The sequence below is a fragment of the Nocardia sp. 149-1B genome (genome assembly GCF_057747975.1).
The window spans coordinates 226477-282072 of the sequence record NZ_CM173233.1 but is presented as its reverse complement, the minus strand read 5'-3'; the positions used below and the strand labels follow the sequence as shown (position 1 = coordinate 282072).

The following is a 55596-nucleotide window of genomic DNA, read 5'->3' as shown; positions in this document are numbered from 1 at the left end:
CCATGTTCTTGATCGTCGGGCCGGAGAAGTACTCCGCACCGCCGGTGGACACCTGGATGATGCCGTCGGCCCCGGCCTCGGCGAACCCCTGGAGCGCCGCGTTGAGGGTCTGCGACGACGAGACGTTGATGGCCGGGAAGGCGAACGAGTTCTTCTTCGCCGCATCCAGCATCTCGGCGTACTTCTCGGGGGTGGCGATGGGCATGCGGAACTCCTCGTGCGGACGACTTGAACAGATCGTCTTCGACCCTAGTGCCTGGCCGGAGGGGACCCTAGGGACCTCTGGCCCGGGATCAGGGGACGCCCGGTCCCTCAGGTCCCGGGGCGATCCGGCTACTCGCGCGTAGCCTCGGGACATGTCCCTCACCGGCCGGTACGTCGCCGTGGTCGGCCCCGCCGACGGCGCCCGGCCCGCGGACCTCCAGAACGCCGAGGCGGTCGGCCGGTTGCTGGCCCAGGCCGGCGCGGTGCTGCTCACCGGCGGGCACCACGGGGTGATGGGAGCCGCTGCGCGGGGCGCCCGGGCCGGTGGCGGCACGTCGATCGGCCTGATGCCCGGACTCGACCGGTCTGAGGGTTCGCCCGATCACACGTTCCTGCTGCCCACCGGGCTCGGCGAGCTGCGCAACGGGCTGCTGGTCCGCGCCGCCGACGCCGTCGTGGCCGTGGGCTGCAGCTGGGGCACGCTCAGCGAGATCGCCCTCGCTCGGCGTACCGGCGTCCCCCTCGTGCTCATCGACCCCTGGGAGCTGCCCGACGACGTGGGTGTCGTCACCGCCGCCCCCGCGGAAGCGGTGGCGTCCATCGCCGAACTTCTCCGGACCCCCTGACAACCCGGCGCCGCCGACTTCCGTATCCATCGCATGGACACCGACATCCGCGCCGAGATCGAGCGCTCCTTCGGCGACGGCCCACCGCTCAGCAACGACCACGTGCTGCTGTCGCGAGCGCACAGCGCGCTGAGGCGCCGCCGGCTCGCCGAGTCCGCCTCCGTGGTCGCGGTCGTCCTGATCGCCGTCACCGGAGTCGGCATCCTCGGCGGCGGGGACGGCGGGAGGGCGGTGTCGCAGCTGCCCGCCGACACGCCCACCATTGCTGCTGCGACCCCGGATCCGGCACCGACCTTCCCTCCGGCGTCGGGCACTGCGGTCATCCGCGACACCCGGCTACCCGACGCGATGCTGGTCGATGTCCGGCCCGACGGTCTGCACGTGGCGCCTCGGGTCGACATCCAGCGCCTGACGGACGACCCCTGGGGTGTGGGTGCCGACGGTGACTGGTCGGTCGCGGTGGCCTACACCGCGCCCGGGGTCCCGCTGACCTGGTGGGCTGGGTACGTCGGCGCGGACGGAGGCGGCTCGTCAGCGAGCATCCCGGCCGAGTACGCCCGCGGGCTCGGCTTCGAGGCGTGGGTGAAGGCTCAGGGCGAGGGGATACGCGGCGGCGATCGATCCGGCACAGGGACGCCACCCGAGGGTGGTTGGCCCGGGATGACCGACCAGGAACTGGTGCGGTTCGTGGCGGCCACCGAGCGGCTCGAGCCCATCACGGGGGTCACCATCCTCGAGCAGCGGCAACACCCCCGCCTGCCGGTCAGTTGGGCCGGACCCGAGGACCGCAGCGCGGTGGCCGAGGTCGAGCTGGCCGGGGAGCGCTTCTACGTCCTGGCACGCAGCACCACCGGAGACCTCGTGCCGCAGTACATCGCCGTGCGGGCTGCCCGGGGCGGTGCCACGCTCGACGACTTCCTCGACCTCGCCAGGGAGCGCTACGCCGAGGGCGGCGGTGGCCTGCTGTGAGAGCTGCCGAGCGCGATCGGGCGTTCTCGGACTTCGTCGGTGCACGGCGCACGCACCTACGTCGGGTCGCCTACGCGATCTGCGGGGACTGGCACCGCGCCGACGACCTGGTCCAGACCGCGCTGGTGAAGCTCTACGTCGCCTGGCCGCGCGTGCACCGCGACGGGCGCGAGGAGGCCTACGTGCGGACGATCATCGTGCGCGCCGACATCGACGAGCACCGCCGGCCGTGGCGGCGCGAGTCGCCCGGCCTTCCCGTCGTCGATCGGCCGGCTCGCGAGCCGCTCCCGGTCGAGGACCGCTCGGCGCTGTTCGACGCGCTCCAGGCGCTGCCGCTCATGCAGCGCAAGGTCGTGGTGCTGCGGCACTGGCTCGGGCTGTCCGTGGCGGAGACGGCGTCCGAGCTGCGGATCGGCGAGGGGACCGTCAAGAGCCACTCCTCGCGCGGCCTCGAAGCGCTGCGGACCAGCCTCGCCGCGGACCCGCACTAACCCCGCCAGGCGTCGTCACCCGCGAGGTCGGCGTACTGCCGCACCCAGGCGTGCATCGCGATCGCGGCGGCCGCCGAGGCGTTGATCGAGCGGGTCGAGCCGAACTGCGCGATCGAGAACGTCCCGTCGCAGACGTCCCGGGCGCCGTCGGAGAGCCCCGGTCCCTCCTGGCCGAACAGGAAGCAGACCCGGCGCGGCACGGTCGCGGTCTCCAGGTGTGCCGAGCCCGGCAGGTTGTCGATGCCGTGCAGCGCGACCGGCCCGTCGGGGTGGTCGTGGAGGTATGCCGCGAGGTCGGCAACCGTCGGGTGGTGCCGGACGTGCTGGTAGCGGTCGGTCACCATCGCGCCGCGGCGGTTCCACCGTCGGTTGCCGACGATGTGCACCTCGGCGGCGAGGAACGCGTTGGCGGTGCGCACGATCGTCCCGATGTTGAAGTCGTGCTGCCAGTTCTCGATCGCGACGTGGAAGTCGTGACGCCGGGTGTCGAGGTCGGCGACGATCGCCTCGACCGACCAGTACCGGTAGCGGTCCACGACGTTGCGCCGGTCCCCCTCGGCCAACAGCTCGGGGTCCCACTGCGGCCCGCTGGGCCATTCGCCGGGCCATGGTCCGACCCCGACCTCGGGGGGACCGTGCGGCATCGGGTCGTACGGCGCACGCTCCTCCACGGCCACACGTTAAGCGATCAGCCACCTACGGTTCGACGATGGCAGGTACCGTTGACGTGTGATCTCAGTGATGCCGACGGCGCCGCTGCTGCTTGGCATCAAGTGGCTGGACCCGCAGTGGCTGCAACACCAGTACGGCTCGGCCTTCATCTGGCTGGCCCTGCTGATGGTGTTCGTGGAGTGTGGGCTGTTCTTCCCTTTTCTACCCGGTGACACCCTGCTGTTCGCCCTCGGGCTCTTCATCGCGGGCAGCAACGCGACCGGGTACTCCGTGATCGGCATCCACAACGAACCCGTCGAGCTGACGATCGCCGTGGCGCTGCTCACCCTGGCGGCCTTCGCCGGCAACGTCACGGGCTACGAGATAGGCCGCAAGCTCGGCCCGCCGCTCTACGAGCGCGACGGCCGGATCATCAAGCGCGAGTACCTGGACAAGACGAGCGCGTTCTTCGACCGGCACGGCAGCAAGGCGCTGGTGCTGGGCCGCTTCGCGCCGTTCGTGCGCACCTACATCACCGTCGTCGCGGGCGTGACGCAGATGAACCGGCGCCGGTTCTTCGTCTGGAGCGCCGTCGGCGCCGCGCTCTGGGTCCTCAGCATCACCCTGCTCGGGTACTTCCTCGGCGCCGCGTTCCCGTGGCTGGGCGAGAACATCGACTACGTCACGATCGCCATCCTGGCGTTCAGCGTGGTGCCGTTGGCCTACGAGTGGCTCAAGAAGCGCCTCGGGCGGTCGCGCCGGGCCGCCTCGTCCGAGAGCGTCACCGTCGAGGCACCCGACCAGGAGCGGCACACCGCCTCCGAGCCGGCCGAGGCCTGAGGCCCACCGGCTAGCCCCGGGCGGCGTCCAGCTCGGCCTTGGTGAGCACCGGACGCACCTCGAGCCCGACGTCAGCGAGCGGGTTCTCCCCCGCCGGGCTGCGGTCGATCGCGCACACGACGACCTCCACCTCGGCACCGGCCTCCCGGAGCGCCCGCGTCGCGTCGCGGACCGCCCCACCCGTGGTGATCACGTCCTCGATCAGCGTCACCCGGCGACCGGCGACGTCGGGGCCCTCGGCCAGCTTGCAGGTGCCGTACTCCTTGGCCTTCTTGCGCACGAACAGTGCCGGCCGGCCCGTGAGGCTGCTGACCATCGTCGCGATCGGCACGCCACCGAGCTCGAGGCCACCGAGCAGGTCGGTGTCGTCCGGCAGCAGGCCTACCATCTCCCGGGCGACGCGCAGCAGCAGCTGAGGGTCGGCCTCGAAGAGGTACTTGTCGAAGTACTCGGTCGCCTGCTGACCCGATCGGAGCGTGAACTGCCCCGTCAGTCGGCAGATCGCGTCCACGTCCGCAGCGAGGGTCTCGTCCTGGGTCACGGCCGCACCCTAGCCGAGCGGCGCCGGCGAGTCGTTAGGGTCGGTCACATGCTCGCCCCCCGCCTCGCGCACCGCCTCGAGGGCATCCCGCCGACGATCTTCTCGGAGATGTCGGCGCTCGCCGTGCGCACCCAGTCGGTCAACCTGGGCCAAGGATTCCCGGACGTCGACGGTCCGCCCGAGGTGATCGCCCGGGCGGTGGCCGCACTCGAGAGCGGGCAGAACCAGTACGCGCCGGGGGTCGGCATCCCCGCCCTGCGCCAGGCGGTCGCCCGCCACCAGCAGCGCCACTACGGCCTCGAGCTCGACCCGGACAGCCAGGTGGTGGTGACCACGGGCTGCACCGAGGGCATCGCGGCGGCCCTGCTCGGCCTGGTCGACCCCGGTGACGAGGTGATCGTGCTCGAGCCCTACTACGACTCCTACATCGCGATGATCCAGATGGCGGGCGGCGTACGCCGTCCGGTGACCCTGCGCGCCCCGGACTATCGGCTCGACCCTGACGAGCTGCGCGCCGCGGTGACGCCGCGGACTCGCTTCGTGCTGCTCAACTCTCCGCACAACCCGACCGGCACGGTGCTCACCCGGGCCGAGCTGCAGGCGGTCGCCGACGTGGCGATCGAGCACGACCTCGTGGTGATCACCGACGAGGTCTACGAGCACCTCGTGTACGACGAGCACGAGCACGTCCCGCTCGCCACCCTGCCCGGCATGTTCGAGCGGACGCTCACGCTGTCGAGCGCCGGCAAGTCCTACTCGTTCACGGGCTGGAAGGTCGGCTGGGCGACCGGCCCCGCCCAGCTCGTGGGCGCGGTGCTCGCTGCCAAGCAGTGGCTGACGTTCACCTCCGGCTCGCCACTCCAGCCCGCGGTCGCCTACGCCCTCGACGAGGAGCCGGACTTCCCCGTCCAGCTGGCGGCCGGCCTCCGGGAGCGCCGCGACCTGCTCTGTGCGGGGCTGAGTGCCGTCGGCCTCGACGTACGCGTGCCGGAGGGCACCTACTTCGCGACCACCGACATCTCCGCGCTCGGGTGGCCCGACGGCCGCTCCTTCTGCCTGGCCCTGCCCGAGCGCGCCGGCGTGGTCGCGATCCCGACCCAGGTGTTCTACGACTCCGATGCGGGGCGCCAGCTGGTGCGCTGGGCGTTCTGCAAGGAGGCCGAGGTCATCGAGGAAGGGCTGCGCCGCCTGAGGGCGGCCGACCTCAGCGCTTCCTGACCCGGTAGACGACCCGGTCGGTCGCGACGTTGCCGGCCACGTCGACGGCGCGCGCCACGACGATGACCCGCTTGCCGCGGACGGTCCGGTCCAGGGTGCAGGACCGGACTCCCGACAGCTCGTCGGTCGCCACGCACCGGGCCTTCGGCGCCCGACCGCGGTAGATCGCGCCGTCCTCGACGCCCTTGATGCTGACCTCGGGGTCGGCGCTGTCGATGTCGATCCCGTCGACGGTCACCGTCGCGGTCCCGCCGTCGGCCGCGGTCACCGTGCGGGTGATCGACTGGCCGGCACCGTCACGCGCCAGCGTGACGGCCGCCGGGCAGGCCACGGCGCCGGCGCAGGCGAACCGCACCGTCACCGGCCCGGTCCACCAGCCCGACGACGGCCGGTCAGGGGCGACGGACGCTGTGATCGTGGGCAGCTGGCGAGCTGCCGAGCCCGTCGACGCGGTGAAGTCGTCGCCGCCGGCGTACGTCGCGGTGAGGCTGGTCGCCCCCGCCGGGAGCGGCTGGGCCAGCGTGGCCACGCCGTTCGCGAGCTGGGCGGTGCCGAGCGAGACTCCCCCGGCCGCGAAGGTGACGGTGCCACCGGGCACCCCCGCCCCCGGTGCCACCGGCGCGACCGTGGCGGTCTGGCTGCTCACGCCGATCGTGACCACGGTGGTCGTCGGCGCCTTGGCGACGACCACCGATCGCACGGCCGACCCCGGCAGGTACGCGGCACTCCCCGCCTGGCTCGCGGCCACGGTGCAGGTGCCGGCGTGGGCGAACGTCACGACCGAGCCGGCCACGCCGCACACCGCCGGCGTCGTGGACGACAGCACGACCGGGTTGCCGGAGCCACCGCCCTGGGTGGTCACCGTCCAGTTCTGGCCCACGACGGGCGCAGCTGGCGGGGCCGTGGTGAACGCGACCGTCTGCGGCAACGGAGCCGGCGGCGTGCTCGGCGCCGTGCACGCGATGGTGCCGCGGCGCAGCGAGTGAGCGTCGGTGTCACCGTCGTCGGACCACAGCACCTCCTTGGCCCCACCGACGCAGCGCGACTGCGGCGCGACCGCCAGGCCCTCGTTGTTGAGGTTCGGCATCCCGACGGGGCGGTCGTAGGCCGCGTCGACGACGAAGCCGCCCGTGCCGTCGATGCGGAGCAGCGAGGTCTTCCCGTCGTGGGTGTCGTCGGTGACGGCGCGGAGGGCCTGCAGCTCGGGGTCGAAGTCGACGTCGGCCAGGTGCTCGAAGCCGCTGTCGATCGTGGCGACCTTGTGCGAGGTCGTCCCGTCGCTGTCGAGCGCGAAGGCGATCAGGTCTCCGGTGGCCTCGACCGCCACGACGTAGAGACCGGTGCCGTGGAGCGGGTACGTCGCGGGCCGGTACGCGGCGTTCGTGCCCTGGTCCACGAACCCGTTTGCCGTCAGGTAGCTGTCGGGCACGAACGTGACACCCTCGAGGCCGAGGTTGGCCCCGGCAGGCGGGATCTGGCTGGTGAGGTTCCACTCGTTGGTGGCGTTGATCGTGGCGCCGGTCCCGGACGGGTCGTAGCGCAGGATCGACATCCGGCTCACCCCGCTCGCGGCGTTGTTGCGCTCGGCGGCCAGGTAGACGAAGCCGTCCGGACCGATCGTGATGCCCTCGGTGTCGGGGGCGCCGGTGCCGTCGGGGTAAACCGGGTTCTTGGGCCAGCCGGTGGCCGGGACGAAGTCGTCGTCCGCGTCCCGGGTGAGCTTGAAGAGCGTGCCCAGCTTGTTCTGCGCTCCCCACAGCACGTCCGGGTCGGCCGGGTCGAACGCGAGGCCGGAGAGGTCCTGGAGGAACGTGCCGGCCTGGTCGGCGTACGAGACGGTCTGCCCGCCGGGCCACGGCGAGGTGTCCAGGCCGGGGCAGGAGTTGGCGGTGCCCTTGGTCGGCGTCCTGGCGTCCGTGAAGTCACCGACGCCGTCCTTGCAGCGGGCGTAGGACTGCGTGGCGGGCGTGGCCCAGCTGTACTGCTCGATCAGCGTGCTGCCGTCCGCGGCGTACAGCCGGACCGCGTCGGTGTCGTCGAGGCCGAACCCGAGGCTGCTCTCGTCGAGCACGAGGTAGCCCTTCGCCGCGACGCTGGTGGAGGCGGGGATCGCGTAGGCGTGGGCGTCGTCGCCGTCCTTGACGACGTAGCCGGAGACGTCGACCGGGCTCGCGGAGATGTTCACCAGCTCGACCCAGTCACCCGGGGTGCCATCGGCGGACTCGACCTCGTTGATCCGGACCGGGCTGCACGCGTTCGGCAGACCTCGGGTCGAGGCGGTGGTCTCGCGGAAGTCGCCGGTGCCGTCGGGGCAGCGTCCCCAGGTGGTCGCGGCGTGCGCTCCCCAGGTGGTGGTGTCGACCTCGGTGGTGCCGTCGGGGAGGAAGAGCGTGACGCTGTCACCCACGCCGAGGCCGAAACCCGGAGTCTGGGAGATCTCGGTGTAGATCGCGTAGTAGCCGCCCGCCGGGATCGTGGTGCCCGCCGGTACGACGACCGGCGTGGCCGCGTGGTCGGGGTCGCCGTCGACGATCTTCCAGCCCGAGACGTTCACCGGTGCGGCGGATCGGTTCTTGAGCTCGACCCAGTCGGCGACCTGGTCGCCGTTGGACTCGACCTCGTTGATGACCACGTCCGGCGGTCCCGACGGCGCTCCGCCGCAGTCGTTGGCCGCACCGAGGGTGTCGGTCACGACACCGAAGTCGCCGGTGCCGTTGGGGCAGCGGCCCCAGTTCGTGGCGTGGGTGCCGGCGGGCCACGTCGTGGCGTCGAGCAGGTTGGCCAGGTTGGGCTGGTAGAGCCGGACCGAGTCGCCCTTGCCCAGCCCGAAGGACGCGTTCACGTCGAAGGTGGCGTAGGCGTGCGGGGCGAGAGCGGTGGCGGCCGGGATCGTGAAGGCGTGCGTGTCGTCGTTGTCCTTGAGCACGTAACCGGAGATGTCGACCGTGGTGTCGCCGGTGTTGGTCAGCTCCACGAGGTCGCCGGGATCGGACTGGACCTCGTTGACCTTGATGTTCTCGCCGCCGGCCGGGATCGCACACTGGTTGACGGCGCCCTTGGTCGCCGCGGCGGTGACCTCGAACGCACCGGTGCCGTCGGGGCAGCGGCCGTAGCTCTTCCCCGCCGCAGGGTGGGCCGGGTAGGTGTAGGAGTCGATCGGGGTGGTCAGGTCGCTGTCGCTGTAGAGGCGGACCGCGTCGCCGTTGCCGAGACCGAACACGAAGTCGACGGACTCACCGTTGAGGACCTTGCGCTCGCCGGCCGCGATCGAGCTGCCCACCGGGAACGTGTAGGAGTTGTTCTCGGTGTTGTCCTTCAGCATCCAGCCGGAGAGGTCGACCGGGCCGGTGCCGGTGTTCAGCAGCTCGATGAAGTCGGGGTTGTTGGAGGAGAACTCGTTGATCCTCACCGCACTGTCGGGGGTGGCACAGACGTTCGGGGCGCCGAGCGAGGGCGTCATCGCGATGAACGTCCCGGTGCCGTCGACGCAGCGGCCCCACGTGGTCGCGTGCGTGCCCGCGGGCCAGGTGGTGGAGTCGATCAGCGTCACCCCGTCCGGCGCGAAGAGCCGGGCAGAGTCGCCCTTGCCGAGGCCGAACGCTGTGATGTCGAGCGCCAGGTGGCCGCCCGCCGGGATCGTGGTGCCACCCGGCAGCGGGTAGCTGTGGGTGTCGTCGTCATCCCTGAACACGTAGCCCGAGAGGTCGGCGGCGCTGGCGCCGAGGTTCACCAGCTCGACCGTGTCGGTCGGGTCGGAGCGGACCTCGTTGATCCGGATGTCGGTGTCGGCGGCCGTCGCCGCGGGAGCGAGGGCCACCAGGCCGAGCAGCGCGAAGGCGAGAGTCAGGAGCAGGCCGAGCGGGGCACGCCAGAGCAGGAGCACGCGATTGTCTTCCTCGAGGCGCTGCCGAGCCAGCGGCGGGACGGGCACGCGCAGCCTCGCGAGCCCCGGCGAACCCGCGGTGAACGCCCCTCCATCACCCGCCGAACGCTGGGTGGTCGATCCTCCGGCCTATCGCGGGTCGCGGAACCAGGCGGCGGTGTCGGAGCGCGAGAGCAGCACGATGGTGCCGCCGGCGGCGGACACGAGCAGCACCACGAGGAAGGCGCCGGCGACCAGCGCGGCCAGGCTGACCACCGCGGCGACACTCGCCGAGACCACCAGCACGATCCGCGCCCACGCGACGCGGCGGATCACGAGCGCGGCCATGACGGCCGACACCAGACACCACACGATGAGGGCGACGAGCATCCCGAACGCGACCCCGAGGAGCAGGTCGTCGGAGACTCCCTGGTCGGCGAGGTCGGGGCTGCGGCGGTGCACGTCGTCGAGCAGCACGTCGGGGTCGAGGGCCACGACGACCCCGGTCGCCAGCAGGCCGAGCGCGGTCAACCCGCTGCCGATCCAGGTGAGCACGCACGCCAGGAGCACCGCCGGCGGCCGGGGGGGCGCAGCGCTCGCAGCAGTGGCGGGAGCCGCAGGAGTGGCAGGCGCGGCCGGCGCCGCAGGAGCGACGTACGGCGTCGCCCCGACGGGTGCGCTGGTCCGCGGGGCCAGCGCGCCGGTGCGGGGTGCGACCGCGGCGGGGTCACGGAACCAGTCGCGCGAGGGCTGCAGCCACAACATCAGCGCAGCGGCCGCGACCACCGAGGACACGAAGCCGCCGGTGACCATGCCGGTGAGGAACAACGGCACCGCGATCACCGTCAGCGCCAGCCGGGCGCTGCGGCTGCGCCGCAGCACCTGGTAGCCGAGGATCGCGGCCGCGGTCGCGCATCCCGCGGCCACCATCGAGGTGATCCGCAGGACCGTGATGATGCCGTCGACCCCGACCCCGAGGTCGGAGCCCGGCGGCTCGGCCAGGAACTTCTCGATCGACTTGCGGGTCTCGAGCGTGTGCAGCGCACCGACGCGGTCGAACACCATCGCGACGACGATCGCCGAGCCGACCATGATCAGCCACGCCGCCAGGGTCACCTGGCGCGGGCGGGTGGGGGTCGGCTCGCTCACGTGCTCATTGGATCACGCGGTCCGCACCCCGCCCGCCTCCAGGCGCAGCCCATCGCCGTCGGGCGCCCGGTCGACGGTCACCGCCGTCCCGTCGACGACCTCGCCGGCGATCAGCATCCGGGCCAGCGGGTCGCCGATCGCGCTCTGGATCAGGCGGCGCAGCGGACGCGCGCCGTACGCCGGGTCGTAGCCCACGTCGGCCAGCCAGGTGCGCGCCGCGTCGGAGACCTCGATCGCCACCCGGCGCACCGCCAGCCGCTTCTCCAGCAGCGCGAGCTGCAGGTCGACGATGCGCGTCAGGTCCTCCATCGTGAGCGCGTCGAACACGACGATCTCGTCGAGCCGGTTGAGGAACTCCGGCTTGAACGACGAGCGGACGACGGCCAGCACGGACTCGTGGCGCTTCTCGGTGTCCAGCGTGGGGTCGACCAGGAAGTTCGAGCCCAGGTTGCTGGTGAGGATCAGCAGCGTGTTGCGGAAGTCGACGGTGCGGCCCTGGCCGTCGGTCAGCCGGCCGTCGTCGAGCACCTGCAGCAGGATGTCGAAGACCTCGGGGTGGGCCTTCTCGACCTCGTCGAGCAGCACCACGGAGTACGGCCGGCGGCGCACCGCCTCGGTGAGCTGGCCGCCCTCGTCGTAGCCGACGTAGCCGGGAGGCGCACCGACCAGGCGCGCGACCGAGTGCTTCTCGCCGTACTCGCTCATGTCGATGCGCACGATCGCCCGCTCGTCGTCGAACAGGAAGTCGGCCAGCGACTTGGCGAGCTCGGTCTTGCCGGTGCCGGTGGGGCCGAGGAACAGGAACGAGCCCGGGGGCCGGTTGGGGTCGCTGATGCCGGCGCGCGCCCGGCGTACGGCGTCGCTGACCGCGACGACCGCGGCGCGCTGGCCGATCAGCCGCTCGCCGATCACGTCCTCCATGTGCAGGAGCTTGGCGGTCTCACCCTCGAGCATCCGTCCGGTGGGGATGCCGGTCCAGGCCTCGACCACCTCGGCGATCTGCTCGGGCCCGACCTCCTCGCCGACCAGCGGCTCGATGTCGGTGCGCTCCGCGGCGCCGGCCGCCACGATCTGCTGCTCCAGGGCCGGGATGCGGCCGTAGAGCAGCTCACTGGCCTTGCCGAGGTCGCCCTCGCGCTGCAGCCGGTCGGCCTCCATGCGCAGCTGGTCGAGCTGGCGGCGCAGCTCGCCCTCGCCCTCGAGCGTGGACTTCTCCCGCTCCCAGCGGGCCTCGAGCGCGCGCAGCTCCTCCTCGCGGTCGGCGAGGTCGCGGCGCAGGTTGTCCAGCCGCTCCTTCGACGCCTCGTCGGACTCCTTGGCGAGCGCGAACTCCTCCATCTTCAGCCGCTCGACCGACCGCCGCAGCTGGTCGATCTCCTCCGGCGAGGACTCGATCTCCATCCGCAGCCGCGAGGCGGCCTCGTCGATGAGGTCGATGGCCTTGTCGGGCAGCTGGCGGCCGCTGATGTAGCGGTCGGAGAGGGTCGCGGCCGCGACCAGGGCGGCGTCGGTGATGCGTACGCCGTGGTGGGCCTCGTACTTCTCCTGGATGCCGCGCAGGATCTGGATGGTGTCCTCGACGCTGGGCTCGCCGACGAACACCTGCTGGAAGCGGCGCTCGAGCGCGGGGTCCTTCTCGATCCGCTCGCGGTACTCGTCGAGCGTGGTCGCGCCGATCATGTGCAGCTCGCCGCGCGCCAGCATCGGCTTGAGCATGTTGCCGGCGTCCATCGCGGAGTCGCCACCGGCGCCCGCGCCGACGACCGTGTGCAGCTCGTCGATGAACGTGATGACCTGGCCCTCGGCGGACTTGATCTCCTCGAGCACGGCCTTGAGGCGCTCCTCGAACTCGCCGCGGTACTTCGCACCCGCCACCATCGCGGCCAGGTCGAGGCTGAGCACCCGGCGGCCCTTGAGCGAGTCGGGGACGTCGCCGGCGACCACGCGCTGGGCGAGGCCCTCGACGACGGCGGTCTTGCCGACGCCGGGCTCGCCGATGAGCACGGGGTTGTTCTTGGTGCGCCGCGAGAGCACCTGCACGACGCGTCGGATCTCGGCGTCGCGGCCGATCACCGGGTCGAGGCGACCCTCCTCGGCGGCCTGGGTGAGGTCGACGGAGTACTTCTCGAGCGCTTCGTACGTCGACTCCGCGTCCTGGCTGGTCACGCGCCGGTTGCCGCGCACCGCGGTCAGCGACTCGCGCAGCCCGTCGGCGCTCAGCCCGGCGTCGGTCAGCACGGTCTTGGCGCTGCTCTCGACGGTGGCGAGCGAGATCAGCAGGTGCTCGCTGGCGACGTAGTCGTCCTTCATCCCCGAAGCGAGGTCCAGCGCCCCGGCCAGCACCCGGGTGAGCGCGGCGGACGCGCTGGGCTGCTGGACGGTCGACCCGGTCGCCTTCGCGAGCTTGTCGCGCTCGGCCGCGGCCGCGCGCACCAGGCCGGGGACGTCCACGCCCGCCTTGGCGACCAGGTTCGCCGCCGTACCCTCCTCCTGGAGCAGCAGCGCGACCAGCAGGTGGATCGGCTCGGTGTGGATGTTGCCCGCGGTCGTCGCGGACAGCTGGGCGGCCTCGATGGCCTCCCGGCTGCGGGTGGTGAACTTCTCGGCACCGAACTGGCTCATGTGGTGATTCTCCTCGTGGCGTCACTCGTCGGGCACCCCCGGCCCGTCACCTTCTCCAACGCGGCCAAAGTTGAGTCTGTTCCACTCAACTCTGGCAAATTCTCGCAGGTCAGAGACAATGGCGCCCGTGCCCGTCTCGCGCCTGGAACTCACCGCCGACTGCGCGCGGTGCCACGCGCTGTGCTGCGTGCTGCTGCCCTACCGGCGCCAGGGCGGCTTCGGCGCCGACAAGGCGGGCGGCGTGGCCTGCCACCACCTGCGCACCGACGACCGCTGCGAGATCCACGCCGAGCTGCCCGAGCGCGGCTGGCCCAGCTGCGTGGTCTTCGACTGCTTCGGGGCCGGCCAGCAGGTGACCCAGGTGACGTACGCCGGGGCCTCGTGGCGCGACCAGCAGGACTTGGGCGAGATGGCGGCCGTGCTCTCCACGCTGCGCCGGGTGCACGAGATGCTGCTCCACCTCGGCGAGGTCGCGGAGCGCTCCCCCGACCCGGCGGCCGACGACCTCTCGGCGCGGCTGCTGACCCTGCGCGACGCGACACCGGTGGAGATCCTCACCGCCGACCTCGACGACCTGCAGGACGAGTGCGGCGGTCTGCTGGCGACGGCGAGCGCCCGGCTGCGCATCCCCGCGGGCACCGATCTCACCCACGCCGACCTGGCGGGCCAGGACCTGCGCGGCCGCGACCTGCGCGCGGCCTCGCTACGCGGAGCGCTGCTGATCGGCGCCGACCTGCGCGACGTACGCCTCGGGCGCGCGGACCTGCTCGGCGCCGACCTGCGCGGTGCGGACCTCCGCGGGGCCGACCTGACCGAGGCCCTGTTCCTCACCGGGCCCCAGGTGGCCGGCGCGCGCACCGACGAGACGACGCGCGTGCCCGCCCGGCTGCCACGAGCCACCGGAACGCCCGACTGATCTGGACCGGTCGTCGATGTCCGGAATGGGGCTGACGGCGGCCGTGCGACGGCTCTACGGTGATCCGACTGCAGCGAGAGGAAGGACCCGTGAGCGCCGAGACGACAGGCTGGTCCGCCCGCCGCGTGGTCGTCATCGACGACACCCCGGACCTGCGGGCTCTCCTGCGGATCGCGCTGGAGCGCGCCGAGTACGCCGTGGTCGGCGAGGCGGGCGACGGCCGGGCCGGCATCGACGCCGTGCGTGAGCACCGGCCCGACGTCGTACTGCTCGACCTCTCGATGCCGGTGCTCGACGGCCTCGAGGCGCTGCCGTCCATCCGCGAGCTCGTGCCGTCGGGCACGATCGTCGTGCTGTCCGGGTTCGGTCGCGCGACGATGGCCGAGCAGGCGATGGCGCTCGGCGCCGACGGCTACGTCCAGAAGGGCGCGCCGCTGCGCGAGGTCATCGCGAGCATCGGCGAGCTGGCTTCCGAACGGGGTGAGCGTCAGGCCCGCTCGTAGGGTCCCTGCTGCGCCTGGTGGCGGTCGTCGCTACCGGAGAAGTCCGTGTAGGTGTAGGGGTTCGGGATCCGCTCGGTGACGGGCAGCTCGGGGTGCATGCCCTCGGCCCAGGCCTGCTCACCCATCGTCACCCGGGCGAACTCGACGGTCTCGCTGACGGCGCGCTTGGCGGCGTCGAGGTCGCCGGCGAGCAGCCGGTGCTCGTGCTTGACGACCTGGCCGTCGACCAGCACGGTGTGCACGTCGCCACGGCCCGCCTGGTAGACGACCGTGCCGTAGGGGTGCAGCACCGGGTACATCGCGGGGTTGTCGTCGTTCTTGATCAGCACCAGGTCGGCCTTCTTGCCGGGCGTGATCGAGCCGACCAGGTGGTCGAGGCCGAGCGCCTGGGCGCCGCCGAGGGTCGCCCACCGGACGACCTCCTCGGCGCGCAGCGCGTTGGTGACCACGGTCTCCTGCTCGGCGTGCGCGGCCAGGTGCTCGCGCGAGCGGTCGGCCGAGAGCGTCGCGCGCATCGCGGAGAACAGGTCGGCGCTCCACCAGACACTCGTGTCCATCGAGAGCGACACCGGGATGCCGTGCTTGCGGAGATTCCAGGTGGGGGGATAGCCCTGGCCGGCGCTCTGCTCGCTCTCGGTCGAGACCGACACGGTGCCGCCCGAGGCGGCGATGCGCTGGTAGCTGTCGGTCGACAGGCTCGCGGCGTGCACGTAGGTGACCTCGGGGCCCATGAACCCGTGGTCGGCCATCAGCTTGATGCTGTCGTCGTTGGTGGCGCCCCAGACGCCGGCGTGCGTGGTGACCCCCAGCCCGAGCTCGCGCGCCGCCTCGAACGCCGCCTTCTCGGGGAACGCCGGGTCGGCGGTCACGTCGAAGGCCAGCTGCAGGCCGAGCTTGTCCGAGCGCGGGAAGCGGTCGACGTACGCACGGAACTCAGCGCCGTGGGTCCACTCCCAGGGCGCGCCGAGCAGGTTGCCGTAGGCGAGCACGAAGCGGCCGGGTGAGGACTGCAGCGCCTCGAGGGCGGCCTCGCCGTGCTCGACGGTCTGCAGGCCGTGGGACCAGTCGAGCGTGGTGGTGACGCCGGAGTCGACGGCCTCGATCGCGGAGAGCAGATTGCCGGCGCGGATGTCCTGCGGGCGGAACATCGGTCCGTGCGTGAGGTAGTAGAAGACGAAGTACTGCGAGAGCGTCCAGTCGGCGCCGTACCCGCGCAGCGCGGTCTGCCACATGTGCCGGTGGGTGTCGATCATGCCCGGCATCAGGATCCCGCCGGCGGCGTCGATCTCGAGCGCGCCCTCCGGTACGTCGAGCCGTTGGCCGACGGCCGCGATCGTGTCGCCCTGCACCAGCACGTCGCCGTTCTCGATGATGCCTGCGTCGATGGTGAGCACGGTGGCGTTGCGGAAGACCACTGGCCGTCCGTCGTTGACCTGCAAGATCTCGTCGGGGTTCATGGTGTCCTCAGGTGGTGATGTCGGGGTAGGGCAGCGAGAAGTGCTGGAGCCGGGCGGCGTAGTCGAGCTGCATCGCCAACGGCTCGTCGTGGTCGCGCTCGAACATCGCGATCCAGAGCGTGAGGGTGAGGAACGGGTGGGCGCCCATCTCGAAGAGCGCGACGTGGTCGTGCTCCGAGAGCGCGCGGCGCTCGTCGTCGGTGAACGACAGCCAGGTCGAGGCCTCGCCCGCGATGCAGTTGAGGATCGTGTTGGCCTTCTCTGCCTCCCACCAGGCGACGGTGCCGGCAGGGTCCTCGCGGTAGCGCTCGACGAGCTCGGGGTCGCGGTCGATCGTGAACAGGAACTTGTTGACGAGGTACTTGCTCATTCGGGGTCCCCTCGGAATCGTGGGCTGGAGGAGCGCAGCGGGGGAAGCACGCGATTTCGTGGGGTGTTCATCTCGGATCCCCCTCGGGGTACCAGGTGAAGTACGCCTCCATCGTGTGGAACAGGTCGAGGTTGTCGGCGTGGTCGGCCTTCTGGTGGCCCGCGATGCCCATCATCAGCATGAAGTCCATGAACCCGTGGGTCGCGTTGCCCGGGGCGTGCAGGCTGTCGAGCGTCACGTTGGCCAGGCACCCGTCGATGTCGCCGTTCGCGATCCACTCGACGGCCTTGGCGTCGAACTCCGGGTCGGGGCCGTGCTCGCCGAACTGGCGGGGCCCACCGAGCTCGAGGGAGAGGTGGCCGGTGCCGATCACCGCGACGCGCAGCTCGCTGGGCCAGGAGTCGATGATCTCGCGGATGGTCTTGCCGAGCTTGACGAACCGCTCGGGCCGCGGCAGCGGCGGGGCGAAGATGTTGGTGTAGATCGGCACCACCGGCAGGTCGTTCTGCGGGCGCACCGTGATGATCGGGCAGGTGATCGAGTGGTCGACGCGCAGCTCGTTGCTGAACGCCAGGTCGAACTCGCGGTCGATGCCCTCGCGCAGGATGTACGACGAGAGCTCCTCGTGGCCCTTGAGCAGCAGCCGCGGCAGCCCGAACTCGCGCTCCTCGTTGTAGTAGTTCGCGTCGTAGAACGGCGCCTTGCCGACGAGGAACTGCGGCATGTTGTCCAGCCACAGCTGATGGAAGTGGTCGGAGCCCACCATCACCAGCACGTCGGGCCGCGCGGCCGTGAGCGTCGCGCGGTAGGCCTCGACCTTGCGCACCCACTCGGCCGCGAACGGCGGCGCCTCCTCGGGCGCGAGCTGGCTGGTCTTGTAGAAGAACGGGTGATGGGTCGTCGCCAGGATCGCCACGAGCTTCGCCACCGCACACCTCCTCATTCGCGGACCATCGTCCGCATCGTGGCTGCGATGGAACAGTGCCGCGTGATCGCGGTCACTGTCAAGGGTTCAACCAACCTCGGTCGGTCTGGTGCGGCCGGGTGTCCGTTGTGGCACGATCGCCCCCATGGCAGGACGCGGCACGGGCCCGGACTTCGTCGAGGCGCTCGCGCGCGGGCTCGACGTACTGACCTGCTTCGAGGCACACCGGGGCTCGATGTCGCTGAGCGAGGTCGCCGCCGACACCGGCCTGGCCCGCCCGACCGCGCGCCGGCTGCTGCTCACGCTCGAGGAGCTGGGTTACGTCCGCAGCACCTCCGACGGCTTCGAGCTCACCCCGCGGGTGCTGCGGTTGGGCATGTCGTACGTCGGGTCGCTCGGTCTCTGGGACGTCGCCCGGCCGCACCTGGAGTGGCTGGTCTCACAGACCCACGAGTCCTCGTCGATGGCCCAGCTCGACGGGTCCGACATCGTCTACGTCGCGCGGGTCGCCGTGCCCAAGATCATCGCGCTCCGCGTGGACGTCGGCACCCGCTTCCCGGCTCAGGTGACCTCGCAGGGCAAGGTGCTGCTGGCCGGCCTCGACGATGACGGCGTGCGCGCCGTGCTGGCCGAGCCGACCCGCTCCGGCCTGGCCATCACCGGCCCCGACGTCGAGGTCTTCCTCGAGGAGATCCGCGTGGTCCGCGCCCGTGGCTGGGCCCTCGCCGACGAGGAGCTCGCCCGCGGCGTCCGCTCGGTCGCCGTCCCCGTCCGCGACGGTGCGGGAGTGGTCCGAGCCGCCATGAACGTCACCGTCCACGCCGCCGAGACCAGCGTCGAGACGCTGACCACCCACCACCTCCCGCTGTTGCTCCGCGCCGCCGGCGAGGTCTCCGCCGACTGGGCCCTCTGGCAGTCCCGCCCCGTCGCCACCCACGGCGTCTGACGGTCACGGTGGTTGAGGTGCGACGAGCGCTAGCGAGGAGCCTCGAAACCACCACCGGCCGGGGACCCACGCTTGACATCACCCCACCCCAGCGACCACATTGACGGACACATGTCCGCCTAGTGGCCAGGAGTGCAGACGATGAACGCCGAGACCGGCCCGCCACCGCTCGCCGGCCTGCTCGTGGCCGACTTCTCCCGGGTCCTCGCCGGCCCCTACGCCACGATGCTGCTCGCCGACCTGGGCGCCGAGGTCATCAAGGTCGAGAGCCCGGCCGGCGACGACACCCGCGAGTGGGTGCCGCCTCGCCGCGGTGACGTCGGCACCTACTACCTCGCGGTCAACCGCAACAAGCGCTCGATCGCCCTCGACCTCAAGGACGACGCCGACCGCGAGGTCGCACAGGCGCTGGCCGCCCGCGCCGACGTGGTGATCCAGAACTTCAAGCCCGGCGGGCTGGCCCGCTTCGGCCTCGACTACGACACCGTCCGCGCGACTAACGAGCGCGTCGTCTACTGCTCGATCAGCGGCTTCGGCGCCGCGGGTGGCGCGTCGCTGCCGGGCTACGACCTGCTGGTGCAGGGCATGTCGGGGCTGATGAGCCTGACCGGCAGCCCCGACGGCCCGCCGTACCGCGCCGGCATCTCGGTGTTCGACGTGATGACCGGCCTGCAGTCGGTGATCGGCATCCTGGCCGCGCTGCGGCACCGCGACGCGACCGGCGAGGGACAGCACGTCGAGACCAACCTGCTCTCGACAGCAATGTCGACACTGGTCAACCAGACCTCGGCGTACGTCGCGGGCGGCGTCGTGCCGCACCGGATGGGCAACGCACACCTGAGCCTGTTCCCCTACGAGCCGCTCGCGACCGGTGACGGGGACCTGATCGTGGTGGCCGGCAACGACGGGCAGTTCCGCAAGCTCGCCGCGGCGATCGGCGCGCCCGAGCTGGCCGACGACCCGCGGTTCGCGACCGTCGGGTCGCGCAACGACAACCGCGAGGAGCTGCGGCCGCTGCTGCTCGAGCGGCTGGCCGAGCGCTCGGCGCAGGAGTGGTTCGACGTGCTCACCGAGGCCGGCATCCCGTGCGGCCCGATCAACGACGTGCGCGGCGGCGTCGAGCTGGCCGAGCGGCTCGGGCTCGAGCCGGTCGTCGAGGTCGGCGGTGTGCCGACCGTGCGCAACCCGATCCGGTTCAGCGCCAGCCCGGCGCGCTACGACCTACCGCCGCCGGGGCTCGACGAGCACGGCGACGAGATCCGGGCCTGGCTCGGCTTCCCGAAGGAGAACTCATGAGCACTGCCCCCAAAGAAGGCGTGCAGTTCCCGACCTCGCTCGGTACGTCGGAGGGCACGACGATCACCCTGCTCGGCCAGGACCTCGCGACCGACCTGATGGGGAAGGTGTCCTTCGGCGAGCTGGCCTACTGGCTGTTGACGCTGGAGAAGCCGACGCCCCAGCAGTCGCGGCTGTTCGAGGCCGTGCTGATCGGGCTGGCCGACCACGGGTTCACCCCGACCGCGATCGCGGCCCGGCTCACCTATCTCAGCGCGCCGGACGCGATCCAGGGCGCGCTGGCCGCCGGACTGTTGGGGGGTGGTTCGCGGTTCCTCGGGGTCACCGAGGACACCGGCCGCTTCCTCGCGGGGGTGCTGGCCTCGTTGGAGTCACAGCCGACCGACGAGGCGGGTTGGGACGAGGTTGCGCTCGCCGCCGTACGCCGCCAGCGCGAGGCCGGGAAGTTCGTGCCCGGCCTGGGACACCCCGTGCACAAGGACGGCGACCCGCGCACGCCGCGGCTGGTGCAGATCGCCCACGAGGAAGGGCTCTACGGCCCGCACCTCGCACTGTTCGAGGCGATCGGTCGTGTTCATCCGGAGGTGCTCGGCAAGACGCTGCCGCTCAACGGCGCGGGAGTCAGTGGGGCGGCGCTGGCCGACCTGGGCCTGCCGCTGGAGCTGCTGCGTGGCACGGTGCTGCTCGCCCGCTGCGCCGGCCTGCTCGGCCACATCGCCGAGGAGATCCGCAACCCGATCGCCAACGACATCTACATGACCGTCGACCGCAACGCGGTGTACGTCGACCCCTCGGACTCCTGACCGTGCGCGCCGCACACATCACCCAGCACGGCGCTCCCCCGGAGCTCGTCGTCGTCCCCGAGCCGGTGCCGGGCCCGGGCCAGGCGCTGATCGCGGTGGCCGCCGCGCCGATCACCCCGCTGGACATCCTGTGCGCGACCGGCACCTCCTACTTCGGCCCGCCCGCGCTGCCCTACGTCCCGGGCGTCCAGGGCGTCGGCACCGTCGTGAGCTCGCCGCTGCACGAGCCCGGCACCCGCGTGTGGTTCCCGACCTCGGCCGGCATGGCCCCAGGCGACGGCAGCCTCGCGGAGCTCGCGGTCGCCGACGCCGCCGACCTGGTGCCGATCACCGCCGGCGTCCCCGACACCCTCGTCGCCGCCCTGGGCTACTCCGCCATCGCCGCCTGGATGTCGCTGACCTGGCGCGGCGAGCTGAAGCCCGGCGAGCGGGTGCTGGTCCTGGGCGCCGGCGGTGTCGTCGGCCAGGTGGCGCTGCAGTGCGCGCGTCTCCTCGGCGCCTCGGCCGTGTACGCCGCCTGCCGCTCCGACCGCGCCGTCGCCACCGCGGAGTCCTTGGGCGCCGACGGCATCGTGCGGCTGCGCGACGACGACCGGGTCGACGAGCTCGTCACCCGCATCCGCGCCTTGGACGGACGTCCGTTCGACCTGGTGATCGACCCGCTCTGCGGAGTGCCAGCGACCGCGGCCGCCCAGTGCCTCGCCCCGGGCGGCCGCCTGGTCAACCTCGGCAGCTCCGCCGGCACCGAGGCCACCTTCACCAGCGCCCTTCTTCGCGGCGGCAGCCAGAGCATCCTCGGCTACACCAACAACTCGCTCACCGCCGACCAGCGGCGCGCTGCGCTGGATGCCCTGCTCGGTCACGCGGCATCCGATGGACTGACCGTCGCCCACGAGGTGGTGCCTCTTGCGCACGCCGCCGCCGGCTGGCAGCGCCAGGAGATCGGGGTGAACGATCGACGCTTGGTCGTCGACCTGACCTGACGCGCAGCCCGCGACGACGCACGTCTCGACGGCGCGCCGCGCGCCTCACCCGCGGTGCGCCATGATCGATGGATGCGTGACCAGTGGCGCGGGAGGCTCAGCCGTGAGGTGAGGCGGCTGCGCACGGGGTGGCGCGGTGCGGTGCTCTGGTCGCTGCGGATCACCGTGGCGGCGGTGATCAGCTACGTCGCGGCAACCCTGCTGTTCCCGGGGACCGAACCGCTGCTCGCGCCCTTGACCGCGATGCTGGTCGTACAGGTCACGCCGGTCTCGCTGCTGGCCAGCGGCCTCGATCGCGTCGTGGCGGTGGTGACCGGGGTATCGCTGGCGGTCGGGTTCGCCGCCGTCGTACCCCTGGCCTGGTGGAGCCTCGGCCTGCTCATCCTCATCTCGGTCACCTTGGGGCAGGCGCTCCGGCTGCGGGACAACCTCATGGAGGTCGCGATCAGCGGGATGCTCGTGCTCGGGGTCGGCTCGCTCGGCGCCGAGGCAGCCGCGGGGCAGCGCATCGCGGAGACGCTCGTCGGCGCGGGCATCGGCATCGCCGCCAACCTGCTCTTCCCGCCGCGCGTCCCCACCTCCGACGCCGGCCGCGAGATCGAAGGCCTGGCGGACGCGATCAGCGCCCTCCTGCGACGCTCCGCCGACGCCCTGGAGCACCTGGCCGGCGACCGCGGCTCGACCGCCTCAGCCGCAGGCGCCTGGCTCGAGGACGCGCGCCGGATCACCCATCACGACGTCCCCCGGGTCGGGGCCGCGCTGCTGCACGCCGAGCAGGGGCGTCGCCTCAACGTCCGCGCCGTCGGTACGCCGGACCTCGGACCCGGCCTGCGGCACGGGCTGGAGTCGCTCGAACACACCGCCCTGACCATCCGCTCGATGTACCGGGCGCTCGCCGACGCCGTCGAGGGCGACCCCGCCTGGCTCGAGGACGACAGCGGCCCGGACGTGCTCCTCGGCCTGGCCCTGACGTGTCGTGAGCTGGCCGACGCCGTCGACGCCTTCGGTGAGCTCGTCCGGCTCGAGGCGTCGCCGGCCGGCCAGGCGGACTCGGCGGACTTCGAGGCGCTGCGCGAGTCGATGCTCGGCCTGCCCGAAGCCCGCAGCCGCCTCGAGGACATGGCCACCGCAGTGGCCGATCCCCAGCTGCGCGAGCTGCACAGCACCGTCCTGTCGACCGTCAAGCGGGTGCAGCGCGAGCTTGACCTCGAGCAGCGAGTACGCCGTCAGCTCCAGCTGCGGCGCCCGGTCCGCACCTGGCCCGCCCCACTGCGCCCCCATCCGTCCCGCCGCCGGGGCGCAGCGCTCCCGGATCCCGGGGCCGAGATCGACATGGACGCCGAGACCACGGCGCTGCCGCGGCTCTCCGACGACGACCTCGACGGGCGGTGACCGCCGGCCCGGGCCTCAGGCGCGGCGGTGACCCACCTCAGTGGCTGCTGCCACCACCTCGCCGGTGAGCCCGTCGATCAGCTGGGTGCCGGCGGCGGCCGACTGCAGGGCGCGCAGGGCGATGGCTCGACGGTCGAAGGACTGCAACTCCTCGGCTGGCTCCGGGCCGGTGAGGATCCATCGGCGCGCCGGCCGCTGCCCGCGGGCGGGCCGCTGCGGCTCCGGCTCGCGGTCGAGGAGCGCGACGTACTGCCCGAGGAGTGCCTCCGCGAGTCGGGCGGCGCGCACCCGGCCGATGCCGGGATGGCGACGCAGACCGTCAGGTGCGGCTGCCGCGACCTCGGCCACACTGCCGTAGGCGTCGAGCAGGCTGCGGGCCATGGCGGTGCTGATCCCCGGCACGACGGAGAGCATCACCTCGGCCTGCGCGGACGGATGGCGGGGTGCGCGACGCGGGCCGTCGGTGCGGGTGGTCGGTCCGGCGCGACGGGCGCGCTTGGCGAGCCGCACGATCCACGCTGCACTGTCCTCGGCGTCCAGACTGTGCAGCACGGTGAACCCGTCCTCCACCAGCCGGCACACCGCCCCACGCCACGCGTCTTCGGCGATCCCGCGCGGTTCGCCCTCCACCAGGAGGACCGCCTGGGGGAAGGCCGACTGCAGCCGGACGGCCTGGTCGAAGATGCGGCCGTCGCGGATCGATGCGCCGAGGTCGTTCGGGCCCTTGCGCTCGATCGCCAGCCCTTGCCCGAGGACGTAGTCGCCGACGGGCAGATCGGTCAGCTGGACGTCGAGTCCGGCGGCGACGAGAGCGTCCGGGATCGGGCTATTGCGTTCGCGGTGGTCGACCAGCACCGGACCCACGTCGACCACACCGTGACGTTACCCGCCGTCGCTCCGGCTCACCCGGCCGACCGCGCCGAGACCGGGCCCCGCAGGCTGCGCACCACGGTCGGCACGATGGTCAGCCCCGCGATGGCGAACACCAGCAGGCTGAGCACGGCGTACGCCGTCCAGCCGACGCCGGGCATCGACGCGCCCAGCAGGCCGAAGCCGACGCCGAGGACGGCGGGGATGACGGCGACGGTGCCGATCACCCAGGCGGCTGCTCCGGTGATGAGCGACTCGACCCAAGCCATCCGCAGCAGCTGCTTGCGGGTGGCGCCGGTGCGGCGCAGGAGGTCGAGCTCGGCGCGGCGGCCCGCGGTGGTCATCACGAGGGTGTTCGCGGCGGCGAGGCCGACGAAGGCCAGCAGGGCAAGAAGGAGTACGGCGGACAGGTGCTGGCTGCTGGCCGCAGCCGTCTGCACGGAGTCGACGTACGCGTCCTTCGTCTGTGCGGTGACGCCGAGGTCCTTCAGCTCCGACGCGACCTCCGCGGAGGCACCGGGGTCGGTCGAGACGAGCACCGTGTTCGTGGCCGCGTCCGGGTCGTGGCTGGCCACGGTCGACGCACCGACGAGGTAGCCACCGAACCCGAGGCTGCGGTCGTAGACCGCGACGATCTTCGCGTCGGTCTCACTGTCGTCGGGGAACCGCACCGTCACCTTGTCACCGATGCCCTTGCCCAGGTCGAACTTCGCGTCCGCACTGATCGCCACGGTGTCCGCGCTGCCAAGGTCGGCGAGCGAGCCCGCTGTCACGTCCGGGTCGAGCGCGTCGCCGCGGCCGCCGTCGGGCAGCACGCGCAGCTGGAACGGTTCCCACGCAAGTCCGCTGAGGGCCGACGGCATCTCGTCGTCGGTGCGCACCTCGGTGGCGACGGTGGACAGCGGCGTCGCGGAGCGTACGCCGGGCAGGCCGGCGATCCGGTCGACCTGGTCGGCCGTGAGGCCATCAGAGCCCAGGGGGGTCGCGACGAGCTGGGCGTGGATGCCCGCGCCGAGTTGTCGGGTGGCCGCCTCGGAGACGGTCTTGTCGACGCTGGTCTGCACGGTGCCGGCCGAGAGAGCCAGGGCGAGCGGGACGATCGCGGTGGTCAGCCGGCGGGCGAACCCGCGGGTGTTCGCGAGAGCCAGCCCGGTGCTGACGCCTCCCGCGTGGGAGATCAGCGAGGAGCTCTGGCCCAGGAGACGGGTGACCAGCAGCGGTCCGGCGAGCGCGGCAGCACCCACCAGCAGGAAGGCGGAGGAGGCCGCTGCTGCGGCACCGACGGTGCCGGGCACTGCGACCGACGAGAACGCGACCGAGAGGCCGCCGACCGCAAGCACGGCGGCGATGATCTGGCGAGTGCGCCCGATCGGGGGCTTCTCGATGGTGGCCTCGCGGACGGCCGCGGTCGGCGCCATCTTCAGGGTCTCGCGCACCGCGAGCCGGGCGGCGAGCCACGAGACGGGCAGCAGCATGGCCACCGCGGCAAGCACGGGGATCGGCGAGAGCGTCAGCTGGAAGCCGTCGGAGACGATGCCGCTGTCGACCAGCGTCGGGGTCAGCAGCCGAGCGGCGAACAGACCGGGCACGGCGCCCATCGGAGCGGCCACGGCGGTGACGAGGAGGACCTCGGCACCGACCATCCGGCGTACCTGACGGCGGGTGGCACCGACGGCGCGCATCAGCGCGAACTCCCGACGGCGACGCCGGATCGCCAGCGCGAACGTCGAGGCGACGACGAGCACCACGACGGCGAGCGCCGTACCGGCGAAGGAGCCGGCGAGGGTGGCGAGCAGCGCGGCGTCGCCGGCGCCGTCGGCCTGCGCGCGGATGCCGGACTCCATCACGACGCCGGTCGCGGAGATCAGGGCCGCGGCCAGCATCAGGACGATGAAGGTGCCGGCGACGCCGCCGCGGTCGGCGCGTACGGCGGAGCGGGCGTTGCGGACGGCGGGGCCGAAGCTGGCGGTCATCGTGCTCATCGCGCTCACCTGCCCTTTCACTTGCTCAGGGCGACCATGCGCCCGGTGATCTGCTCGACGGTCGGGCCGTCGAGCTGGTCGACGAGCCGCCCGTCGGCAAGGAAGAGGACCCGCTCGGCGGCGGAGGCGACCTGCGGGTCGTGGGTCACGAGCACCACGGTCTGGCCCTGGCGGCGTGCGGTGTCACGGAGCACGTCCAGCACCTGCGCGCCGGTCCGCGAGTCGAGCGCCCCGGTGGGCTCGTCGGCGAAGACGACCGTGGGGCTGGTGACCAGCGCGCGGGCGATCGCCACCCGCTGCGCCTGGCCGCCGGACAGCTCGCCGGGGAGCCGGTGGTCCATGCCAGTCAGACCAACGGCCTCGACCAGCTCTGCTTGGCGGGCCAGGTCGGGCTCGCGGCCACTGAGCCGCACCGGGAGCTGGATGTTCTCGGCGACGGTGAGGTGGTTGATCAGGTTGTAGGCCTGGAACACGAAGCCGATGTGCTCGCGGCGGAAGCGGGTCAGCTGGTCGGCCGACATCGTGCTGATGTCGACCTCACCGATCAGCACCCGTCCGCTGCTGGGGGTGTCGAGGCCGGCTGCCGTGTTCAGCAGCGTGGACTTGCCGGACCCCGAGGGGCCCATCACGGCGGTGAACGAGCCGGGGCGCAGTGCCAGCGACACCGACCGCAGCGCGGTCACGGGCGCCGGCCCGCCGTCGTAGCTCTTGGTGACGTCGAGCAGCCGTACGGCGGTCTGCGCCGTCGACTGCGACGTGGTCTGGGGCAGGGTCTGGGTGGTCACGAAGGGTTCTCCGTCGAGTCGTGGGATCTCTTGATTCATCACCTACGACGCTAGGAAGTGGGAGCGCCCCCAACGAGCCTCGCGAGAACGGTCTTCCGCGCTTGCATCCTTCGATGCAACGCGCTCATCGAGCGACCCGATCCCCAGACGTCATACGGGGGGCGCTACCTGTTGCTACCTGTTGCTCCGACCGGATGACGTCCTGGGGTGGCTCCAGATCGGGACCTCCCCCGCGGAGGGAAACCTCAGTCGGGGACCTCGACGACCCGGTTCTGGTAGGCCCACACGGCGGCCTGCAGCCGCGAGCGGACGCCGAGCTTGGGCATCATCCGGGCCAGGTGCGACTTCACCGTGGAGACCTCGAGCACCAGCTGCTCGGCGATCTCCTCGTTGGACATGCCTTGGGCGAGGAGCAGCAGGATGTCGAGCTCGCGGGAGGTGAGCAGCTCGGTGGCGCGGCCGGCGGTGACCGGCTGGGTCTGCCGCCGGGTGGTGAACTCGCGCAGCACCCGGCGGGTCAGGGTCTGATCGATGGTGCCGTTGCCGGCCGCCACCGAGCGCACGGCCGCGATGATCACCGCAGGGTCGGCGTCCTTGAGCAGGAAGCCCGACGCCCCCGCCTCGAGTGCCCCGAACACGTAGTCGTCGATGTCGAACGTCGTCAGCACCAGCACCGGGATCGGGTCCTCGGCACCCGGACCGCACAGCGCGCGGGTGGCGGCGATGCCGTCCTGGCCGGGCATCCGGATGTCCATGCACACCACGTCAGGCCGCAGTGACTGCGCGGTCGAGACGGCCTCGAGCCCGTCGGAGGCGACGCCGACGACCTCGATGTCGGGCTCGGCACCGATGAGCGTGGCGAGGCCGGCGCGGATCAGCGGCTGGTCGTCGGCGATGACGACGCGGATCATGTCTCCTCCAAGAAGTCGGGGTCGCGCGGGATCCGCAGCAGCACCTGCCAGCCGCCGTCGGACGTCGGGCCGTGCTCGAGCCGCGCGCCGGTTAACTCGGCGCGCTCGCGCATGCCGACCAGCCCGAAGCCGCTCGACCCGACCGCCACATCCGGCGGCCGCATGGGCGGGTCGTTGCGCACCGACACCACCAACGACGCACCGTCGCGGTCGTCGACCAGCACCTCGCAGCGGGCGCCCGGCGCGTGCCGGGAGGCGTTCGCGAGCGACTCCTGCACCATGCGGTACGCCGCGAGCTGGGCGAGCGGGCCGATCCCATGACCTAGCGGGCGATCGGACGACTCGAGGACCGTCAGGTCCACTGGCGTCGCGGCCGAGAAGTCCGACGTCAGGGTGGCCAGCCCGCCGAGGTTCTCGATCCGGGTCGGGGTCGTGCCGGACGGGGCCTCGTCGACCCGCAGCAGACCCACGAGGCTGCGCAGGTCGTGCAGCACCGACACGCTCTGGCGGCGTACCTGCGCGGCGGCCTCCTTCGCGCCCTCGGGGTCGGTGTCGATCTGGGTGCCGATCGCGGCACTCATCACCGCGATGCCGGACAGGTGGTGGGCGGCGATGTCGTGGAGCTCGCGGGCCATCGCGGTGCGCTCGCGGGCGACGGCGGCGGTGAGCAGCGCGTCGCGCTCGCTCAGCAGCGCCCGCTGCTGGTCCTCGCGGGCCGCCTGCGACTCGCGCCGGGTCGCGACCAGGACGCCGACCAGCACCGGCGCACCGACCGTGCCGATCGCCTGCAGCAGGGAGCCACCGATCGACGTCAGCACCGGGTCGTCGAGCCGCAGCCCGGCGAAGTAGCCCCCGCAGGCCACCTGACCGGCCGCCGCGACGAACGCCGGCCAGGTCTCACGCACGGGGCGCGCGACGGCGAGGAGGTACGCCGCCGCCATCACGAAGAACCCGGTGACGTTGGTGGCGTCCCCGAGCGTCACCCCACCGGCGAGCACGGCCACCGGGGCGACCATCAGCAAGGCGACCCGGGGGTTCGACCACCACCGCAGCACGAGGCCCGCCTGGAGCGTCACCAGCAGCGCACCGACCCACCACGAGACCTCGGTGAGACCGGGCACGCGCTCGGCGTCCGCACCGGTGCTGATCAGTGGCAGCAGCGCGAACGAGCCGACCGCCAGCACCCAGCAGCCCGCGACCACCCGGCGGGCCCAGTCGCGCTGCTCGATCGTCACGGGGCCGACTCTAGAAGTTGACGGAAGATCAGCGCCCGCGCCGCCACACGACCACCGACTGCCCGGGGTCGGGGGCGCGGAGCACCGGCAGCTTGTTGGGCAGGACGCCGGGGGCCGCCGAGGCGGCCCGCAACGCCTCGCGCAGGGCCTCGCGGAGCGCGTCGACCTCCTGGCGCAGCTCCTCGTTGCGCTGGGCGAGCGCGGCGGCGCGGTTCTCGAGGTCGAGGATGCGGCGTACGCCCTCGATGCCGATGCCGGACGACGTCAGCTCGGAGATCTCGCGCAACCGCTCGATGTCGCGGTGGGAGTAGCGGCGCCCACCGCCGACGGTGCGGCCCGGCGAGACCAGGCCCATCCGCTCGTAGGTGCGCAGGGTCTGCGGGTGCAGGCCGCTCAGTTCGGCGGCGACGCTGATGACGAAGACAGCCGCGTCCGGGCCGGGCGGCTCGAACGGCGGACGACGGGTCGGCATCTCATGCCTCCTCGAAGAGTCCCGAACGCAACGGCTTGCCCGCTGTCGCCTCGCGGTAGGCCTCCACGGCCGCCCGCGCCTGGGTGTCCAGCACCGCCGGCACCTTCACCTCGACGGTGGCGAGCAGGTCGCCCTTGGTGCCGTCGGACTTCGGCGCACCCCGACCGCGCACGCGGAACGTGCGGCCGCTGGGGGTGCCGGCGGGGACCTTGAGGGTCACCGGGGCGCCGCCGAGGGTGGGGATCTTGATGTCCGCCCCGAGCGCGAGCTCGTCGAAGGACACCGGCACGTCCAGCGTGAGGTTGTCGCCCGCGCGGCCGAACAGCCGGTGCGGGGCGACCTTGACGGTGACGAACAGGTCGCCGGCGGGGCCGCCGTTCTCACCGGCACCGCCCTTGCCGCGCAGGCGGATGCGCTGACCGTCGCGTACGCCGGCGGGGATCCGCGCCTGGATGGACCGCGCCGAGGTGCCGCGGCCGGAGCCGTGGCAGGTCGGGCACGCCTCGTCGTAGACGAGCTGGCGGCCACCGCAGCGCGGGCAGGTCTCGTTGATCGAGAACGCCCCACCGGCAGAGGCCACCACGAACCCGGCGCCGTCGCACTCCGGGCAGACGTGCGGCTTGGTGCCGGGCTTGCCGCCGGTGCCGTGGCAGTCGGGGCAGGGCGCGTCGGAGGTCAGCCGCAGCGAGATCGTGACGCCGTCGATCGCGTCGGTGAAGCTGATCGTCGCCGTGGTCTCGACGTCCTGGCCCTTCTGGGCCCGCGGGCGCTGCTGCTGGCGCCGGCCGGCGCCGCCGCCCTGGCGGCCGAAGCCGCCGCCACCGAACAGGTCGCCGAACATGTCGCCGAAGCCACCGCCGCCGCCGGCCCGGTCACGCAGCAGGTCCTCGAGGTTGAACCCGCCGGCGCCGCCCTGGCCGCCACCACCGCCGAAGCCGCCGCGGAAGGTGCCGGAGCCGTAGAGCTCGCGCATCTCGTCGTACTTCTTGCGCTTCTCGGGGTCGCCGACGACGTCGTAGGCCTCGGCGACCGCCTTGAACTTGTCGTGCTTGGTGGTGTCGCCCGGGTTGGAGTCGGGGTGGTTGGCGCGCGCCAGCTTGCGGTAGGCCTTCTTGATCTCGTCGACCGAGGCGTCCTTCTTCACGCCCAGCTCGGCGTAGAAGTCCTTCTGGGCCCAGTCGGCCCGGAACCCGTCAGTCGTGCTCACGCGCGCACCCCCTCTCCTGTGTCGATCTGGATATCGCCATTCCTACTCGGTCGAGGCCCTACTCCGTCGGGCCACTCGGCGGGTCGACCACTAGCACCTGCGCGGCGCGCACCACCCGCTCGCCCATCCGGTAGCCCGCCTTGGCGACCACCTTGCAGGTCGTCACCGCGACCTCGGGGTCCTCCCCGATGTGGGAGAGAGCCTCGTGGATCGTCGGGTCGAACGGGTCCCCGGGCTCGCCGAACTTCGCCAGACCCAGGCCGGAGACCACGCGCTCGAGCTGCTCGGCGACGGCCTTGAAGCCACCCTCGAGCTCGGCGTGCTCGCGGGCGCGGTCGATCGTGTCGAGGACCTCGATGATCGGCGTGAGCGCGACGTACGTCGCGTTCTCGCGGATCAGCTCGCGGTCGCGGTCGACCCGGCGCTTGTAGTTGAGGAACTCCGCCTGCAGCCGCTGCAGGTCGCCGGTGAGCTCGCCGACCGCCCGCTGGGCGATCGTGAGGTCGTCCTCGACCTCCTGCTCGGCCTGCTGCTCCGCGGCGGCGGCGTCGGACTCGGTCACGCCGACCGGCGGGTCGCCGGCCGGCGGTGCCTCCTCCACCGACCCCGGGTCGGGTTCGGTGGACTGCTCACCGCCGGCCAGGCGCTCCTCCGTCACTTGGACTCGCCCTCGTCAGCCGGACCCTCATCGACGATCTCGGCGTCGACGACGTCGTCGTCGGCCTCACCGGTGGCGCCGGCGGACCCACCGGCCGCGGCCTGGTCGGCCTCGGCGGCGGCGTACATCGCGGCACCCATCTTCTGGCTGGACTCCCCGAGCTTGGTGACCCCGGCGCGGATGTCCTCGGCGCTGGCGTCCTCCTTCTCGAGGGTGACCTTGAGCGCGTCGACGTCGGTGCGGACCTCGGTCTTGACGTCGTCGGGCAGCTTGTCGGCGTTCTCGTCGAGGAACTTCTCGGTCGTGTAGACGAGCTGCTCGGCCTGGTTGCGGGTCTCGACCGTCTCGCGACGCTTGGCGTCCTCCTCGGCGTACTGCTCGGCCTCGCGGACCATCCGGTCGATCTCGTCCTTGCCGAGCGCCGAGCCACCGGAGATCGTCATGGACTGCTCCTTGCCGGAGGCCTGGTCCTTGGCGGTCACGTGCACGATGCCGTTGGCGTCGATGTCGAAGGTGACCTCGATCTTCGGGATGCCGCGCGGGGCCGGCGGGAGGCCGGTGAGCTCGAAGTTGCCGAGCGGCTGGTTCTGCGCCCACATCTGGCGCTCGCCCTGGGCGACCTTGATCTCGACCGACGGCTGGTTGTCGTCGGCGGTCGTGAAGATCTCCGAGCGCTTGGTCGGGATGGTGGTGTTGCGCTCGATCAGCGTGGTCATCACGCCGCCCTTGGTCTCGATGCCGAGCGACAGCGGGGTGACGTCGAGCAGCAGCACGTCCTTGACCTCGCCCTTGAGGACGCCGGCCTGGAGCGCGGCACCGACGGCCACGACCTCGTCGGGGTTGACGCCCTTGTTGGGCTCCTTGCCGCCGAGCAGCTCCTTGACGACGTCGGTCACGGCGGGCATGCGGGTCGAGCCGCCGACGAGCACCACGTGGTCGATGTCCTTGATCGCGACGCCGCCGTCCTTGAGCACGCTCTGGAACGGGCCCTTGGTGCGGTCGAGCAGGTCGGCGGTCAGCCGCTGGAACTCGCTGCGGGTGAGCTTCTCCTCGAAGTGCAGCGGGCCGGACTCGCCGTGGGTGATGTACGGCAGGTGGATCGTGGTCTCGGAGGAGGAGGACAGCTCGATCTTCGCCTTCTCCGCGGCCTCCTGGAGGCGCTGCTTGGCGATCTTGTCGGCCGCGAGGTCGACGCCGTTGTTGTCCTTGAACTTCTTGACCATCCACTCGACGACGCGAGCGTCCCAGTCGTCGCCACCGAGGTGGTTGTCACCGGAGGTCGCCTTGACCTCGACCACGCCCTCGCCGATCTCGAGGAGCGACACGTCGAACGTGCCGCCACCGAGGTCGAAGACGAGGATCGTCTGGTCGTCGCCCTTGTCCAAGCCGTAGGCCAGGGCGGCCGCGGTCGGCTCGTTGACGATGCGGCTCACGTTGAGGCCCGCGATCTCACCGGCCTCCTTGGTGGCCTGGCGCTGGGCGTCGGAGAAGTACGCCGGGACCGTGATGACCGCGTCGGTCACCGGCTCACCGAGGTAGGCCTCGGCGTCGCGCTTGAGCTTCTGCAGGACGAACGCGCTGATCTGCTGCGGCGTGAAGTCCTTGTCGTCGATCTTGGTCTTCCAGTCGGTGCCCATGTGCCGCTTGACCGACCGGATCGTCCGGTCGACGTTGGTCACGGCCTGCCGCTTGGCGACCTCGCCGACGAGCACCTCGCCGGACTTGGCGAAGGCCACGACGGACGGGGTCGTCCGGGCACCCTCTGCGTTGGCGATGACGGTGGGTTCGCCACCCTCCAGGACGGCCACGACGCTGTTCGTCGTGCCCAGGTCGATGCCGACCGCACGTGCCATTTCTGCTACCTCCGCTTGTGAGTCTCAGGTTGCGGCCATCCTCGCGCCGCTTCGGCGAGTCTGGCAAATAACTTGAGTCGGTTCAACTCAAGTTCGTTCATGTGGCTCAACGCACGGCCACGGGCTCATGTTCCCGTTGACGCGGGCCAGGGCGGTAGCGACGGCGGCGGTGGCCGGTACGCCGTCCGCGCCCGGACGGAACACCAACCCGACCCGGCGCCGGCCCAGCTCGGACAGCTCGACGCTGCGCACTCCGGGTGCTCGGTGGGCGGCCAGCGCCGAGGCGGGCAGCACGCTCACCCCGAGGCCGGCCGCCACGAGGTTCTGCACCACCACGTAGTCGTCGGTGACGTGCCGGATCGACGGCTCGAACCCGGCAGCCGCACAGCACGCGACCAGGTGGGCCCGGCAGCGCACGCACCCACCGATCCACTCCGCGCCGGCGAGCTGCGCCAGCTCGCCGACGTCCGGGCCGCTCTCGGGCAGCACCAGGTGGACCGCCTCCTCCAGGACGGGGTGCCACTCGAGGACCCCCAACCCCTCGGGCGGGCCGTCGTACCCGAAGACCAGCGCGAGGTCGGCGTCCCCGGCGAGCACGGTGCCGATCGCCTCGGGCGGCTCGGCCTCCTCCAGCCGCACCTCCAGGCCGGGGCGCTCGCGCGCCAGGTCGCCGAGTGCCGCGGGGACCAGGGTGGCCGCCGCGGACGGGAAGGCCACCAGCCGCACCCGGCCACCCCGCAGCTGGGCAAGGTCCGCGAGCTCCTCGCCCGCGGCGTGCAGCTCGGACGCGACGACATCGGCCCGGCGCAGGAGCGCCGTACCGGCGTCGGTGAGGCTCACGCCGGACGCCCCGCGCAGCAGCAGCGGGCAACCCACGTCGCGCTCGAGCCGCGCGAGGTGCTGGCTCACGGCCGGCTGGGTCCAGCCGAGGTCACGGGCGGCAGCGCTGATCGATCCGGCGCGGGCGACCGCCCGGAAGATCAGCACCCGCCGAGGGTCCAGGAGCTCCATGGCTCCAAGGATGACTTATGGCCCGTGCAACTAGAACAGGGATTCCTTGGGTCGGGCTGGATCGCCACAGTGGAGACATGCAGACCATCGGCCTCATCGGGGGCATGTCCTGGCACTCCACCGAGGCGTACTACCGCCGGATCAACGAGCAGGTCGCGGCCCGCCGCGGCGGGCACGCCTCGGCCCGGATCGTGCTGCAGTCGCTGGACTTCGACGAGGTCCGCGACTGCCAGCTGCGCGGGGACTGGGCCGGCGCCGGCGAGCTGCTCGCCCAGGCCGGGCGGCGGTGCGAGGACGGCGGCGCCGACCTGGTCGCGATCGCCACGAACCTCATGCACAAGGTGTTCCCCACGGTCGAGGCCGCCGTCTCGGTGCCGGCGGTGCACATCGCCGACGCGGTCGCGGCCGTGGCGCAGCGCTCGGGATGGACCACCCTCGGCCTGCTCGGCGCGTCCTGGGTGATGGAGGAGACGTTCTACGCCGACCGGCTCGCGCGTCACGGCATCTCGGTCGTCGTCCCGGTCCAGGAAGACCGCGCCGAGGTGGATCGGGTCATCTTCGAGGAGATCACTCAGGGTCGGTTCCTCGACGGCTCACGCGAGAGGTACGTCGAGATCATGCGCGATCTCGCCGCCCGAGGGGCCGAGTCGGTCGCCCTGGCGTGCACGGAGATCGGGCTGCTGGTCGGCCCCGACCAGGCGCCGCTGCCCACGATCGACTCCGCGACGGCCCACGCGGACCTGCTGGTCGACCTCGCGCTCGCGCCGGTGGGAGCCGCTCAGGCCTGAGCCCTCCACAGGCGCAGCGCGACGTCGACCAGCTCGACCCGGTCGAGCGAGTGGACCTCCTCCACCGGGAACCACCGCGCCTGGTCGGTGCTGCCGCCGACCTCGTGGGCGAGCTCGCCTCCGACGACCCGCGCCTCGTAGATGACACCGACCATGCGCATGGCCCGGTCCGTGGTGATCGACCGGCGCCCAGGAGGTACGACCAGGGTGTCCACCCCCAGCAACCGCACGAGCTCCACGTCGTACCCCGTCTCCTCGGCCACCTCACGGACCGTCGCCGCCTCGGGGGTCTCGTCCAGCTCGACACCGCCGCCGGGGAGGGTCCACCGCGACAGCTCCTGCCAGTGGGCGAGCAGCACGCGCCCGCCGTCGTCGGCGACGATCGCATAGGCGCCGAGGCGGGTGTCGAAGTCTGTGTAGGCCGGAGGAAGATCGGTCACCGGGGGAATGATTCCGTTCCCGAGAGGTTGGAGCCAGACATGGCAGACACGAACATCCCGTCCCTTGCCCTCAACAACGGCACCTCCATCCCGCAGCTCGGCTTCGGGGTCTTCCAGGTGCCGCCCGACCAGACCGCGGCGGTGACCTCGACCGCGTTCGAGGTCGGTTACCGCCACATCGACACCGCGCAGATGTATCGCAACGAGGCCGGCGTCGGCGAGGCGATCCGCTCCTCCGGCATCCCGCGCGAGGAGCTGTACATCACCAGCAAGCTCAACAACGGCTTCCACCGCCCCGACGACGCCCGCCGCGCGTTCGACGAGACGCTGGAGAAGCTCGGGCTCGACCGGATCGACCTGTTCCTCATCCACTGGCCACTGCCGACCAGGTACGACGGCGACTTCGTCTCCACCTGGAAGACGCTCGCCTCGTTCGTCGACGACGGCCGCGCGACGTCCGTGGGGGTGTCGAACTTCCAGCCCGCCCACCTCGACCGGATCGTCGAGGAGACCGGCGTACTGCCCGCGGTCAACCAGATCGAGGTGCACCCCTACTTCGCCAACGAGGAGGCGCGGGCCGCTTCGCACCGCCACCAGGTGGCCGTCGAGGCCTGGTCGCCGATCGCCCAGGGCGGCGTGCTCGGCGACCCGGTGATCGGTCAGATCGCCGAGGCGCACGGCAAGACCCCGGCCCAGGTGACGCTGCGCTGGCACATCGAGCGCGGCGACATCGTGTTCCCCAAGTCGATGCGCAAGGAGCGGATGCTCGAGAACTTCGAGATCTTCGACTTCTCCCTCACCCCCGACGAGGTCGCCGCGATCAGCGGGCTCGACCGCGGCGAGGAGGGGCGCACCGGCCCCAACCCGGACAACTTCGACTGGATCCCCGACTGATCCACCCGCCGAGTCGGCGCAACCGCACGCCCCACAGGCTCGAGTCGGCGCAACTGCACGCCCCACAGGCTCGAGTCGGCGCAACTGCACAGTCACACGCGTGCAGACGCGCCGACTCGGCACCCCCAGGGCGTGCAGACGCGCCGACTCGGCACCCCCAGCGCGTGCAGATGCGCCGACTCGGCGTGCCAGGGCGTGCAGACGCGCCGACTCGGCACCCCAGCGCGTGCAGATGCGCCGACTCGGCACCCCCAGGGCGTGCAGACGCGCCGACTCGGCGTCCCAGGGCGTGCAGACGCGCCGACTCGGCGATGGTTGATCAGGCGCCGAGGGCACGGCCCCAGGACTCGAGGAGGGTGGCGAGGCGGGTGCGCTCGAGCTCGGTGAGCGAGCCGAGGAGCCGGTGCTCGTTGGCCATGTGAGCCGTGAAGGCCCGGTCGATCAGGTCGAGGCCGGCGGGGGTCAGCGCGACCACGCGGCTGCGGGCGTCGCCGTCACCGACCCGCCGGGTCACCCAGCCGTGCTCGACGCACCGGTCGACACGCTTGGTGACCGCCCCCGAGGAGACCATCGTCCACGCCGCCAGGTCGCTGGGCGTCAGCTCGTACGGCGCACCCTCGCGGCGCAGCGTCGCGAGCACGTCGAACTCCCCCTCGCCCAGGCCGAACTCGGCGTACACCTCGACGAGCTCCTCGGTCAGCCGGGCGGCCAGCCGGTGCAGCCGGCCGATGATCCCCTGCGGCGAGACGTCCAGGTCGGGGCGCTGCTCGCGCCACTTCGCCATGATCCGACCGACGTGGTCCACGTCTCCACCCATGACTGGAATATATCTGACACGGAAACTATTCTGTCTTCCGTGGAAACTAATTGGCGCACCTTGAGCCTGACGGCGCTCGCCCCGATCGCGTGGGGCTCGGGCTACTACGTCACCGAGACGTTCCTCCCGCCGGACCGCCCGCTGTTCGGCGCCCTGGTCCGTGCGCTCCCGTTCGGGCTGCTGATGCTGGCCTTCCGGCCGCGGCTGCCCACCGGCATCTGGTGGTGGCGCGCGCTGGTGCTGGGCACGCTCAACATCGGGGCGTTCTTCGTGCTGATCTTCATCGCGGCCTACCGGTTGCCCGGCGGCATGGCCGCCACCCTGACCGCGACCGCGCCGATTATGGTGATGCTGCTCGCCTGGGGCCTGATCCGCGAGCGCCCCCGGGCCCTCTCGCTCGTGGGTGCCGCCATCGGCGCGGCGGGGGTCGCGCTGCTCGTGCTGCGCGCCGGGTTCGTGGTCGACCCGGTCGGCGTGGCCGCGTCGTTCGCCGCGGTCGCGCTCTCCTCGCTCGGCTTCGTGCTCGTCAAGCGCTGGACCCCGCCGGTGGACCTGCTGACGTTCACGGCGTGGCAGCTGGTCGCCGGTGGGCTGGTGCTGCTGCCCGTCGCGATCCTCGTCGAGGGCCCGCCCCCGCCGTTGGACCTGCCGGCCGTCGGCGGCTTCCTCTACCTCGGCCTGGCCGGCACGGTCCTGGCGTACGTCGTGTGGTTCCGCGGTCTCGGCCGCCTGCCGGCCGCCGCGGTCTCGCTGGTCGGGCTGCTCAACCCCGTGGCCGGCACCGTCGTCGGGATCGTCCTCGCGGGCGAGACGTTCGGGCCCAGCCAGGCGCTCGGCATGCTGCTGGTGCTCGGCGGGATCGCGGTCGGGCAGCCGGCGATCGCGGACCGACTGCGCCGTCGTCCCGAGGACCGCCGTCAGCCGATGGTGACCCTCACCTCGTTGGACTCCAACCCGGTGTCGGTGTCGACCACGCGGAACCGGTTGACACCGGAGTAGCTGGTCGCCACCGAGGTCTGGAACGTCTCGTCACTCACCGACGCGGTCACCGGGAAGTCCTGCCACGAGCCGGCGGTGAACCGCTGCACCTGGAGGATCGCCCCTTCGCCGCCCGGGTAGACCCCGGTGAGGTCGAACGTCTCCATCGGTCCGGCCGAGGTGACCGCGGCCGAGAGCGTGATCTGCTTGCGCGGCTTCGCGGTCTTGCTCGGCGTGTCCGACGGGCTCCCGTCGCCGGCCGGCGTCGAGGATGCTCCCGGCGCCAGCGTGATCTCCGGGCCGGTGCCGGCCGGGGTCTTCACCGGCGTCGGCAGGTACATCGACCGCTCGGAGGACGACCCCTCGCCGCTCCCGTCACTGCCGAGGCCGAGCACGTGGGTGCCGGCCAGCACGACCAGACCCAGGATCAGCCCGACCGCCACACCCACCCCGACCAGCGCCACCAGACCCGTGACGATCGGGTGGCCCTCGTCGGGACCCTCGGGCAGCTGCTCGGACACGTGGATCTCCCCCGTCGGCTCGTACGTCGGCTCGTACGTCGGCTTCCATTGTCGGTGACCCACACAAGCCCGGCCAAACCCCGTGGCCTCGCCCGGCTCAGCGGGGCTCGAGCACCACCACGGGGATCTCGCGGTCGGTCCAGGATGCGTAGCTGGCGAAGTCGGCGTACAGCTCGACCAGCCGGGGCCAGAGCTCGGCGCGCTCGCCGGGTGACGCCGTCCGGGCGCGGACCGGCCGGGCCCCCTCGCCGCGCAGCTCGACGGTCACGTCGGGCCGCGCCATCAGGTTCGGGTACCACTGCGGGTTCTTGGGCAGCCCGCCCTGGGACGCCACGATCACCAGGTCGCGGCCGTCCTCGAGGTAGAGCAGCGGCGTGGTGAACGCGTTGCCCGACTTGCGGCCGACGTGGTTGAGCAGCAGCGTCGGGACCGGCTTGCGGAACCCCGCGCCGATCCGCCACTTCGAGCCGATCCGCCCGTTGGTCAGCCGGAACACCCGGACCTGCGCGCGGGCGCCGTACTTGATGACCTTCGCGGTCAACGGCGAGTCCAGCCCCTGGGGCTTCTCCTTGGTCGCGGTCATGACGGGACCCTAGAGCCCGCGCTTCCAGACGATCTCCTCGTGCAGCTTGCGGCTGCGCCAGCCGTCCGGGGTCCGGACCATCGTGTGGTGGTAGAGCCCGCCGAACTCGACGACCTTCGTGCCGCCCTGACCGTCGTCCATCGGCATCGGGTTGTGGAAGTACGCCGTCGCCAGCGCCTCGTCCCCGTCGATCCGGATGTCGACCTGGGCCAGGGAGTGCATCCTCTTGGGGAAGAACGCCGGCAGCACCTCGGCCAGCCACGGCTTCACGGCTCCGTAGGTGTCAACAACGCCACCGGACTCGGTGTAGTCGATCTCGGCATCGGGGGTGAAGACGTTGTCGAGCGCGTCCCAGTCACCGGTGTCGATCGCGCGGGTGTAGCGCACGATCACGCCTTCGATCTCGAGCCGGTCGCTGATCTCCTGGAGGTCCACCCTCGAACTCTGGCAGAAAACTGGAACACGTTCTAGTGTGTGGCCCATGCGATTCACCTACGCCGAGGCGATGACGCAGGCGTCGTACTACGCGCCGCTCGCCCAGGCGGCCGAGAAGGCCGGTTACACGTCGATGACGGTGGCCGACAGCCTGATCTACCCCAAGGACTCCGACTCGAAGTACCCCTATACCGACACCGGGGACCGCGAGTTCCTCGACGGCAAGGAGTTCATCGAGACGATGGTCTTGTGCGCGCACCTGTTCGCGCACACGACCACGCTGCGGCTCACGCCGTTCGTGCTCAAGCTGCCGGTGCGACCGCCGGTGCTGGTCGCCAAGCAGGCCTCGTCGCTGGCGTTCCTCTCCGGCAACCGGCTCGGTCTCGGAGTGGGCATCTCGCCGTGGCCCGAGGACTTCGCCAACCTCGGCGTGCCGTGGGAGAAGCGCGGCAAGCGGATGGACGAGTGCATGGACATCCTCCGCGGGCTGACCACCGGCGAGTTCTTCGGCTACTCCGGGGAGTTCTACGAGGTCGACGAGCTCAAGCAGTGCCCCGGCGCCTCCGAGAAGATCCCGCTCCTGGTCGGCGGCCACGTCGACGCCGCGCTGCGCCGCGCCGTACGCAAGGGCGACGGCTGGATGCACGCCGGCGGGGACGGTGAGGAGCTCGACCGGCTGCTCACCCGGCTCGCCGAGATCCGCCAGGAGGAGGGCGACACCCGCGACGACTTCGAGGTGCACGTGATCTCCTACGACGCCTACGACCTCGACGGCATCAAGCGCCTGGAGGACAAGGGCGTCACGGACTGCATCGTCGGCTTCCGGGTGCCCTACATCAAGGGCCCCGACACCGAGCCGTTGGAGAAGAAGATCGAGCACCTCGAGCGGTACGCCGAGAACATCATCGCGAAGGCGGGCTCGTGAGTCGCGGGGGGAACACGGTGGTTGAGGTGCGAGGGCCGCTAGGCCCGAGCCTCGAAACCACCTGCTTGCCTCGGAGGTTTCGAGGCTCCCTTCGCTCGCACCTCAACCACCGAGGCGCCCATGAGTGACCTCACCCGTCCGCTGCAGGACGCGATCGCCGAGGCGGAGAAGCTCATCGAGAGCGCACCGTTCATCCGCACCGAGCAGGACCTGCTGGAGGGCTACGACTACCTCGCCGGGCGGATCCGGATGGCCATGCAGATGGCGTTCGACCACGACCTCGAGCGGCCGCTGTTCATCAACCCCACGCACCAGTTCTCCCGACAGGGCCTGGACAACCCCGACGCGATCTACTTCAACGCCTACCTCAAGGAGGGCGTCGAGTACGTCGTGCGCGGGGTGCGCGGCACCAGCGCCGACCTGTCCTTCCAGGTGATGGGCGGGGCCTACACCGCGAGCTCCGCGGCGACCTCGATGCTGGCCTTCGACGACCGCGAGCTCGACATCGCCGACGACGGGTCGTTCGAGTTCACCTACGTCGCCGAGCCGGGCGCGAAGACCATGATCGTGCGCGAGGTCTTCAACGACTGGGACACCGAGGAACGCGGGCGGATCTGGATCGAACGCACCGACACCATCGGCCTGCCCGCCGCACCGCTGACCCGCAAGCGCCTGGAGCGGAAGTACGACGTGGCCGCCAAGCTGCTCACCGGCTCGATCCAGACCTGGCTCGCGTTCCCCCAGTTCTTCGAGCGCAAGGAGCCGGCCAACCAGCCGACCGCACCGCAGTCGACGCCCGGCGGGCTCTCCTCCCAGCGCTCCTCGATCGGGCACTACGACCTGGCCGAGGACGAGGCGCTGATCGTCACCGTCCCCGAGTGCACCGACTGCGCCTACCAGGCCATCCAGATCGGCTCGGACTGGTACATCTCGACCGACTACGAGACCCACCAGACCTCGCTGACCAAGGCCCAGGCGGTCACCGACCCCGACGGGCTGATGCGGTTCGTGATCTCCGAGCGGTCGCCGGCCGGGTCGGGCTCACGGATCGCGAACTGGCTGGAGACCACCGGACACCGCACCGGCTCGATCATGCTGCGCTGGCAGCGCCTCGAACGCGACCTCGGCCCCGAGGACGGCCCGGTCGTCGAGGTCGTCAAGCTCACCGACGTACCGGCGAAGCTGCCGTTCTTCACCCCCATCACCCCCGAGCAGTACGCCGAGCGGATCGCCGCCCGGCAGCGCTCCGTCGCCCGAAGGATGCTGAGCTGATGACCGAGCTGGGATACGCCGAGGCCCACGACACCTCGATCGAGGAGCGCTACGAGCCGGCCCCGCTGCTGCGGGGCAAGGTGGTGGTGATCTCCGGGATCGGGCCCGGGCTCGGCCGCGCACTGGCCGAGGAGGCCGCCAAGATGGGCGCCGACCTGGTGATCGCCAGCCGCACCGAGTCACGGCTGCTCGAGCTCCAGGCGGAGCTCGAGGGGTACGGCGGCAAGGTCGTCAGCGTGGTCGCCGACGTGACCGACGAGGACTCGCGGGTGAACCTGCGCGACAAGACGCTCGAGGCGTTCGGCCGGGTCGACTGCGTGATCAACAACGCGTTCACGATCCCGCCCATGGACCCGATCACGCAGATCGAGCCGCGCAAGCTCGCGAAGGTCAACGAGACCAACGTGTTCGCGCCACTGCGGCTCTCGGCGCTGTTCGCCGACGCGCTCTCGGCCTCGAAGGGCTCGATCATCATGCTCAACTCCTGCGTGGTGTTCTCCTCCCAGCCGGAGTACGCGGGCTACAAGCTCTCGAAGGGGACGCTGGAGCACCTCGCGTCCTCGCTCGCCACCGAGCTCGGGCCCCGCGGCATCCGCGTCAACAGCGTGGCGCCGTCGTACATCTACGAGGACGTCAACCGCGGCTACTTCGACTTCCTCGCCGCGGTCGAGGAGAAGACCCACGAGCAGGTGTACGCCGACAAGGCCGCCCCCACCGACCTCAAGCGCCTCGCCTCCCCGCAGGAAGTCGCGCGCGCCGCGCTGTTCCTCGCCTCCGACCTCGCCTCGGCGGTGACCGGGCAGATGCTCACCGTCGACTGCGGCGAGTTCCACGACTAGCGATGGTGTTGGTTTCGAGGCTCGCTGCGCTCGCACCTCAACCAACGATCGCGGTGGTTGAGGTGCGAGGCGCGCCAGCGCCGAGCCTCGAAACCACCGTCTGGCAGGAGAGCCGATGAGCGACAACATCATGACCCGGGAGCGGGCGGACGTGGGGTCCTACGACGACATCGTCGCGGCCGCCGTACGCACCACGGGCATGTCCGACTTCGGTGGGGACGCGCACGAGGAGGGGTTGCGCGTCCTCACCGAGGACCTCGCCTCCCCGGAGGCGGGGCTCACCCCGCGCGGCAACTACTTCCAGCGCTCGGAGGTCAAGAGCGCGCTGGTCGGCGTGCTGCTCACCCAGGCGCAGTTCACCGCCCACCCCGAGCACCGCGACGTGCGCATCGAGCGGCCGGTCTTCCTGATGGGACTGCCGCGCACGGGCACCACGGCGCTGCACCGCTACCTGCACGCGGACCCGATCGCGCAGGGCCTGGAGATGTGGCTGACGCAGTACCCCCAGCCGAGGCCGCCGCGGGAGACCTGGGAGTCCGACCCGATCTTCAACGCGATGCAGCAGGGCTTCGCCGCGCACCACGTCGAGAACCCCGAGTTCATGGGGATCCACTACATGGACGCGACGACCGTCGAGGAGTGCTGGCGGCTGCTGCGCCAGACCGGCAAGTCCAACTCCTACGAGGCACTGGCGAACGTCCCGCGCTACACCGAGTGGCTCGAGCAGCAGGACTGGACCGACGCCTACGCCCGGCACAAGCAGAACCTCCAGCTCGTCGGCCTCAACGACCCCGAGAAGCGATGGGTGCTCAAGAACCCTTCGCACATGACCGCGCTCGACGCGTTGATGACCGTCTACCCGGACGCGCTGATCGTCTACACCCACCGCGACCCGGTCACCTGCATCGCGTCGTCGTGCTCACTGTCGGCGGAGACCACGGTCGGGCACAGCACGACGTACGTCGGGCGCACCATCGGTGCGACCCAGCTCGACCTGTGGTCGCGGGCCTTCCACGCGTTCCACGACGCGCGGTCGAAGTACGACCAGGCGCAGTTCGCCGACGTGGCGTTCCGCGACCTGGTCACGGACCCGCTGGGGGTGACCCGCGGGCTCTACGAGCAGTTCGGCCTCGACTGGACGCCCGAGGCGCAGACCGCCATCGAGGAGATCGACCGGGAGTCCAAGCAGGGCAAGGCCGCGCCGTCGCACCGCTACACGCTCGAGGACTACGGGCTCACCGAGGCCGAGGTCCGCTCGGCGTTCGATCGCTGACGGCGGTTGAGGTGCGAGCGAAGCGAGCCTCGAAACCCCGTCAGCCGAAGGGAACAGCATGAAGAAGCGGGTCGTCGTCTGGGGCACCGGTGTGGTCGGCAGCATGGTGATCGCGGAGATCCTCGACCACCCGGTGTTCGAGCTCGTGGGCGTCGGGGTCACCCGGTCGACGCGGGCCGGCCAGGACGTCGGGACACTGCTCGACCTGCCCGAGCCGACCGGCATCATCACGACCACCGACGTCGAGGAGCTGATCGCGCTGCGGCCGGACGCGCTGGTGCACTACGGCCCCACCGCGCAGCACGCCGACGAGAACATCCGGGTGATCTCGGCGTTCCTCCGCGCGGGCATCGACGTGTGCTCGACCGCGATGACGCCGTGGGTGTGGCCGCAGATGACGCAGAACCCGCCGAACTGGATCGACCCGATCACCGAGGCCTGCGAGGCCGGCGGTGCGTCGTGCTTCACCACCGGCATCGACCCCGGGTTCGCCAACGACCTGTTCCCGCTGACGCTGATGGGCCTGTGCGGCCGGGTCGACTCCGTCCGCGCGAGCGAGCTGTTGGACTACACCGACTACGAGGGCGACTACGAGGACGAGATGGGCATCGGCCGGCCCCCGTCGTACACGCCGCTGCTCGAGATCCCCGACCTGCTGATCATGGCGTGGGGCGCGACCGTGCCGATGATCGCGCACGCCGCCGGCATCGAGCTCGACGAGATCACGACCACCTGGGAGAAGTGGGTGACGCCCACCGACCGCATGACGGCCAAGGGCGTGATCGAGGCGGGCAACGTCGCGGCGATCCGGTTCACGATCAACGGTGTGTACGACGGCCGCGAGGTGATCACCCTCGAGCACGTCAACCGGATCGGCCTGGACGCGGCGCCCGAATGGCCGGCCGGCTCGGCCGACGACGTCTACCGCGTGGACATCATCGGCTCGCCGTCGATCAGCCAGGAGACCGCGTTCCGGTTCACCGACGGGTCCGGCCGCGCCCCGGCCGTCGCGGGCTGCCTGGCGACCGGGCTGCGGGCGCTCAACGCCGTACCCGCCGTCAACGACCTGCCGCCCGGCTGGGTGACCGCGCTCGACCTGCCACTGATCCCCGGGGTGGGCACGATCCGTTAGGCGGCCCGGACGGCCGACGGGTCGTGTGCCTGAGGACGACCCATCGACCGTCCTCAGGCACACGACCCCCTCAAGCGCTCCCGGCTAGCCACCCGCGCAAGGCAACGAACGTGTCGACACCGGTGTCCGCGGCGACGCCCTCGGCGAGGTCGGCGATGGTGACGCCCGCGAGCGCGTCGCGCCAGGCCTGCTCGGCGGCCCACATCGCGCGGGCGATGCCGCAGGCGCGGCGGCAGTCCTCGGGACGGGCTGGCAACGGGCCGTTCTGACGGATCTCCGTGCACTGGAACGCCGTCTCGGAGCCCTCGATCGCGAGCACCACGTCGAGCACGGTGAGGTCCTCGGCCGGCCGCGTCAGGCGGTAGCCGCCGATCCTGCCCTCCGTCGCCACGATCAGCCCGGCGCGCGCCAGCTGCTGGAGGTGCTTGGCGAGGTAGGTGCGCGAGACGCCGTGGAACTCCGCGAGCCGGGTCGCCGGCACCGGGCCCTCCGCCTGGCTGAGCACCACGCAGCAGTGCACCGCCCACTCCACGCCCGCCGACATCTTCATGGGCCCAGCCTAAGCGGAACCTGGATGACAAGTGTCCGAGTTCGTGACTAGTATCTCGGATAACATGTATCCGAGATAAGAGGAGCACATCATGAAGATCGCCATCGCCGGCGCGACCGGCCGGATCGGCAGCCAGCTCACCGCTCTAGCCCGGGCCCACGGCCACGACGTCATCGAGATCGCCCGCGAGACCGGGTTCGACCTGCTCTCCCCGGACGGCCTGGCGGACGCGCTGGCCGGGGTGGACGCCGTCGTCGACGTCACCGCGGCGCCCCTGGAGGTGGCCGGAGAGTTCTTCCCGGCCGTGGCCCGCAACCTCGGTGCGGCCGCAACCGCAGCGGGCGTGCGCCGTACGGTCGTGCTCTCCATCGTGGGCGTCGACAAGAGCCCCGACTACGACTACTACGTCGCCAAGCTCGCCCAGGAGGAGGCCTACCGCGCCGGCGCGCCCGGCGTCGTGGTGCTCCGGGCCACGCAGTTCCACGACTTCGCGAGCCAGATGCTCGAGTGGAACACCCGCGACGGCGTCGCACAGGTCATCGACGTGCCGACCCAACCGGTCGACACCCGCGAGATCGTGGCACTGCTGCTCGACCTCGCGACCGGCGCGGTCGAGAGTGACGTCGAGCTGGCGGGTCCGCGCGTCGAGCGCCTGGTCGACCAGGTCCGCACCCTCGTGGAGCGCTCCGGCTCCGGTCTCACCGTCGAGGCCGTCGACGGACCGGCGAGCATGGCGGCCGGCTCGATGCTGCCGGGGCCGGACGCCCTGCTGCGCGGGCCCGCGTGGGGGACGTGGCTCGCGCAGCAGGACTGAAACGGGGTGGCGAGTCGTGTGCCTGAGGACGCGCCATGGCTCGTGCTCAGGCACACGACCCGATCAGCGAGCGGCGAAGACCCGGATCGTGTCGCCGGCGGCGACCATGGAGCCGGCGCCCGGGACCGTCTTCAGCACCGTGCCGGCCGGCTCGCCCTGGCCGTTTTCGGTCACCACGTCGGCCTGCAGGCCCAGCTCCTTCAGGCGACTGACGTAGGCGAGGGCCGTCGACTGCCCGCCCTGCTGCTCGGCGAGGTCCTGGAAGCCGGGCACCGTCGTGTGGTCGCGCAGCACCGTGAGGCTGTCGAGGAGCGACCCGACCACGGCCGCGCCGTCCGCGGAGGACGACTGGGCCAGGAAGGAGACGTCTCGGGCGGGCACGACCACGGTCTGGCTCACCACTCCGCCCTGACGACTGACCGGCGAGCGCAGCGCCGGCTCGCCGGCCACCTCGGTCGCGGTCCAGTCCGCGGGGTAGGGGTCCCCGGCGGCGGGCTCAACCGCGAGGCTGTCCACATCCGCCGGACGCGGGACGAGCATCAGGCAGGTGGGACCGGGGTCGATCACCACCGTGTCCTTCAGAGGCGTGCCGCACTTGGTCGAGTTCGTGTCCCAGCCCGCGGGGACGGCAGCCACCACGTCGCCCACGCCGACGTAGCGGAACCCGTCCGGCGGGGTGTCGACCGCCGGACCGGGGTCGGACGCGACCGGCGTACCGGAACGGCCCCCGTCGCCCCAGCCACCCGGCCAGGCGACACCCACCCCGATCACGGCGACCGCCGCGGCGGCGGCCACGACCGCGGCCCGGCGCTGACGCTGCCGGCGGGCACGCGTGCGCATCAGGCCCAGCGGCGGCGGGCCGACGGGCACCTCGGCGGCGCGCTCCTCGAGCCGATCGATCAGTTGCTGGGCGTCCATGGCTGCTCCTGGGTCAGGTTGGTGTCGGCGCCGAGCGCTGCGAGCGCCCGGGAGAGCCGGCTCTTGACGGTGCCGGGCGCGATGCCCAGCACCGTGGACATCTGGGCCTCGCTGAGGTCGAGGTAGTAGCGCAGGACCACCGCGACCCGCTGGTCCTCGGTGAGCCCGGCGAGGGCCCGGTCGACGCCGATCTGGTCGATGACCGCGAGGCTGCCGTCGGCCTCGACCAGCTCCGGCACCCACTCGGTGGCCACCTCGCCCGACCACCTGCGGCGCCGATGGTCGACGAACGTGTTGACGACGATCCGGTGCACGTAGGCGTCGCGGTCGTCGGCGAGACTGACCCGCGACCACTTCACCAGGCAGCGGGTCAACGCCGACTGCACCACGTCCTCGGCCTCGTGCGGCGTGCACCCGAGCAGCACCGCCGCGCGCACCAGCCGGGGCCAGCGCGCCGCGACGTACTCGCCGAAGTCGTCGGGGTCGGATCGCTCCTGTGCCATCGGCACCTCCTCACCCCTCCGACGGGCCAGGGTCGCGGATCGGTTCCGACGAGGAGGGAGCAGGACTGCGAGGTCGTGTGCCTGAGGACGAGCCATAGCCCGTGCTCAGGCACACGACCCGATCAGCGTCAGCGTCAGCGCCGGACGACGGCCGCCACGGTGTCACTGCTGGTCGACGCGTGCTGGGAGATCGCGCGGATCTCGAAGACCCGGCGGTCGTCGGCGTGGGCGCGACGGGTCATCGTGACCCGAATGACCAGCCGGACCGACGCGTCGGGAGCCACGGTGCCGGTGCGGTAGGTGCCGGCGACCACCGCCGCGGTGACGTTCTTGCCGCCGACGAGATAGGTGACGGTGAACTTCCGGTTCTTGGCGGTCCCGCGCACGGCGAAGGTGTCCGCGACGTCGCCACGGTTGGTCAGGCGCACCTCGAACGACGCGCGCTTGGTCGGGCGCAGCTTCGCAGTGATCCGCTGGTCGGCAGAGGAGCCGTAGACACCGGCTCCCACGAACGAGCCGTTGCCCCGGCGGATCGCCGAGTCGGGCTGGTAGCGCTTGCCGGGGTCGACCGGGCCGCTGCCGACGGTCAGGGTCTGGGTCGCGGTGCCCACGTTGCCGGCGGCATCGGTGATCGAGGCCACCACGCGGTAGGACCCCTCCCGCAGGGTGGTGGCGCTGACGCTCCAGGTGCCGTCGCTGATCACGGTGGCCGTGAGGTGCTGCCCACCGACGGTCACCCGCACGAGCGTGCCCGCCTGCTCACCGGTCGTGCCATAGGTCCACGGCGAGGTGTCCTTGGTCGACCGCGTCGCACCGCCGTCGATGGTCACGACAGGCTTGGTGAGGTCGACGGTGAGGACCTGGCTCGCGGTGCCGGTGCTGCCGGCGGCGTCGGAGACCGACGCGGCCACGGCGTGTGCGCTCTCGGTGAGGGCCGCCGCGGTGACGGTCCAGACGCCCCCGACGCCCGCGGTCGTGGCCAGCGTCTGGCCGCCGACCGTCACGGTCACCGTCGGGGTGCCCGGCTCGTCGGTGGTGCCCGAGATCGTGGGCGTCGTGTCGTTGGTGGCGCGGGTCGCCCCACCGTCGATGGTCACCAGGGGTGTCGTGAGGTCGACGGTCAGCGTCTGGGTGGCTGTGCCGGTGTTCCGGGAGCCGTCGGTGCTCGTCGCGACCACCTCGTGAGGCCCCTCGGCCAGCGCGGTCGCGCTGACGGCCCAGAGGCCGCCTGCGCCGACGACGGCGGTGAGCGTCTGACCGGCGACCGTGACGGTCACGGTCCGGCCGGCCGGCTCGTCGGTCGTGCCGGAGATGGTCGGGGTCGTGTCGCTCGTGGACGCGCTCGCGCCGCCGTCGATCGTCACGACCGGTGCGGTCAGGTCGTCGACAGGCTGGGTGACCGGGCTGTTCGCCAGGGCCACCGTGACCGGCGTGAGCGCACGCCCCTTGAGCGAGGCGCCCTCCCCGAGGGAGATCGCGCCGGTGGCCAGGAACGTGCCGACCAGCTTGGCCCCGGCACCCGCCGACACCGCGCCGTTGACCTGCCAGAAGACGTTGTTGGCCAGGGCGCCGTCGGTGAGGACGATCTTGGTGGCGGCCGCGGTGCTCATCGCGCCGCCGACCTGGAACACGAAGACCCCGCTGGAGTCGCCGTCGGCGTCGAGGGTGATCGTGCCGGTGTTCGTGAGGGCTGCCGCGCTCGTGTAGAGGCCGGGCTTGTACGTCGTGCCTGCCTGGTCACCCGCGAACGCCGTGCCGCCGGTGCGCGCCAGGACCGCGTCGTACGCCGACTGCCGGTCCCCCTGCGCCGTCTCGGCGGCTGCGTCCTTGTCGTGGATCGCACCGGCCACCGTGCCGGGCGGGAAGCCGGCGATCACCCCACCGGGGCTCAGCCCGAGGTCGAGCGCGAGCACGGTGGCTGCACCGGTGTTGGAGACACCGGTGCCGGCCAGCACGGAGTACGCCGAGGCGGTGCCGAGGTCGACGAACGGGGTCGCGGTGGCGGCGGACGCGGGTGGGGTCGCCGCGAGCGGCACGGCCACGAGCAGCACGCAGGCCCCGAGGGCCACCCGCGCGATCCTGGAAGGAGAGATGATCTGGCGCGAGCGGCGATGCAGCATGTGATGCCTTCGGTCGAGGCACCCTGATCATCCGGCTGGTCGTCCAGCCGAGCGAGTATCCACGGTTGCCTACACCTCGACCATAGTCCCCCAGGTGATCCAGATCACCATCGTCAGCTCTCGCCGGCCGCCGCCCGGGCCGCGCGCTCGGCCACCGCGTGCTCGTCGGTGCTCGCGTCGTAGGACCAGAAGTCGCGCAGGATGCCGGCCGTGATCGCGACCCCGGCCACGCAGGCCAGGCCGCCGCTGCTGATCGCGCCACGCACGGTCCACAGGTCGGCCGTCACGCCGGCGCGGACCTGACCCCCGAGCGGGCCGAGCGAGTACGACAGCATCTCGATGCCCGCAAGGCGCCCGCGCATCGACTCCGGGATCGTCTGACTCCACACGGTGGACCGGAAGATGCCCGAGATCATGTCGGCGGCTCCGGCGAACGCCAGCGCGACCGCGACCAGCCAGATGTTCGGCATCACGCCCGCGAGCGCGATGCAGCCGCCGTACGCCGCGGCCGCGACGACGATGGCCCGGCCGTGGTGGTCGAAGCGGGCGGTCCAGCCGCTGAGCGCGGTCGCCACCATCGCGCCGATCACCTCGGCGGTGTAGAGCATGCCGAGCAGCTCGGGGTGGTCGAACACCTCCTCCACCAGGGCCGGGAAGAGCACGACCGGCATCGCCAGCAGCATCGCGGCGATGTCGACGAAGTAGGTGCCGAGCAGGTCGCGGCGGCCGAACGCGTAGCGCATGCCCTGCGCGATGCCGGCCAGGCTCGGCGGGGTCGTCTCCTCACGGTGCGAGTAGGAGCGCATCAAGACGTAGAGGTAGGAGGCGATCAGCAGCCCTCCGACGTCGACGACGAAGCACCAGCCGATGCCGGCGTACGCCACCAACAGGCCACCGACGGCCGGGCCGGCGAGCAGCCCGGACTGGATGCCGAGGCTGCCGAGCGCGTTGGCCGCGGTGAGCTGGTCGTGCCTGACGGTGCGCGGCAGCAGCGCCTCACGGGAGGGTCGCTGGAGCGCGGAGCACGAGGCCAGGAACACCGCGACGACGAAGATCACCCACACGTCGGGGTCGTCGCGGAACGCGTTGAGGGCGAGGAGCGCCGTGAAGACCGCCTGCGCCAGGCCCGTCCCGATCAGCAGCTTGCGGCGGTCGACGTGGTCGGCCAGCGCGCCGCCGTACAAGCCGAAGACCACGATCGGGCCGAGCTCGACCAGACCGATCGCGCCGACCGCGAAGTTGGAGTCGGTCAGCGTGTAGACCTGGTAGGGGATCGCGACGTAGCTGACCATCGCGCCGAAGTAGAAGACCGTCCCGGCCAGGAACAGCAGCCGGAAGTCGCGGGACTCCCGCAGCGGCGTGGTGTCCATGCGCAGCCGGCGCAGACGTTCGATCACAAGTGGCGATCGTCCCAGGCAAGGACGGTCACCGCGTAGCGAATTATCGAGCCGCGACGCGGATCGGCGCCCCGCGGCGCGGCACGCTGGTGATGTTGCGGACCTTCGGCTCGTCGGGGCCGATCGCCGCGACGTCGTACGCCGTGAAGACCTCGCGGAGCACGGCCACGCCCTCCATCAGCGAGAACCCGGCGCCGATGCAGCGGCGTACTCCTCCGCCGAACGGGATCCAGGTGTTGACCGGTGGGTTGTGCCCCAGGAAGCGGTCCGGGCGGAACGCCTCGGGATCGTCGTGGTTGTCCTCGCGCTGGTGGGCGATGATGATCGAGGGCCCCACGGTGGTGCCGCGCGGCAGGTCCCAGCCGGCGATCGTGGCGGGCTCCATCAGCGTGCGGACCACCATCGGGATGATCGGGTGCAGCCGCATCGACTCCTTCATCACCGCCTCGAGGAAGTCGTCGTCACCCTCGACCGCCGCGCGTTGGCACCGGGCCAGCAGCTCGGGGTCGCGACCCGCCTCGTGCAGCGCCCATGCCAGGGCCGACGCGGTCGTCTCGTGGCCGGCGAGCAGCAGCGTCACGAGCTGGTCGCGCAGCTCGTTGTCACTGAGCCTGTCGCCCTCCTCACCCTGGAGGATCAGCCGGGACAGCACGTCGGTGCGCGCCGCCAGGTCGGGGGCCGTACGCCGCTCGCGGATCTCGGCGTACATCAGCCGGTCGAGCTCGCGCTGGTTGTCGACCGTGGCCTTCCACGGGCCGAACTTCTGCAGCCAGGGGTAGCCCCAGCCGAGCAGGATCGCGGGGCTGATGTTCACGGTCTTGTTGACCCGCGGGCGCAGCTCGGCCAGGCGCCGTTCGTCGGTGACGCCGAAGACCACGCGCAGGATCACCTCGAGGGTGAGCGCGTTCATGCGGTCGAGCGCGCGGAACTCCTGCCCGTCGCGCCAGCCGCCGACCTCGGCACGGGCAACCTCGGTGACGAGGTCCTGGTACTCCCGCAGCGCGTGCCCGTTGAACGCCGGCATCAACAGCTTGCGGGCGCGCTTGTGCTCGCCCCCGTCCTGGAGGAGCAGCGAGTGCTCACCCATGATCGGGCCGAGGATGCCGTTGGCCTTGCCCGCGTGGAAGATCTCGGGATCGCCGGCGAAGATCTCCTTCGCGTGCTCGGGCCGGGTGAAGAACACGAGCGGGCGGCCGCCCGGGGCGAGCCGGACGGTGAAGACGTCGCCGTACCTGCGGCGCATGTAGGGGTGGAAGCGGTGCCGGAAGCGCAGCAGACCGGCGGTCTGGAGGAGCACCGGCCAGCGTGGGCCGGGCGGGAGACCGGTCCGGTCGACCGGCGGGAGCTTGCCGTGGTTGCCCGGGCTCATCCGTCGCATCCGCTGCGCGGTCAGCTCACTCACGTCGTCCAGGGTCGCCATGGACCGATGCTAGGTCGGTCGGCCGGAATTGAATAGATGTCAATAGGGACCACCCTGCAGTGGGCGCCCGCCGGCTCGCGACGACGGCCCTACCACGGCGGCCGTCGCGGCGTTCGTCAACCAGGCCACCACCGGGCCGGTGGTGCTGGTGGGCCACTCGTACGGCGGCAGCGTCATCACCAACGCCGCCACCCAGATCCCGCGCGTCCAGGCACTCGTCTACGTCGACGCCTACGCGCCGGCCGAGGGCGAGAGCGTCTTCCAGCTCACCGCCGCCAAGCCGGGCTCGGCCCTCGCCGTACCCGACCCGAGCAAGGTGTTCAACTTCGTGCAGTACCCGGGTGCCCCGGAGGGCGACGTCGACACCTACGTCAAGCCCGAGCTGTTCAGGAGCATCTTCGCCGCCCAGCTGCCGCCCACCGCCGAGGCGAAGGTACTGGCCACCGACCAGCGACCGGTCGCGCTGATCGGGCAGGCGACGAAAGCCCACTGATCGACGCTCGTCTGCGCCACGCGCTCCCGCCCCGGCGCCCCTGGGGCGGGAGCGCGGCGCGGGCGCCGGGCTCAACCGGCGCGCTCGATGACGAACGAGCTGAGGAAGCCGAGCGTGGCGATCAGGCCGGTCACCATGTGCGCGCGCTCGAACGCCTCGGGGATCATCGTGTCCGCGACCATGGCGAGGATCGCGCCGGCGGCCAGGGCGGTGATCGCGGCCACGGACGCGTCGGGGGCGTTCTGGAGGGCGAGCACGCCGAGTGCGCCGGCCAGGCCGCTCGCCACCGCGATGCCGATCCACACGCCGAACACGTAGCCGGCGCTGCGGCCACTGCGCTTCATGCCGGCCGAGCTCGACAGGCCCTCGGGCAGGTTGGAGATGAAGATCGCGGCGAGCACGGGTACGCCGACACCACCGCCACCCAGCAACGAGAGGCCGAGCACCACCGACTCCGGGACGCCGTCGAGCAGGGCGCCCACCGCGATCGCCGTACCGCTGCCGGCCTGCTCGTCCTCCGAGGGCTGCTCGTCGCCCGCGCGCTTGCGGTGCCGGGCGCCGCGCCGGGCGAGCACGGCGTTGGCCGCGACGTACACCACCGCACCCGCGAGGAAGCCGACCGCGGTCGCCGTGAGCCCTCCCGTGCGCTCGGCCTCGTCCACGAGGTCGAACGCCAGCGCCGAGATCAGCACGCCCGCGCCGAACGCCATCACGCCGGCGACCACCACCCGGGGCACCCGCGCCCACCACGCCACGGCCGCGCCGACCACCAGCGCGCCGCCGGCCAGCAGTCCCCACAGTCCTGCCTGCACCCAGATGGGCATGAGCGATGTCCTCTCGCCTCGACGACGTCAGGCAGTACCCAGCAGGGGTCCCCGACACCCGGCGCTCAGCCTGCAGGCCCCAGTACGCGCGAGAGGAACGCGACCTGGTGGCGTACGGCGGGGCCGTGCCAGGGTTTGCCGGGCCAGACGTCGAAGTGGTCGCAGGGGTAGTGGCGCACCTCGGCACGGCCCGCGAACGCTGCCTTGGCGGCGGCGCGCGGCGGGGCACTGCGGTCGAGGTCGGCGATCTGCACGAGCATCGGCGCCCGGACCTGCTTGGCCTGCTTGCCCGGGCGGTGGTTGCCGAGCTCGAGGCCGACCGAGGCGTCGATCTCGTTGCGCCAGGTCGGCCCGGCGATCGAGAGGTAGTCCTCCATCGACCCCTCGAGCGTCAGGGCGCCGAGCTCGCCCGGCCGCGCCACCACCGGCATCATCCGGGTCGCACCGACGCGGCTGCGGACACCCGCGGCGGTGGACCGGAGCATCGCGGTGGGCTTGTGGAAGGAGAGCGCGTGCCGGCCCGCCGCCAGGCCGTCGACCAGCGGGGTGAGGGAGACGACCGCGGCGACGTCGTCGCGGTGCGCGGCCGCCGCCAGCACGTGGCCGCCGGCGAGCGAGACGCCCCAGAGCACCAGGCGGCTCGGGTCGACCCCGGGCAGCCGGGCCGCGGCGGCCATCGCCGCGCGGTAGTCCTCGAGCTGCCCGGCCATCGACACGGTCTGCCGGGGCGAGCCCCCGCTCGCGCCGAAGCCGCGGTAGTCGAAGGCGACCACGTCGAGACCCGCGGCGGCGAGCGCCTCGGCGAACGGGCGGAGCCCGGAGTCCTTGGTGCCGCCGAGGCCGTGCGCCATCACGACCACCGGTCGTCCCGCGTCGGTCGCGAGCGACTCGCCCTCGCCGGTGAAGTGCCAGGCGTGGCAGTCGACACCTCCGGACGGGAACGTCAGCTCGTCGTACTTCATGGTCATGCTCACGCGTTCCTCCCGTAGATGCTGCTCACCCAGACGTGCACGACGGCGTCGATGTGGCTGCCCCAGTCGAAGCCCTCCGGCGCCCGGACGACGCGAGCCAGGGTGCGGTCGTTGAGGTCGAGCAGCGCCGTCGCGACGGCCCGCGCATCCACGCCGTACGGCGCCGCACCCGAGGCCCGTTCGGACTCGATGACGTCGGTGAGCACGCCGATGAACGACTGCTGGAAGGCGTCCCACTGGTCGCGGACCCCCGGGCTGGTCGCGCGGGCGTCGAGCATCGCGCGGTAGAGGTGGGTCCGCTCGCCCCAGCCGACGAAGATCGCGCGGATCGCGGTCTCCAGCCGGTCGCGCATCGAGCCGTCGCCACCGAGCAGCTCGGCGGCGTCGAAGCCCTCGTCGTACATGTCGCCCATGAGGGCCGCGACCGCCGCGGCCTTGTTCTCGAAGTAGAAGTAGAACGCCGACCGGGTCACCCCGGCGCGCTTGGAGATGTCGGCGACGTTGATCGCGTCGAGCGTGCTGTCCTGGAGCTGGTCGTCGAGCGCGGCGAGCAGCGCCGTACGCCGCTCGTCGCCTCTGGTCGCGCTCATCCGGCGGCCACCCGAGCGACCATCTGGGCCCGCTTCCGGCCGGCCGGGATCTCCTTGGCCCGCAGGTCGTGCTCGTAGATGAAGTAGTCGAGCTGCTGGGTGTGCCGCGGCCGGTCCAGCATGTGCCCGGTGTACTTCTGTTGGTCCGCGACGATCACCCGCTCCATCTCCGCGACCGAGGGCAGCCGGTAGAGGCCGGCGGCGTACGCCGCGAGCAGCCGGGCCTGCGCCTCCACGAACGGGAACAGCGTCGGCGTCGCCTGGGCGAAGCCCACGAACACCAGGTCGTCGATGCCAGGCTTGAACATCCGCTTGTAGAGGTCGATCTGGTTGTCCGGCGCACTGATGAAC

55 protein-coding genes and 1 pseudogene (2 of these 56 cut by a window edge) are annotated in these 55596 nt (G+C 71.8%); 22 read left to right on the top strand and 34 right to left on the bottom strand.

The window, feature by feature from the left end; all coding sequences use genetic code 11:
* Positions 1–205, bottom strand: the beginning of a protein-coding gene (fbaA, locus tag AC3ANS_RS01315; RefSeq protein WP_488294377.1) for a class II fructose-bisphosphate aldolase. 827 nt of this gene lie to the left of the window's left edge; 205 of the gene's 1032 nt are visible here — the first part of the coding sequence; the start codon lies at positions 203–205; its stop codon lies off the left edge, out of view.
* Between the two features lie 151 nt (positions 206–356).
* Between fbaA and AC3ANS_RS01310 the strand changes: the two genes are divergently transcribed.
* The 3 genes from AC3ANS_RS01310 to AC3ANS_RS01300 are packed head-to-tail and all read left to right on the top strand — an operon-like array spanning position 357 to position 2290.
* Positions 357–830 carry an SLOG cluster 4 domain-containing protein gene (locus tag AC3ANS_RS01310; protein ID WP_488294376.1) on the top strand — a complete coding sequence of 158 codons (474 nt, stop codon included), beginning with the start codon at positions 357–359 and terminating at the stop codon, positions 828–830.
* A 33-nt stretch (positions 831–863) separates the two neighbouring features.
* Positions 864–1799, top strand: coding sequence for a hypothetical protein (locus tag AC3ANS_RS01305; protein WP_488294375.1), 936 nt, complete (start codon positions 864–866; stop codon positions 1797–1799).
* The gene (locus AC3ANS_RS01300; protein ID WP_488294374.1) at positions 1796–2290 is read left to right on the top strand and encodes a SigE family RNA polymerase sigma factor; all 495 of its coding nucleotides are present in this window, start codon (positions 1796–1798) and stop codon (positions 2288–2290) included. The genes AC3ANS_RS01305 and AC3ANS_RS01300 overlap by 4 nt, the downstream gene beginning before the upstream one ends.
* On the opposite strand, the gene AC3ANS_RS01295 is transcribed toward AC3ANS_RS01300, so the two are convergent.
* Positions 2287–2934: a TrmH family RNA methyltransferase gene (locus tag AC3ANS_RS01295; RefSeq protein WP_488296575.1), complete on the bottom strand. Its 648-nt coding sequence runs from the start codon at positions 2932–2934 to the stop codon at positions 2287–2289. The genes AC3ANS_RS01300 and AC3ANS_RS01295 overlap by 4 nt on opposite strands.
* 85 nt (positions 2935–3019) lie before the next feature.
* Here AC3ANS_RS01295 and AC3ANS_RS01290 point away from each other — a divergent pair, with 85 nt between their 5' ends.
* Complete coding sequence (locus AC3ANS_RS01290) at positions 3020–3781, top strand: DedA family protein (protein WP_488294373.1); 762 nt, start codon at positions 3020–3022, stop codon at positions 3779–3781.
* A gap of 10 nt (positions 3782–3791) precedes the next feature.
* Here the strand turns inward: AC3ANS_RS01290 and pyrE are convergent, their stop codons facing one another.
* On the bottom strand, positions 3792–4322 hold the full coding sequence (gene pyrE, locus AC3ANS_RS01285; protein ID WP_488294372.1) for an orotate phosphoribosyltransferase: 531 nt from the start codon (positions 4320–4322) through the stop codon (positions 3792–3794).
* A 48-nt stretch (positions 4323–4370) separates the two neighbouring features.
* Here pyrE and AC3ANS_RS01280 point away from each other — a divergent pair, with 48 nt between their 5' ends.
* Positions 4371–5540, top strand: a complete 1170-nt coding sequence (locus tag AC3ANS_RS01280; RefSeq protein ID WP_488294371.1) for a pyridoxal phosphate-dependent aminotransferase — start codon at positions 4371–4373, stop codon at positions 5538–5540.
* Here AC3ANS_RS01280 and AC3ANS_RS01275 read toward each other — a convergent pair.
* The 3 genes from AC3ANS_RS01275 to clpB form a co-directional block, all read right to left on the bottom strand.
* On the bottom strand, positions 5527–9423 hold the full coding sequence (locus AC3ANS_RS01275; RefSeq protein ID WP_488294370.1) for a lamin tail domain-containing protein: 3897 nt from the start codon (positions 9421–9423) through the stop codon (positions 5527–5529). The genes AC3ANS_RS01280 and AC3ANS_RS01275 overlap by 14 nt on opposite strands.
* A gap of 129 nt (positions 9424–9552) precedes the next feature.
* Positions 9553–10551: a hypothetical protein gene (locus AC3ANS_RS01270; RefSeq protein WP_488294369.1), complete on the bottom strand. Its 999-nt coding sequence runs from the start codon at positions 10549–10551 to the stop codon at positions 9553–9555.
* Positions 10552–10563: 12 nt separating this feature from the next.
* Positions 10564–13173: an ATP-dependent chaperone ClpB gene (gene clpB, locus AC3ANS_RS01265; protein ID WP_488294368.1), complete on the bottom strand. Its 2610-nt coding sequence runs from the start codon at positions 13171–13173 to the stop codon at positions 10564–10566.
* A 127-nt stretch (positions 13174–13300) separates the two neighbouring features.
* On the opposite strand from clpB, the gene AC3ANS_RS01260 reads away from it, so the two are divergent.
* Together AC3ANS_RS01260 and AC3ANS_RS01255 are read left to right on the top strand one after the other, a co-directional pair.
* Positions 13301–14089, top strand: coding sequence for a pentapeptide repeat-containing protein (locus AC3ANS_RS01260; protein ID WP_488294367.1), 789 nt, complete (start codon positions 13301–13303; stop codon positions 14087–14089).
* Positions 14090–14178: 89 nt separating this feature from the next.
* Positions 14179–14592: a response regulator transcription factor gene (locus tag AC3ANS_RS01255; RefSeq protein ID WP_488294366.1), complete on the top strand. Its 414-nt coding sequence runs from the start codon at positions 14179–14181 to the stop codon at positions 14590–14592.
* On the opposite strand, the gene AC3ANS_RS01250 is transcribed toward AC3ANS_RS01255, so the two are convergent.
* The 3 genes from AC3ANS_RS01250 to AC3ANS_RS01240 form a co-directional block, all read right to left on the bottom strand.
* Entirely contained in the window at positions 14577–16049 is a 1473-nt protein-coding gene (locus AC3ANS_RS01250) for an amidohydrolase family protein (RefSeq protein WP_488294365.1), read from the bottom strand. The genes AC3ANS_RS01255 and AC3ANS_RS01250 overlap by 16 nt on opposite strands.
* A 7-nt stretch (positions 16050–16056) precedes the next feature.
* Positions 16057–16419 carry a hypothetical protein gene (locus tag AC3ANS_RS01245; protein ID WP_488294364.1) on the bottom strand — a complete coding sequence of 121 codons (363 nt, stop codon included), beginning with the start codon at positions 16417–16419 and terminating at the stop codon, positions 16057–16059.
* A gap of 67 nt (positions 16420–16486) precedes the next feature.
* Positions 16487–17347 (bottom strand): DODA-type extradiol aromatic ring-opening family dioxygenase, encoded by an 861-nt coding sequence (locus tag AC3ANS_RS01240; RefSeq protein ID WP_488294363.1) that lies wholly within the window; start codon positions 17345–17347, stop codon positions 16487–16489.
* Positions 17348–17489: 142 nt separating this feature from the next.
* Here AC3ANS_RS01240 and AC3ANS_RS01235 point away from each other — a divergent pair, with 142 nt between their 5' ends.
* From AC3ANS_RS01235 to AC3ANS_RS01215, 5 genes are all read left to right on the top strand, one after another.
* Positions 17490–18290 (top strand): IclR family transcriptional regulator domain-containing protein, encoded by an 801-nt coding sequence (locus tag AC3ANS_RS01235; RefSeq protein ID WP_488294362.1) that lies wholly within the window; start codon positions 17490–17492, stop codon positions 18288–18290.
* Positions 18291–18431: 141 nt separating this feature from the next.
* Entirely contained in the window at positions 18432–19586 is a 1155-nt protein-coding gene (locus tag AC3ANS_RS01230) for a CaiB/BaiF CoA transferase family protein (protein WP_488294361.1), read from the top strand.
* A complete protein-coding gene (locus AC3ANS_RS01225; RefSeq protein ID WP_488294360.1) occupies positions 19583–20389 on the top strand; it encodes a citryl-CoA lyase in 807 nt (268 codons plus the stop codon). Before AC3ANS_RS01230 ends, AC3ANS_RS01225 begins: the two co-directional genes overlap by 4 nt.
* A 2-nt stretch (positions 20390–20391) precedes the next feature.
* Positions 20392–21372: a quinone oxidoreductase family protein gene (locus tag AC3ANS_RS01220; protein WP_488294359.1), complete on the top strand. Its 981-nt coding sequence runs from the start codon at positions 20392–20394 to the stop codon at positions 21370–21372.
* A gap of 72 nt (positions 21373–21444) precedes the next feature.
* Complete coding sequence (locus AC3ANS_RS01215; RefSeq protein ID WP_488294358.1) at positions 21445–22764, top strand: FUSC family protein; 1320 nt, start codon at positions 21445–21447, stop codon at positions 22762–22764.
* Between the two features lie 15 nt (positions 22765–22779).
* Here AC3ANS_RS01215 and AC3ANS_RS01210 read toward each other — a convergent pair whose 3' ends face one another.
* The 10 genes from AC3ANS_RS01210 to AC3ANS_RS01165 all read right to left on the bottom strand — a co-directional run bounded on the left by AC3ANS_RS01210 (position 22780) and on the right by AC3ANS_RS01165 (position 33748).
* The gene (locus AC3ANS_RS01210) at positions 22780–23637 is read right to left on the bottom strand and encodes an ERCC4 domain-containing protein (RefSeq protein ID WP_488294357.1); all 858 of its coding nucleotides are present in this window, start codon (positions 23635–23637) and stop codon (positions 22780–22782) included.
* A gap of 29 nt (positions 23638–23666) precedes the next feature.
* Complete coding sequence (locus tag AC3ANS_RS01205) at positions 23667–25616, bottom strand: FtsX-like permease family protein (protein ID WP_488294356.1); 1950 nt, start codon at positions 25614–25616, stop codon at positions 23667–23669.
* 17 nt (positions 25617–25633) lie between these two features.
* On the bottom strand, positions 25634–26401 hold the full coding sequence (locus AC3ANS_RS01200) for an ABC transporter ATP-binding protein (protein ID WP_488294355.1): 768 nt from the start codon (positions 26399–26401) through the stop codon (positions 25634–25636).
* A gap of 245 nt (positions 26402–26646) precedes the next feature.
* Complete coding sequence (locus tag AC3ANS_RS01195) at positions 26647–27312, bottom strand: response regulator (protein WP_488294354.1); 666 nt, start codon at positions 27310–27312, stop codon at positions 26647–26649.
* Entirely contained in the window at positions 27309–28547 is a 1239-nt protein-coding gene (locus tag AC3ANS_RS01190) for a sensor histidine kinase (RefSeq protein ID WP_488294353.1), read from the bottom strand. Before AC3ANS_RS01190 ends, AC3ANS_RS01195 begins: the two co-directional genes overlap by 4 nt.
* A 28-nt stretch (positions 28548–28575) precedes the next feature.
* The gene (locus tag AC3ANS_RS01185) at positions 28576–29019 is read right to left on the bottom strand and encodes a heat shock protein transcriptional repressor HspR (protein ID WP_488294352.1); all 444 of its coding nucleotides are present in this window, start codon (positions 29017–29019) and stop codon (positions 28576–28578) included.
* Position 29020: 1 nt separating this feature from the next.
* The gene (gene dnaJ, locus AC3ANS_RS01180) at positions 29021–30226 is read right to left on the bottom strand and encodes a molecular chaperone DnaJ (protein WP_488294351.1); all 1206 of its coding nucleotides are present in this window, start codon (positions 30224–30226) and stop codon (positions 29021–29023) included.
* Positions 30227–30284: 58 nt separating this feature from the next.
* Positions 30285–30884 carry a nucleotide exchange factor GrpE gene (grpE, locus tag AC3ANS_RS01175; protein ID WP_488294350.1) on the bottom strand — a complete coding sequence of 200 codons (600 nt, stop codon included), beginning with the start codon at positions 30882–30884 and terminating at the stop codon, positions 30285–30287.
* Positions 30881–32737, bottom strand: coding sequence for a molecular chaperone DnaK (gene dnaK, locus AC3ANS_RS01170; protein WP_488294349.1), 1857 nt, complete (start codon positions 32735–32737; stop codon positions 30881–30883). Before dnaK ends, grpE begins: the two co-directional genes overlap by 4 nt.
* Positions 32738–32824: 87 nt before the next feature.
* On the bottom strand, positions 32825–33748 hold the full coding sequence (locus tag AC3ANS_RS01165; RefSeq protein ID WP_488294348.1) for a LysR family transcriptional regulator: 924 nt from the start codon (positions 33746–33748) through the stop codon (positions 32825–32827).
* 77 nt (positions 33749–33825) lie between these two features.
* Here AC3ANS_RS01165 and AC3ANS_RS01160 point away from each other — a divergent pair, with 77 nt between their 5' ends.
* Positions 33826–34536: an aspartate/glutamate racemase family protein gene (locus AC3ANS_RS01160; protein WP_488294347.1), complete on the top strand. Its 711-nt coding sequence runs from the start codon at positions 33826–33828 to the stop codon at positions 34534–34536.
* On the opposite strand, the gene AC3ANS_RS01155 is transcribed toward AC3ANS_RS01160, so the two are convergent.
* Complete coding sequence (locus AC3ANS_RS01155; protein WP_488294346.1) at positions 34527–34976, bottom strand: NUDIX hydrolase; 450 nt, start codon at positions 34974–34976, stop codon at positions 34527–34529. The genes AC3ANS_RS01160 and AC3ANS_RS01155 overlap by 10 nt on opposite strands.
* 39 nt (positions 34977–35015) lie before the next feature.
* Here AC3ANS_RS01155 and AC3ANS_RS01150 point away from each other — a divergent pair, with 39 nt between their 5' ends.
* On the top strand, positions 35016–35870 hold the full coding sequence (locus tag AC3ANS_RS01150; protein ID WP_488294345.1) for an aldo/keto reductase: 855 nt from the start codon (positions 35016–35018) through the stop codon (positions 35868–35870).
* Positions 35871–36189: 319 nt separating this feature from the next.
* Here AC3ANS_RS01150 and AC3ANS_RS01145 read toward each other — a convergent pair whose 3' ends face one another.
* Positions 36190–36687, bottom strand: coding sequence for a MarR family winged helix-turn-helix transcriptional regulator (locus AC3ANS_RS01145; RefSeq protein ID WP_488294344.1), 498 nt, complete (start codon positions 36685–36687; stop codon positions 36190–36192).
* Between AC3ANS_RS01145 and AC3ANS_RS01140 the strand changes: the two genes are divergently transcribed.
* Complete coding sequence (locus AC3ANS_RS01140; RefSeq protein ID WP_488294343.1) at positions 36667–37686, top strand: EamA family transporter; 1020 nt, start codon at positions 36667–36669, stop codon at positions 37684–37686. The genes AC3ANS_RS01145 and AC3ANS_RS01140 overlap by 21 nt on opposite strands.
* Here AC3ANS_RS01140 and AC3ANS_RS01135 read toward each other — a convergent pair.
* From AC3ANS_RS01135 to AC3ANS_RS01125, 3 genes are read right to left on the bottom strand one after another with little or no spacing between them, the layout of a single operon-like run.
* The gene (locus AC3ANS_RS01135) at positions 37605–38249 is read right to left on the bottom strand and encodes a hypothetical protein (protein WP_488294342.1); all 645 of its coding nucleotides are present in this window, start codon (positions 38247–38249) and stop codon (positions 37605–37607) included. The two genes, AC3ANS_RS01140 and AC3ANS_RS01135, sit on opposite strands and share 82 nt — an antisense overlap.
* 34 nt (positions 38250–38283) lie before the next feature.
* The gene (locus AC3ANS_RS01130) at positions 38284–38769 is read right to left on the bottom strand and encodes a nitroreductase family deazaflavin-dependent oxidoreductase (RefSeq protein ID WP_488294341.1); all 486 of its coding nucleotides are present in this window, start codon (positions 38767–38769) and stop codon (positions 38284–38286) included.
* Between the two features lie 9 nt (positions 38770–38778).
* On the bottom strand, positions 38779–39204 hold the full coding sequence (locus AC3ANS_RS01125) for a nuclear transport factor 2 family protein (protein WP_488294340.1): 426 nt from the start codon (positions 39202–39204) through the stop codon (positions 38779–38781).
* A gap of 46 nt (positions 39205–39250) precedes the next feature.
* Between AC3ANS_RS01125 and AC3ANS_RS01120 the strand changes: the two genes are divergently transcribed.
* From AC3ANS_RS01120 to AC3ANS_RS01100, 5 genes are all read left to right on the top strand, one after another.
* A complete protein-coding gene (locus tag AC3ANS_RS01120; protein ID WP_488294339.1) occupies positions 39251–40129 on the top strand; it encodes a TIGR03619 family F420-dependent LLM class oxidoreductase in 879 nt (292 codons plus the stop codon).
* Between the two features lie 120 nt (positions 40130–40249).
* A complete protein-coding gene (locus tag AC3ANS_RS01115) occupies positions 40250–41401 on the top strand; it encodes a hypothetical protein (RefSeq protein WP_488294338.1) in 1152 nt (383 codons plus the stop codon).
* Positions 41401–42240: an SDR family oxidoreductase gene (locus AC3ANS_RS01110; RefSeq protein ID WP_488294337.1), complete on the top strand. Its 840-nt coding sequence runs from the start codon at positions 41401–41403 to the stop codon at positions 42238–42240. Before AC3ANS_RS01115 ends, AC3ANS_RS01110 begins: the two co-directional genes overlap by 1 nt.
* A gap of 115 nt (positions 42241–42355) precedes the next feature.
* On the top strand, positions 42356–43513 hold the full coding sequence (locus tag AC3ANS_RS01105) for a sulfotransferase family protein (protein ID WP_488294336.1): 1158 nt from the start codon (positions 42356–42358) through the stop codon (positions 43511–43513).
* 58 nt (positions 43514–43571) lie between these two features.
* The gene (locus tag AC3ANS_RS01100; RefSeq protein WP_488294335.1) at positions 43572–44645 is read left to right on the top strand and encodes an NAD(P)H-dependent amine dehydrogenase family protein; all 1074 of its coding nucleotides are present in this window, start codon (positions 43572–43574) and stop codon (positions 44643–44645) included.
* A 70-nt stretch (positions 44646–44715) separates the two neighbouring features.
* Here AC3ANS_RS01100 and AC3ANS_RS01095 read toward each other — a convergent pair whose 3' ends face one another.
* Entirely contained in the window at positions 44716–45195 is a 480-nt protein-coding gene (locus AC3ANS_RS01095) for an RrF2 family transcriptional regulator (protein WP_488294334.1), read from the bottom strand.
* Between the two features lie 91 nt (positions 45196–45286).
* On the opposite strand from AC3ANS_RS01095, the gene AC3ANS_RS01090 reads away from it, so the two are divergent.
* Positions 45287–46009 carry an SDR family oxidoreductase gene (locus AC3ANS_RS01090; protein WP_488294333.1) on the top strand — a complete coding sequence of 241 codons (723 nt, stop codon included), beginning with the start codon at positions 45287–45289 and terminating at the stop codon, positions 46007–46009.
* A gap of 63 nt (positions 46010–46072) precedes the next feature.
* Here the strand turns inward: AC3ANS_RS01090 and AC3ANS_RS01085 are convergent, their stop codons facing one another.
* From AC3ANS_RS01085 to AC3ANS_RS01065, 5 genes are all read right to left on the bottom strand, one after another.
* Positions 46073–46927: a PASTA domain-containing protein gene (locus tag AC3ANS_RS01085; RefSeq protein ID WP_488294332.1), complete on the bottom strand. Its 855-nt coding sequence runs from the start codon at positions 46925–46927 to the stop codon at positions 46073–46075.
* A complete protein-coding gene (locus AC3ANS_RS01080; RefSeq protein ID WP_488294331.1) occupies positions 46909–47430 on the bottom strand; it encodes a SigE family RNA polymerase sigma factor in 522 nt (173 codons plus the stop codon). The genes AC3ANS_RS01085 and AC3ANS_RS01080 overlap by 19 nt, the downstream gene beginning before the upstream one ends.
* Before the next feature lie 134 nt (positions 47431–47564).
* On the bottom strand, positions 47565–49499 hold the full coding sequence (locus AC3ANS_RS01075) for an ice-binding family protein (protein WP_488294330.1): 1935 nt from the start codon (positions 49497–49499) through the stop codon (positions 47565–47567).
* Between the two features lie 164 nt (positions 49500–49663).
* Positions 49664–50947, bottom strand: a complete 1284-nt coding sequence (locus tag AC3ANS_RS01070) for an MFS transporter (RefSeq protein ID WP_488294329.1) — start codon at positions 50945–50947, stop codon at positions 49664–49666.
* A 43-nt stretch (positions 50948–50990) separates the two neighbouring features.
* A complete protein-coding gene (locus AC3ANS_RS01065; RefSeq protein WP_488296574.1) occupies positions 50991–52316 on the bottom strand; it encodes a cytochrome P450 in 1326 nt (441 codons plus the stop codon).
* Positions 52317–52431: 115 nt separating this feature from the next.
* Here AC3ANS_RS01065 and AC3ANS_RS01060 point away from each other — a divergent pair.
* Positions 52432–52860, top strand: a pseudogene (locus AC3ANS_RS01060) (alpha/beta hydrolase); the annotation flags it as partial.
* 71 nt (positions 52861–52931) lie between these two features.
* Here AC3ANS_RS01060 and AC3ANS_RS01055 read toward each other — a convergent pair.
* From AC3ANS_RS01055 to AC3ANS_RS01040, 4 genes are all read right to left on the bottom strand, one after another.
* Complete coding sequence (locus tag AC3ANS_RS01055; RefSeq protein ID WP_488294328.1) at positions 52932–53684, bottom strand: ZIP family metal transporter; 753 nt, start codon at positions 53682–53684, stop codon at positions 52932–52934.
* A 65-nt stretch (positions 53685–53749) separates the two neighbouring features.
* On the bottom strand, positions 53750–54652 hold the full coding sequence (locus tag AC3ANS_RS01050) for an alpha/beta hydrolase (protein ID WP_488296573.1): 903 nt from the start codon (positions 54650–54652) through the stop codon (positions 53750–53752).
* Positions 54653–54654: 2 nt separating this feature from the next.
* Entirely contained in the window at positions 54655–55245 is a 591-nt protein-coding gene (locus tag AC3ANS_RS01045) for a TetR/AcrR family transcriptional regulator (RefSeq protein ID WP_488294327.1), read from the bottom strand.
* Positions 55242–55596: the end of a flavin-containing monooxygenase gene (locus tag AC3ANS_RS01040; protein WP_488294326.1), read on the bottom strand. 989 nt of this gene lie beyond the right edge of the window; only the last 355 of its 1344 coding nucleotides appear in the window; the start codon falls outside the window, past its right edge; its stop codon occupies positions 55242–55244. The genes AC3ANS_RS01045 and AC3ANS_RS01040 overlap by 4 nt, the downstream gene beginning before the upstream one ends.

What these genes read in the sequence shown, in the direction of transcription:
- AC3ANS_RS01310 (WP_488294376.1), top strand. Translation starts at nt 357, where the DNA reads ATGTCCCTCACCGGCCGGTACGTCGCCGTGGTCGGCCCCGCCGACGGC.
- AC3ANS_RS01305 (WP_488294375.1), top strand. Translation starts at nt 864, where the DNA reads ATGGACACCGACATCCGCGCCGAGATCGAGCGCTCCTTCGGCGACGGC.
- AC3ANS_RS01295 (WP_488296575.1), bottom strand. Translation starts at nt 2,934, where the DNA reads ATGCCGCACGGTCCCCCCGAGGTCGGGGTCGGACCATGGCCCGGCGAA.
- AC3ANS_RS01280 (WP_488294371.1), top strand. Translation starts at nt 4,371, where the DNA reads ATGCTCGCCCCCCGCCTCGCGCACCGCCTCGAGGGCATCCCGCCGACG.
- clpB (WP_488294368.1), bottom strand. Translation starts at nt 13,173, where the DNA reads ATGAGCCAGTTCGGTGCCGAGAAGTTCACCACCCGCAGCCGGGAGGCC.
- AC3ANS_RS01250 (WP_488294365.1), bottom strand. Translation starts at nt 16,049, where the DNA reads ATGAACCCCGACGAGATCTTGCAGGTCAACGACGGACGGCCAGTGGTC.
- AC3ANS_RS01245 (WP_488294364.1), bottom strand. Translation starts at nt 16,419, where the DNA reads ATGAGCAAGTACCTCGTCAACAAGTTCCTGTTCACGATCGACCGCGAC.
- AC3ANS_RS01235 (WP_488294362.1), top strand. Translation starts at nt 17,490, where the DNA reads ATGGCAGGACGCGGCACGGGCCCGGACTTCGTCGAGGCGCTCGCGCGC.
- AC3ANS_RS01230 (WP_488294361.1), top strand. Translation starts at nt 18,432, where the DNA reads ATGAACGCCGAGACCGGCCCGCCACCGCTCGCCGGCCTGCTCGTGGCC.
- AC3ANS_RS01225 (WP_488294360.1), top strand. Translation starts at nt 19,583, where the DNA reads ATGAGCACTGCCCCCAAAGAAGGCGTGCAGTTCCCGACCTCGCTCGGT.
- AC3ANS_RS01215 (WP_488294358.1), top strand. Translation starts at nt 21,445, where the DNA reads ATGCGTGACCAGTGGCGCGGGAGGCTCAGCCGTGAGGTGAGGCGGCTG.
- AC3ANS_RS01205 (WP_488294356.1), bottom strand. Translation starts at nt 25,616, where the DNA reads ATGAGCACGATGACCGCCAGCTTCGGCCCCGCCGTCCGCAACGCCCGC.
- AC3ANS_RS01195 (WP_488294354.1), bottom strand. Translation starts at nt 27,312, where the DNA reads ATGATCCGCGTCGTCATCGCCGACGACCAGCCGCTGATCCGCGCCGGC.
- AC3ANS_RS01185 (WP_488294352.1), bottom strand. Translation starts at nt 29,019, where the DNA reads ATGCCGACCCGTCGTCCGCCGTTCGAGCCGCCCGGCCCGGACGCGGCT.
- dnaK (WP_488294349.1), bottom strand. Translation starts at nt 32,737, where the DNA reads ATGGCACGTGCGGTCGGCATCGACCTGGGCACGACGAACAGCGTCGTG.
- AC3ANS_RS01165 (WP_488294348.1), bottom strand. Translation starts at nt 33,748, where the DNA reads ATGGAGCTCCTGGACCCTCGGCGGGTGCTGATCTTCCGGGCGGTCGCC.
- AC3ANS_RS01160 (WP_488294347.1), top strand. Translation starts at nt 33,826, where the DNA reads ATGCAGACCATCGGCCTCATCGGGGGCATGTCCTGGCACTCCACCGAG.
- AC3ANS_RS01150 (WP_488294345.1), top strand. Translation starts at nt 35,016, where the DNA reads ATGGCAGACACGAACATCCCGTCCCTTGCCCTCAACAACGGCACCTCC.
- AC3ANS_RS01145 (WP_488294344.1), bottom strand. Translation starts at nt 36,687, where the DNA reads ATGGGTGGAGACGTGGACCACGTCGGTCGGATCATGGCGAAGTGGCGC.
- AC3ANS_RS01130 (WP_488294341.1), bottom strand. Translation starts at nt 38,769, where the DNA reads ATGACCGCGACCAAGGAGAAGCCCCAGGGGCTGGACTCGCCGTTGACC.
- AC3ANS_RS01120 (WP_488294339.1), top strand. Translation starts at nt 39,251, where the DNA reads ATGCGATTCACCTACGCCGAGGCGATGACGCAGGCGTCGTACTACGCG.
- AC3ANS_RS01115 (WP_488294338.1), top strand. Translation starts at nt 40,250, where the DNA reads ATGAGTGACCTCACCCGTCCGCTGCAGGACGCGATCGCCGAGGCGGAG.
- AC3ANS_RS01110 (WP_488294337.1), top strand. Translation starts at nt 41,401, where the DNA reads ATGACCGAGCTGGGATACGCCGAGGCCCACGACACCTCGATCGAGGAG.
- AC3ANS_RS01105 (WP_488294336.1), top strand. Translation starts at nt 42,356, where the DNA reads ATGAGCGACAACATCATGACCCGGGAGCGGGCGGACGTGGGGTCCTAC.
- AC3ANS_RS01100 (WP_488294335.1), top strand. Translation starts at nt 43,572, where the DNA reads ATGAAGAAGCGGGTCGTCGTCTGGGGCACCGGTGTGGTCGGCAGCATG.
- AC3ANS_RS01095 (WP_488294334.1), bottom strand. Translation starts at nt 45,195, where the DNA reads ATGAAGATGTCGGCGGGCGTGGAGTGGGCGGTGCACTGCTGCGTGGTG.
- AC3ANS_RS01090 (WP_488294333.1), top strand. Translation starts at nt 45,287, where the DNA reads ATGAAGATCGCCATCGCCGGCGCGACCGGCCGGATCGGCAGCCAGCTC.
- AC3ANS_RS01085 (WP_488294332.1), bottom strand. Translation starts at nt 46,927, where the DNA reads ATGGACGCCCAGCAACTGATCGATCGGCTCGAGGAGCGCGCCGCCGAG.
- AC3ANS_RS01080 (WP_488294331.1), bottom strand. Translation starts at nt 47,430, where the DNA reads ATGGCACAGGAGCGATCCGACCCCGACGACTTCGGCGAGTACGTCGCG.
- AC3ANS_RS01065 (WP_488296574.1), bottom strand. Translation starts at nt 52,316, where the DNA reads ATGAGCCCGGGCAACCACGGCAAGCTCCCGCCGGTCGACCGGACCGGT.
- AC3ANS_RS01055 (WP_488294328.1), bottom strand. Translation starts at nt 53,684, where the DNA reads ATGCCCATCTGGGTGCAGGCAGGACTGTGGGGACTGCTGGCCGGCGGC.
- AC3ANS_RS01050 (WP_488296573.1), bottom strand. Translation starts at nt 54,652, where the DNA reads ATGACCATGAAGTACGACGAGCTGACGTTCCCGTCCGGAGGTGTCGAC.
- AC3ANS_RS01045 (WP_488294327.1), bottom strand. Translation starts at nt 55,245, where the DNA reads ATGAGCGCGACCAGAGGCGACGAGCGGCGTACGGCGCTGCTCGCCGCG.